Source organism: Mycobacterium sp. URHB0021 (genome assembly GCF_054057895.1).
This window is the reverse complement of record NZ_JBSRZT010000002.1, coordinates 1,875,036-1,930,372: the sequence shown is the minus strand read 5'-3', so window position 1 is coordinate 1,930,372 and position 55,337 is coordinate 1,875,036. Positions and strand designations below refer to the sequence as shown.

The following is a 55,337-nucleotide window of genomic DNA, read 5'->3' as shown; positions in this document are numbered from 1 at the left end:
CATCACGAGGAGGACCGGAAACCCATAACCACGATGCCGCCGCACCCGTCCCGCCGCCGACGCAGCAGAACAGCAACAGGCCGCCGCACCCAGCCGCCCGCCATACTCGACCTCCGCCTCCTCGCCGCGCCTGCGACAGAGCGACGCCGAGGGGCTGGACAACAATCGGGATCGGTGGGAGATCCCGACCGCGCAATCTGCACCAATGAAGCGGACGGTGAGCCGATTGCCACTCGACTGCTCATCGGAGTTGATTGCATGACGCGTCTTATCGGCGCACCATGAGAGATCATGCTTGACAAGCGGCTGACGCCGGACGAAGAGCGCCGGACATTCGACGCGGTGCTGGTCCGTGCGCTTACCGATGGACAGCGGTGCTCGTCATGCTCAGGCTTGCATCCCGACGTGCGCGACGCCATCGACGCGGTGGCAGAAGCGTGGCTCAACGATCCGGCGTCGCTAGCAGCCAATGCGCGCAAGGTGTTCGCCGACCGTGCGGGCACCCCGCTGTAGAGCGATACGTCGCCCCGTACTTTGCTGGACAATCGAACGACGAGTCTCCGCTCGGGGCCGAAGCGTGGGTCCTAGGCTGTCTCACCTGACCGGGCGAGACCGCGGGTGGCGGGGCCTTCCAGCAGTGTCCCGTCCGGCGCGAACCGGGAGCCATGCAGCGGGCACTCCCACGTCCGGTCGGCACCGTTCCATGTGACGATGCCGCCGAGATGCGGGCAGACCGGGGATACGGTGCGGCGCGTCCCGTCGGTGATGCTCGTTGCGCGTAGGTGCCACGGCGGTCCGCTGACCATGCCGCCGCCTTCGGCGACGGTGGCCGACGAGGCGGTAATGGGACTGACCCAGCCCTTCGCGAGGTTGAATCCGACTTCCAGATTCGCTTGCAATGCGGTGGCCAGGCCGGTGAGCTCATGCGGGCTCCAGCTGGCGAACGCGTCGGCCCACTCGACGTGGCCACCGAGCACGCGCGACGACAATGCCAGCGCGGCGGCCGCGCCGTTCGTCAGACCCCATTTGTCGAAACCCGTTGCCACCAGCACATTGTCGATCTTGGGCAACAGCGGACCCACATAGGGCAGTTCGGCGACGGGAGTGTAGTCCTGGGCGGACCAGAAGTGTGTCTGAACGGCGCCCGGGTAGTGCAGCTTCACCCAATCGTCCAGTTCGGCCACGCCGTCGGCAGGCTCGTCGGCGCGGCCGACCGTGTGGCCCGCGCCACCAACGATGAGTTTGTCGCCGCCGGCCGTCGGTGCGTAGCGCACCGACCGGGTCGGGGAGTCGACGGAGATGAACATCGGGCGGGTCACCTCACCGGGGACGTCGTAGGCCTGACAGTACGATCGGTGCGGCTTGAGGCGTGCGAAGAAACCTCCGCGGTCGAGAATCGGAATTCCGGTCGCCAGTACACATTGTGGCGTCGTGATCGAGAAAACTCGTCTTCGATCGTCATCGCCGTCTCCAGTCTCCTGCAGTCCGACACGGAGCGGACTTCGCCCTGAAACCGAAACCACTCGCACGCCTTGAAGCAAGGTCCCGCCGTGCGTTTCCAGTTCCACTGCGAGGCTGTTCAGAAGCGGCATCGGATCGATTTGCGCCTGATCCCGTAGTCGTACCCCGCCGTGGAAAGGGAAAGGAACGTCGGCGGTGTCGATCCACTCGGCACCCTCGAGTCCGGCGTCCCGGCACGCGTCGAGCACCGACTTTGCGGTGCTGATTCCCGCCGGACTCTGCGCATAGGCGTGATCGTCTTCGCGCTGCACATGCAGACCATGGTCATCACAGTGCCGCAGCAGCCAGTCCCGGCCCTCGGCATTACCGCTGACGTACCTCTGCAGGGCGTCGCGCCCGTGCTTGCCGGCGATGCGGGAAAGCTTGCTGCCTTGCAGGACGCTCAACTTACCGGTGGTGTTTCCGGTGGTGCCGGCGCCAACGTAGCGCGCTTCGACCACGGTCACCCGCTTACCCGCGCGCGCCAATAGGACCGCAGTGGTCAACCCGGTGATGCCCGCACCGACCACGACGATGTCGGCCTGAGGCACGTCGATCATCGTTCCCAGCGGCGTGGTCGAGGTGATGCGGTCGGTTTGCCACAGCGAAGTCATGGTGCGTCCAGTACCCCGCCTGCGCAACGCCAAACAGCAGGCACGCTGTCGAGGCGACAGCCGTCGCATTGCTCGGCCGCTGGCCGGGTAACCGGATGGCGCTTCGCTTGGACCAATCGGGGGCGCGCATCGCGGTGCACTTGATCATGAGGGTGTTGCTGAGATCGCCGTCAGTGTTGTGTGCTGCCTGGCCAAATCCGTTGTGCGCCTCCGATTTTGCTGAAAACACACCCGAGTCTACGCACGGTCCCGGCCCAGCTGGCGGTCAAGGCTCGCGATGCGGCGCCACGACGGTGACGGCAACGGCAAAGCTGCAGCACCAGGAAGCGGGGGTTCCGCGGGCCGCCGCGCGTTATTGAAGTGCCGAAGCTCCCCGAACTGCCACAAGGCGTAATGTCGATACTGTCCGGCTGAGCAGTAATAGGCGAAACCGATGGTCGCCTCGCCGCGGCTGATTAGTTGCTTCGTGCGACGATGCCTAGCTCTCAGCGGAGTGGACCGGGATGGCAGACATAATCGACGGCATACGTGAGGCAGACTGCGCTCCGCCCGAGTTGCGGACGGCCGGGCTTGAGCGCAGTGACTTCGAGTCGGCGAGCTCGCAGAACCTGCTCGCTGCCGGCGATGCAGTATCGCTACGTATATTGGCGCCCGATGCGCCGGCGCGGCGCGCGCGATACACCGGTCCGATGTTCGGCATCCACGAAATCGAGATGGCAGCCACCGCGCTTTTCGATGCCACCCCTTCGGCGGGAGCCGTCGTCGTGGATGTGCTCGAGGGCGCTGCGCACCACAGCGGCGGTTCAGCCGCGACGGGCCGGGTACTCGGAACCGAGAACCGCCAGGTCCTTCTGGCGAGCAGGGGTGCGCCCGTATCCCTGCGGGTCGAGGCGAGGCGCCTTCGCATTTTCGTCGTCGAACCCGCGCTGTTGCGCCGCGTCGTTGCCCAGCACCCGGGGACACCCTCCGTCGATGTCGACTTCACCGCATCGACGCTGCTTTCGGCCGATACCGTAGTTGAGGCGTGGAACCGGAACACGCAGTTCCTATTCGACTCGCTCTGTGCCGACAGTTCGCCACCCAGTCCGCTCATCGTCGACGCCTGCGCGCGCGTGCTCGGGGCGACTGTCTTGACATGCTTTCCCAACGATTGTTCGATTGCATCCGCGCCGACCTCCAGCGGTGCGGCGCTTCCCGCCCAGGTGGAACATGCCATGTCCTTCGTCGACGAGAACGCACACGACGACATCGGTGTCCAGGACATGGCCCGCGCAGTGCGCCTGTCGCCGCGGGCCCTGCAGTATCTTTTTCGTCGCTATCTCGATACGACGCCCTCGGACTATCTACGCCGGGTCCGCCTGGACCACGCTCATCGAGACCTCGTGGCAGGCGACAGAACCACCACGACCGTCAATGACGTCGCCGCGCGCTGGAGGTTCGCGCACACCGGCAGATTTGCAATGTTGTATCGCCAAACCTACGGCCAAAGTCCTCATTTGACGCTACGCGAGTGAGCTGCCGACACCTCGAGCCTGCGCTGAGCACGGCGGAGGGACCGCCATCTCCGTTGACTGTGCGCCTGGTGGATATTTCGGACCAAGAGCGAAAACGTGTCATCCATCAGTTGCCGACAGATGACCCGCAGTCGATCCGTCGGACAAACTTGTCCAGCGAGATCGGTTGCGCAACAGCATCTTAACTCTCCGAGCTGAACCGCCGACGGCTCTTGCAAATATTCACAGGAGACACGGCGCAAAGAATCGACGCGTTTGTGTTTGGCTGAGAACGTATAGGGTATTTGCGCGTGCATGCCCTCCTCGGCGCGGTTGCGAAAAGTGCTCGTCTGGCACGTGCACGGCGCCTGGACGGACGCCTTCGTGGCGGGCCCGCATGCCTATTTCGTCCCGGTGACGCGTGCGCGCGACGATCACGGCCGTGGGCTGTGCGGACGGAATTGGTCCCGGGCGACCGAGGTCGCGGCGGAGGACCTGGCGTATCACCACTTCGACGTCGTGGTGTTGCAACGGCCGCAAGAACTGGAACTGACGGAGCGGTGGTTACGCCGGCGCCCTGGCGTCGACATTCCCGCCGTGTATGTGGAACACAATGCGCCCCGGCCCTACGCGGTCGACAGTGTGCACCCGATCGCCCACCGTAGCGACATCCCGCTGGTCCATGTGACCGACTTCAACCGGCTCATGTGGGACAACGGGTCTGCGCCGACACGTGTGATCACTCATGGCGTGCACGATCCTGGCCAGCTCTATAGCGGCGAAATCGGTGCTGCGGCAACGATGATCAATGAACCGGTGCGGCGATGGCGGACCGTGGGCGCCGATTTGCTGGCCGAGCTGAGCGACTACACACCCATCGACGTCTGGGGAATCGACACCGATGAGCTCAACCGGCCCGGCCGAAAAGTGCGGAAGGTCACCGGCCGAGGTGACGTCCCGGCCGAACGATTGATGGCAGAGGTGGCCAGGCGACGGGTGTATCTGCACGTCGCGCGCTGGACCTCGCTGGGCTTGTCGCTCATCGAAGCCATGTTCCTCGGCATGCCCGTGGTCGTGGTTGCGTCCACGATGGCGCCGCTTGTGGTGCCGCCCGAGGCGGGTGTCGTCAGCGCGGACGTGCCGACACTCGGCCGGGCTGCCCAGGCTTTCGCCTTCGATCACGCGTCGGCCCAGGCAGCAGGCAAGGCCGCCAGGGACTTTGCCCTCATGCGGTTCGGAATCGACCGATTCCTGAGCCAGTGGAACCTGCTGATCGAGGAGGTATGCAGATGACCGCTGACGCATCACGGAAGCGGAAGCCGATGCGGATCGGCATGGTGTCCGAACACGCCAGTCCACTGGCGAATCTCGGTGGCGTCGACGCGGGCGGACAGAACGTCGCCGTGGCCGAGCTGTCGGCGGCACTGGCACGCCGCGGCCACGAGGTTGTCGTATACACCCGGCGCGACGATCCCGACGTCCCCGAACGTGTGGACACCGACAAGGGATTCTCAGTGGTACATGTGCCCGCCGGGCCGGCCTGCCGACTGCCCAAAGACGAGCTGCTACAACATATGCCCGAGTTCGGCCGGTTTCTTGTCGACCATTGGAGAGGTTGGCGCCCAGACGTGGCGCATGCTCATTTCTGGATGTCGGGCCTGGCCACGATGAGCGGTGCGGCCGCACACGACATTCCTGCGGTTCAGACGTTTCACGCTCTCGGTGTGGTCAAAAGGCTGCACCAGGGGGTCGATGACACGAGTCCCGACGAGCGGATCGCGCTCGAGACCCGGATCGCCCGTCGAATCGACTGGGTCGCCGCGACGTGTTCCGACGAGGTCTCAGAGCTCGTCAGGATGGGGCGAGCGCGGTCCAAGATCTCGGTGGTGCCGTGCGGGGTCGACATCGATGAGTTCACTCCGTGGGGCCCGACCGCGCCGACCGGGAAAGCCCATCGGATCGTGGCAGTCGGAAGGCTGGTGCCGCGCAAGGGCTTTGAAACGATGATTCGGGCGATGCGTCATATCGCTGATGCCGAATTGGTCATTGTCGGCGGCCCGGACAAATCTGAACTCGACTCCGATCCAGAAGCTGTGCGTCTGCAGCAGCTCGCCGCACAGATCGGCGTCGCCGACCGGGTGCACCTCTACGGATCGGTCTGCCGAGAGGACATGCCGATGCTGCTGCGCTCGGCCGACGTGGTCGCGGCGACGCCGTGGTATGAACCTTTCGGGATCGTGCCGTTGGAGGCGATGGCATGCGGAGTGCCGGTGGTGGCCTCCGCGGTCGGCGGGATGCTCGACACCGTCGTGGATAACGTGACGGGCAGACATGTGCCGCCGAAGAGTCCGCGGGAATGTGCCGACGCAATCGCTCCGATTCTGTGGAGCCGGCACCGTCGCACCGAATTGGGCGACGCCGGTCGGCGCCGGGCATGCCAACACTACTCGTGGCAACGGGTCGCAGAGGTCATGTCGGACATCTACCGTTCATTGGCGTCAGCTGACGACCGCGGGCCCGCACGAGCGCAGGTGGCGCGATGAGCCGGGTTGTTCAGATCGCCTCCAGTCGGACGATGGCGTTCTCGACGTCCGCGGGAAGCCGGTGCCGTTCGCGCAGCACCGTGGGAAGCAGCCGCAGCGCCTCGCCGAACGCCCGCGCATGCGCGGCATCGTGCGCCGCGGCTCGCGCCAGCACTGCCCCCGCCGCGACGCAGCGTCTGACCGGCCGCCTCAGCCAGGCAGCCAATGCCGCGTTCCGCAAACTCCGAGCGTCCTGGACAGCGTTGGTCGGGCGCGTTACCGACGGCTGGTGGTACGCCAACAATTCCGGGCAGAAGCAGAGGTCCCAGCCGTGGGCGGACAGGTCCCAGGACAACAGCTGTTCCTCGCCGCGGAAGTGCAATATCTTGCTGAACCCTCCCGCTGCCTCGAAGGCATCCTTGCGGACCACAGCCGAGCAGGCCAGGAAACCCAGAATCGAAGGGCCGGGCAACGCGGGATCGCGGCCAAGCGGGCTGTCTGCCAGCATCGCTGTCAGCGGATCGTCGCGCTGTGACGGCCACATCACCGTGCGCGCCGCGAGCAGTGCGACAGTGGGATGCCGATCGAACACCGTCTCGGCGATCGATGGGGCTTGGGGATCCCACCACGAGTCGTCATCGCAGAACGCGACGAACGGAGTCTGGCAGTGTGCGACGCCGACATTTCGGCCGACCGCGCCGAGATTCTCGGATAGCGCCACGACGCTGAGGCGTCCACCGGCACGCGACGACAACCTCTCGAGCGCCGCTACGGAGTCGTCGACGGATGCGTTGTCCACCACAACGACGGGGCAGCTCGTCGTATCCAGCAGCCGCGCCACCGTGGCCGCGAGCTCGTCAGAGCGGTCGCGGCTGGCGATGACGAACGACGTACGTGGGTCCATGGACATGACTGGAGGCTCTACCCGGCGAGCGCCGTCCCAAACCGGCCTACGTCCCCGCCCGGAGGCCGACCGCCGGCCCGCGCACCGGATGTCACGAGTGTTGGTGACCGGTGGTGGCGGCTTCCTCGGCGGACACCTGTGTCGCGCTCTGCTCGACCGGGGCATGGAGGTGCTGTGCATCGACGATCTGTCCACCAACGCACCCGCCGGTCGGCTCGACGGGCAGCGTGGATATCGGTTCCTGCGCCACGACATCAGTGAGCCGTTGCCTCCGGAATGGCGAGACACATTGTTCGACACGGTCTTTCATCTGGCGTCCCCTGCCTCACCCGTCGACTACCTGCGGTTGCCGACGGCGACACTTCGTGCCGGAGCAAATGGCACCGAAATTGCGCTCGGGATAGCCGAGCGTAGCGGCGGCCGGTTCGTGTTGGCGTCGACGAGCGAGGTCTACGGTGATCCGCTGCAGCATCCTCAGCGAGAGGACTACTGGGGCAACGTCAACCCAATCGGGCCCCGCAGCGTGTACGACGAGGCAAAGCGTTACGCCGAGGCCTTGACCTTCGCCTACCGACGCGAGCGTCAGATGTCGGTAGGCGTCGCGCGGATCTTCAACACGTATGGCCCACACATGCGCGCCGACGATGGCCGCGCCGTGCCGACCTTCTGTCGCCAGGCGCTGAACGGGGACCCGATGACAGTGTCGGGCAGCGGCGAACAGACCCGGTCGCTGTGCTACGTCGACGACACCATAGCGGGTCTGCTGTCACTCGCGGTGAGTGACTTCGAAGGCCCGGTGAACATCGGCAATCCCGAAGAGCTGACCGTCCTGCGCATCGCGGAGCTGATCCGCGACCTCGCAGGGAGCGATTCGCCGATCGAATTCACCCCCGCGGTCACCGACGACCCGCGGCGCCGCTGCCCGGACATCACCCGGGCGCAGCACCGGCTGGGCTGGGCACCGGTGGTCAGCTACACGAAGGGACTGGCCGCCACGGTGGACTGGTTTCGCGCCAACTCAGACCGCTGTCCGTCAACACAAACACGGGATTGATGATGCGAATTCTTGGAATCAATGCGGTATTCCACGATCCGGCCGCTGCGTTGGTCGTTGACGGACAAGTAGTGGCCGCCGCGGAGGAAGAGCGCTTCAGCCGCCGCAAGCACGGTAAGCAGGCGGTGCCGTTCTCCACATGGGAACTTCCCACCGCGGCCGCGAAATGGTGTCTCGATGAGGCCGGCCTGCAGCCACAAGACATCGATGCAGTCGGTTACTCATATGACCCCACCCTGATGGAGGGCGAATCCGACGATCTCGAGGGTCTCGACTCACAGTGGGAATATCTGCGCACGATGTATGCCCGACGGGCGCCCGGATTTCTGGCCGCCGCGCTGCCCGGCCTGGATCCGGACGCGGTGCGTCACGTGCGGCATCACATCGCGCACGCCGCTTCGACAGCGCTGGCCGCGCCAGAACCCGACGCCGCGGTCCTGGTGGTGGACGGCCGTGGCGAACGCACCTCGATGCTCGCGGGGGTGTATCGCGACCACAAGCTCGACGTGCTGGCGTCGCAGTCACTACCGCACTCGTTGGGCCTGCTGTATGAAAGCCTCACCGAACACCTGGGTTTCACGCGATCCAGCGACGAATACAAGGTGATGGCGATGGGCTCGTACGGAGTTCCGCGATTCGCCGACTACTTGCGCGAGCGTGTGCACTTCAGTGGCGACGGCGGATTCCGCACCCTGCCGATCGACTGGAACCGGTTGGCTCCGCCGCGGCGACGTACACCGTCGCATGAGATCTCGGCGTTCGCGCGACCGGAACCCGTACATGCGGATCTGGCCTGCAGCGTGCAGTTGGTGTTGGAGGAGGTACTCCTGGACCTGGTAAGGTGGCTGCGCAACCGTGTCGAGACCGACCATCTCTGCTTGGCCGGTGGAGTTGCGCTCAATTGTGTTGCCAATACCCGTATTCACGCAGAGGGCGGCTTCGCCGATGTGTGGGTACAGCCGGCCGCCGGGGATTCCGGCACCGCGCTCGGTGCGGCGCTCGCGGTGGCCGCCGAACTGGGCGAGCCGATCACCCCGATGCCGTCGGCGCAACTCGGTCGTGGGTGGAGCGACGCTCAGATCGCCGCTGCCCTGGATGAGGCCGCCGTCTCGTACGAACGTCCGCCCGATCTGGGACGCGCGGTCGGTGACGCGTTGGCCGACAATCAGCTGGTCGGGTGGTTCCAGGGCCGCGCCGAATTCGGGCCACGCGCACTCGGCGGCCGATCGCTGTTAGCCGACCCTCGGCAGGTGCAGAACCTCGAGCGACTGAACGCCGTCAAGGGCCGCGAGCAGTTCCGTCCGGTAGCGCCCATGGTGCTCGCCGACCGCGCGAGCGAAATCTTTTTCCGCGGACCGATTCCCAGCCCGTACATGCTGTTCGTGCACGACGTCGCCGAGCCATGGCGCGACCGCATTCCCGCGGTCACCCACGTGGACGGCACCGCGCGCATCCAGACCGTCGAGCGCTCCATGAAGCAGCTGTACGACGCCATCGCGCGGTTCGATGAACGCACGGGTGTTCCGGTGATCGTGAACACCAGCTTCAACACCGCTGGGCGGCCCATGGTCGACAGCCCGCGCGACGCGCTGGAGTGCTTCGGCAGCTCGCCGATCGACCTCCTGGCGATCGGTCCCTTCGTGGTGCGGCGGGCGCGATGAGGCTGGATTGCACCATCGTTATTCCCACGATTGGCCGGGAGACGCTGCGGGACTTGGTGTCTGCAATGAATCATCGCGACGGTCCGCAGCCGGCCGAGGTCGTCGTGGTCGACGATCGGATCGATCCCGGTCCACCACTTCGGCTGTCGTCCACGTTGCCGGTTCGCGTCCTGGTCAGCGGGGGACGAGGACCCGCCGCTGCGCGCAATGTCGGATGGCGCGCCGCCGGTACGCGGTGGGTGAGCTTCCTCGACGACGACGTTGTGCCCGAGGCGGACTGGCTCTCCCGGTTGGCGGATGACCTGATCAGAGCCGAAGACGCACGCGCGGCCGGATGCCAGGGTGTACTGCTGGTACCGACCTCGACGAGGCGGACCACCGACGACGAGCGCCGGACGCAGCGTCTGGCCACTGCCCGGTGGATCACCGCCGACATGGTCTACCGGCGGGATGTGTTGGTCGCCGTCGGCGGCTTCGACGAACGGTTTCCGCGCGCTTATCGGGAGGACTCCGACCTGGCCCTGAGGGTCGTGGCCGCGGGCCACCGAATCATCGGCGGGATGCGCCGTTGCACCCATCCGGTCGCAGGCTCGACCTTGCTCAGTTGTGTGCGGGCGCAGATCGGTAATCGCGACAACGCTTTGATGCGACGAAAGTTCGGAGCGGATTGGCGGCGCCGAATCGGTGAGGGACCGGGGAGGCTGCCGGCCCACACCGCCACCGTGGCGGCGGCGCTGACCGCGACGCTTGCCGCCACGGTCGGCCGCAGGCGGTGGGCGGCGGTCGGGGCGTTGACATGGCTGGCCTTGACCGCGGAATTCGCTTTGCGGCGCTTCCTGGCCGGACCCCACTCGGCTGTGGAGGCGGCAAGGCTTTCGTTCACCTCGGTGCTGATTCCGCCCGTAGCGGTCTGGCACCGGCTGGCCGGGGAGTGGCAGCATCGCCGGGCCGGCCCCGAACCGGTGCTTGCAGTGTTGTTGGACCGCGACGACACGATCATCGAGGACGGCCCATTCCTTATCGATCCCGATGGGGTGGTTCCACTGCCGGGTGTCGAGCGGGCACTCGATCGCCTGCGACGGCGTGGTCTGTTGTTGGCGATCGTCACCAACCAGTCCGGTGTCGCGCGCGGGTTGATCAGTCCGCAGCAGCTGACCGCCGTCAACGACCAAGTCGACGCGGTACTCGGACCTTTCGGCTCCTGGCAGGTCTGCCTGCACGACGACGGAGACGGGTGTGACTGCCGCAAGCCGCAACCCGGGATGGTGCTCGCCGCCGCCGCATCGCTGGGCGTGCCGCCGCAGCGATGCGTGATGATCGGCGACACCGGCGGTGACGTCGACGCCGCGCTCGCCGCAAACGCCGGAGCGGTGTTGGTGCCCACGCCCAGAACACGATCCGCCGAGATCGCGCATGCCCGGACGCACGCCCGGGTGGCCGCCACGTTGAACGAGGCGGTGTCTTTGGTGCTGCGGGAGGCGCGATGAACACGGCGTTGGTCGTCCGACTGGACAGCGCGGGTGACGTGTTGATCACCGGCCCCGCCATACGCGCGGTCGCGGCCGCACACGATCGGGTCGTGATGCTCGCCGGGCCCCACGGCCGGGCGGCCGCGGCGCTGCTGCCCGGCATCGGTGAAATAATCGAATGGCAGGCTCCCTGGGTGGATTTCGATTCACCGGATCTCACCGCGGACCACGTTGATGCGCTGGTGAAACAGCTCCGCGACCTGGCCGCCGACCGGGCATTCATCTTCACGTCGTTCCACCAGTCACCTTTGCCCATGGCGTTGTTGTGCCGGATGGCGGGAACACCTTGGGTCGGGGCCATCTGCGAGGACTATCCGGGCACGCTGCTGAACCTTCGCCATCACGTCGCCGCAGGGATTCCCGAACCCATGCGGGCATTGTCGCTGGCCGAGGCCGGCGGATGCCCACTACCCGTGGGCGACGACGGCGGCCTACGAGTTCGCGGGGCCGGCCGTATCCCCGACGCGGTGGCGCGTCTTGTCGGTGACGAGCCGTTCGTCGTCTATCACCCCGGGGCGGCGGTGCCGGCCCGCATGCCCAGCGTCGCCCGCAGCGCCGACATGGTGCGTGCTCTGTGCTCGGCCGGCTACCGGGTGGTCGTCACCGGCGCGCCGTCCGAAAGCACGCTCACCGCACAGGTGGCCGGCCATGGGGCGGTCGACCTCGGCGGGCGCACCGACCTGGCCGAGTTGGCCGCAGTGTTGCGCGCCGCACGAGTGGTGGTGGCTCCCAACACCGGACCCGCTCATCTCGCCGCCGCGGTCGGCACACCGGTGGTGTCGCTGTTCGCGCCGGTGGTACCCGCTTCGCAGTGGCGTCCGTTCGGGACCTCGGTGACCGTCCTGGGTGACCAAACCGCGCGCTGCCGGGCGACGCGGGCCCGCCGGTGTCCGGTACCGGGACATCCGTGTCTGGACGGCATCACCGATGAGGCACTACTGGCAGCCGTTCACAGATGGGCAGGAGAATCATGATCACAACACATTTCGATGCGCTGATCGACGCCGTCGTGCGGACCAAGTCCGACGTCGAGCGGATCACCGGCTGGGGCGCTCACCTGGCGGACGTACTCGCCCGTGGTGGCCGGCTGCTCGCTTGCGGTAACGGCGGAAGTGCGGCGGAGGCACAGCATCTGACAGCCGAGCTGGTGGGGCGGTTCCGTGCCGAACGTGTGCCTCTGTCGGCGATCTCGTTGCATGCAGACACGTCGGCACTGACGGCGATTGCCAACGACTACGGCGAGGACGAGATGTTCGCCCGCGGCGTGCGCGCTCACGGCCGATCCGGCGACGTGCTGGTGGCCCTGTCCACCAGCGGCGCGAGCCGCAACGTGCTGTCTGCCGTAAAGGCCGCCCACGAGGTGGGCATGGTGACGTGGGCGCTGACCGGCCGCGCCCCCAATCCGCTGGCCGGCACCTGTCACGATGCCATCTGTGTCGACGCCGCCACGACGGCCACCGTGCAGGAGGTGCATCTTCTGCTGGCACATTCGCTCTGCATGGCAGTCGACAGTGTGCTTCTGGGCAAGCAGGCTTCATGAGTACCCGACCACTTGTCATCGTGGGCGATGTCTTGCTCGACATCGACTTGGAGGGGTCGGCGACCCGGCTCAGCCCCGAGGCGCCGGTGCCGGTCGTCGACACCGAGCGGGTCTGGCACCGCCCGGGCGGGGCGGGCCTGGCTGCGCTGCTCGCGGCGCGACACGAAGACAACGTCGTGCTGGTGACGGGAATATGCGATGACGCGAGTGGACGTCGGCTACGGGAGTTGCTTGGCAACAACGGTGTTCGGGTCGTGAACATGCCCATGACCGGGTCCACAGTCACCAAGACGCGGGTGCGGGCACGCGGACAGTCGGTGCTGCGCATCGACCACGGCGACGGTTCACCGGTTGCCGGTCCACTGCCCGAGCCGGTCATCGATGTGCTCACCGCGGCACGTGGAGTGTGCGTCGCCGACTACGGCGGCGGGCTGACGAAGCTGCGGTCGCTGCGCGACGCGTTGATGTCGGTGGCCGCAGAGGCGCCGGTGGTGTGGGATCCACATCCCCGTGGCAGTGCCCCCGTTCCCGGCTGCAGGCTGGTGACACCCAATGACGAAGAAGCACAACATCTCTGCGGTGATACCGGTTCGGTGGACGGTTTGCGCGAAGCGTGGGGCGCCGATGCGGTCTGCGTGACCCTGGGGGCCAGAGGCGCGCGGGTATTCGTCGGCGGAGCCGGCTGCTGTCACGTCGGCGTGCCTCAGATCGCAGCGGGCGCCTCGGCCAGGGCGGACGTGTGCGGCGCGGGCGACCGGTTCGCCGTGGCGGCCACGGTCGCCCTCGCCGATGGCGCCGACCCTAGCGCAGCGGTGGTCACCGCGGTCGAAGCGGCCGCCCGATTCGTTGCGGCGGGTGGCGCGGCCGCGGTGTCCACACCCGCTCTGGGCGCCGACATCGGCTTGGACACCACGCCATCGGAAAGTCCACTGGGTGCCGACGTGGTCGAATTCGCCCGTCGCCTGCAGGCCGGTGGGCGCACCGTCGTGGCCACGGGCGGGTGCTTCGACCTGCTACACACGGGCCATGTCCGGTTGTTACGACAGGCGCGTCAACTGGGTGATGCACTGATCGTGCTCATCAATTCGGACCGGTCCGTACGGGAATTGAAGGGTGACGGCCGGCCCATCGTGTCCGAGGGTGACCGGGCCCGCGTACTCGCCGCGCTGGCGTGTGTCGACGCGGTGGCCGTGTTCGACGACCCCACGCCGGAGCATCTGCTGGCCGACCTGCGGCCCGACGTCTGGGTCAAGGGCGGCGACTACACGCTGGCCGACCTTCCTGAAGCCGAAGTGGTCCAGAGCAAGGGCGGCGAGGTCTTCATCATCCCCACCGTCGCCGGCTACTCCTCCTCCCGGCTGATCGCCGCGGCGCGCTCAGACCACCTGCAACCGAAAGGATCTTGATATGACACCAATTCGTGCGCAAGGTAATTCGCTGGGGAACGTACTCATCAGCGGCGGCGCGTCGGGCCTCGGCGCGGCCACTGTCGACGCCGTGGTCCGGCGCGGCGGCACGCCACTGGTCATCGACAAGAAGCCTCCGCTGAACCCGAACATCGCCTACGTCAGCGCCGATCTCGCCGACACCGCCGCCGTTTCCGCCGCGGTGACCGAACTCGCGGAGCGGGTGGAAGATCGCATCGACGGCGTCTTCACCGCCGCGGGCATCGACTCATGCGGCACTCTCGAAAGTGTTCCTGCCAAGGACTGGGAGCAGGTCGTCCTGGTCAATTTACTTGGCACTGCCGCAGTGGTGCGATCGGCGCTTCCGTACCTCAAGTCGAGTAAGGGCCGCATCGTGACGTGCGCCTCGACTCTCGGGATCAAGGCGGTCGGCGATGCCACCGCCTACTGCGCGTCGAAGTTCGGGGTGGTCGGATTCACACGCGCGCTGGCGGCCGAGTTGGCCGGTGAGGTCGGCGTGACGCTGCTGATTCCCGGCGGCATGCACACACCCTTCTTCGACGGACGCACCGAGCAGTACAAGCCTCCCCCCGACGCCAAGCTGAACAAGCCCGAGGACGTCGCCGAAACGGTCGCGTTCGCGCTGTCGCAACCGCCCGGTTGTGAGGTGCGGGAGTTGGTGGTGTGCTCATCGATGGAATCCTCATGGCCCTGACCGACCCTTCGCCCCCGGACTTGGTGTGTGTCCTGCGCGCGCTCGGCCTCGGTGACCTGCTCACCGCTCTACCCGCGTTGCGCGGTTTGCGTACTCATTTCGCTGATGCCAGGATCGTGCTCGCCGCCCCTCGGGGCCTGAGGGAATTGGCGATGCTGTCCGGAGCCGTGGACGAGGTCGCCCCGACCAGCGGGCTCGGGGATATCTGCCGGTTAGACCGGGTACCGACCCTGGCGGTCAACTTGCACGGCTGCGGTCCGCAAAGCATCGAGCACGTGCTGGCACTGCGTCCCGAAGCAGTGCTCTCCTACGCACACGAGCGTCATCCGGACGTGGCCGGTCCGCCATGGCGCAGCGACTTACATGAGGTGGATCGTTGGTGCGCTTTGTTTGAATGGGCGGGGATTGATTGTGATACAGATGATCTGGGGATCGATCGGCCCGAGGGCTATCCGTCTCGGCGCGGGGTGATCGTGGTGCATCCCGGTGCCGCCGCCGCCGCGCGTCGCTGGCCGGCCGAGCGGTACGCGGCTGTCGCCGCGGCCCTCGACGCTGACGGACATGAGGTGGTGATCACCGGTTCGGCGGGTGAACGCTCTCTCGCCATGCAGGTCGCCCAAGCCGCGGGACTACCGGAGTCCGCCGTCCAGGCCGGGTCGCTGGACCTACTGGGGTTGGTCGCCCTCGTCGCCGATTGTCGGTTGGTCGTTTGCGGCGACACCGGTGTCGCGCACGTGGCGACGGCCACCAATACTCCGTCGGTTCTGCTGTTCGGGCCCACCCCGCCGAGCCGATGGGGGCCCCGCTTCGGCCGCCACCTGGTGTTGTGGGCCGGCCATCGCGGCGATCCCCACGGCGAGCATCCGGACAGTGGGCTACTGCTGTTGAGCACGGCACACGTCCTGTCCGCAAGTCGCGCGGTGCTGCAGGACTGCGCATGACGGCCGGGATTCGGGCGGGTGTCATCGGCGCCGGCTACGTTGGACTGACCACCGCGGTGTGTTTGGCGGAGCGGGGAATCGACACGATATCGGTCGATGTTGACCGTGGCAAACTCGACCGGCTCAACGCGGGCGATGCGGTCATCGACGAGCCCGTGATGCCAGAACTGTTGCGCAGCGGCTTGTCCCGGGGCACCTTGCGCTTCACCGACGACTACGCGGCACTGCGCGATCGCGACGTCGTGTTCATCTGTGTGCCCACTCCGAGTGGCGAGGAAGGCGCCGCCGACCTACGGGCAGTCGATGCCACGATTGACCGGCTGGGCGAGGTATTGCCGCCCGGCGCAGTAGTGGTTCTCAAGTCGACGGTGCCGATCGGGACCACGCGGCGGGTCGCAACCCGGCTGCAAGGCAAGGGTATCGACGTGGTCTCGTCACCAGAGTTCCTCCGGGAGGGCCATGCTGTCGAGGACTTCCGTCATCCGGATCGACTGGTCATCGGCGCATTGAACGAGCGCGCAGCAGAACTCGTCCGCGCCGCCTACGGTCCGACGTCATCGATGGCAATGCAGATGAGCCCGGAGAGCGCTGAATTGGCCAAGTACGCCAGCAATGCGTTTCTGGCGGTCAAACTGTCGTACGCCAACTCACTCGCGGAACTCTGCGCCCGCGTCGACGCCGACATCCTCGACGTCACCAGATGTATGGGTGCCGACCACCGGATCGGAGAGGCATTCCTCAGACCCGGACCCGGCTGGGGCGGATCTTGCCTGCCGAAAGACACTGCGGCGCTGCTATACATGGCTCGCAGCCACGGCGTCGCCCTGGCCGAAGTGGAGGCATGCCGGGTCACCAACATCGCGCAACCCTCGCGGGTGGTGGACACCCTGCGCCGGGCGATGGGAAGACCGCTGACTTCGGCGCGGGTAACGGTACTCGGGCTGACGTTCAAGTCGGACACCAGCGACACCCGCGACTCGCCTTCGCTGGCGGTCTGCGCGCAGTTGGCCGAGGCGGGCGCCCATGTCAGCGGCTACGATCCGGCGCTCGGCGCAATCGATCCCGCGGTGTTGCGGCAAGCCAATGTCACCGCGGTCGACGACCCATACCGGGCCACCAAGGCGACCGACGCGATCGTCGTGCTGACGGAGTGGACGCAGTTCGCCGACCTGGACTGGGCGGCCATCGCCGAACAGGCACCCGACGCGACGCTGCTCGATGCACGAAACCTGCTGGATCCGAAGGAGATCGAGCGAGCCGGCCTCAGCTATCTGGGGAACGGGCGGCCGTCGGGCTTTTAACGCGCAGTACCGCCGGGTCAGCGTTCTCGTCGCAATTCAGTGATCGCTGGCCACCAGGTCGCTACCCGAGCCGACAGCCCCAATGCGGCCGGAGCTCTGGAACACGACGCGGCGTGCGATGTCCACAACCTGGTCGGCAAAACGTTCATAGAACCTGCCCAGCAAGGCGACATCGGCGGCCGCCGCCGCTCCGTGCGGCCAGCGACTGTCCAACACGAGGACGAACAACTGGCGGTGCAGATCATTCATCATGTCGTCGTCGGCCAGAATGCGCCGTGCCTGCGCGGCATCGCAGGTTGCGACGGCAGCCTGTACCCTTCGGGCCAGCTCGACAGCGACCTGCGCCATGGCGGTGAAATGGCTGAGGGCGGAGGTGGGCACCGCAGGCTCCGGATGGTGCCTGCGAACAACCTTGGCGACGTTGTTGGCCAGGCCGCCCATTCGATCAGCAGCGGCCGCAATCTGTATCGAGGAAACCACCACGCGCAAGTCCCGGGCCACCGGCGCTTGTAGCGCCAGTAGCGCGAACGCACGGTCGGTCGCCCGGTCCCGCAACCGGTCCAGTCCGTGCAGATCGAGAAGCACTTTCTCGGCCAGGTGCACATCTGTTTCGACGAGAGCCGTGGTGGCGCATTGGATCAGATCGCACGCGATCGCACACATCTCGGCAACCTCAGCGGTCAACCGGTCGAGATCAGCGTGAAACTCGGTACGCATGATGTCCTCCTGCCGTGAGCGGAGTCAGTTACCCGGTCCGGTCAGTTTGAAACGTCCGGGGCGAGAAGGGTCCGGTGGCGGCAGCCCGCGAACTCTCGCTGGACGACATGAGGGAAATTTCGTTGGTGCGATCGACGATCAGCGGAGGTTTCAACCGCCCCCGCCCCGGGCATTGCGGTGGACACTGATGGTCGCCCCGACCACGCACCTATCGAGGGGGCAGGAATGACCGCAGAAGCCTCGACATCCAAGGCGCCTGATCGGCGCCGCTCGGTAACCTTGTTGACGACGGTTGTCGGCGGTGTGCTCGCTGGGCGGTATATCAGCCGACTGCGGCAAAGGTCGATGCGATCATCGGCACCAACGGCCCGGATAGAACACCACGCTGCCGACGGCGGCCCACTCCGCGACACCTCGCAGCCGACCGATGGTCAGGTCGATTCCACGCCGCAGGACGTCACGCCCGTCGACGACCCCGAGGACATCGATGGACCCGATTCGCCGACCGAACTGACCAAGCCGTCGCTGCTCTACGTGCTGCGCAGAACCGCTCGCGAGTTCGCCTCGGACCAGTGCACCGATCTGGCGGCGGCACTGACCTACTACGCGGTGTTGTCGCTGTTTCCCGCGCTGGTCGTGATGGTGTCGCTACTCGGTGTATTTGGCCAGGGCAGACGCACCACCGACGCCGTGCTGCAGCTCGCCGGTGATGTCGGTCCCGGCTCGGCGATCGAAACGCTGCGCAAACCGGTCGAACAGTTGGTGGAATCTCCTTCTGCCGGCCTCGCTTTGGTCGTCGGTGTCCTCGGGGCGCTGTGGTCGGCGTCAGGCTATGTCGGCGCATTCGGCCGCGCAATGAACCGGATCTACGAGATCGACGAGGGTCGACCGGTGTGGAAATTGCGTCCTTTACAGCTGCTGATCACGTTGGCCGGCCTGATCATGGCGGCCGCGGTGGCGTTCATGCTCGCCATCAGCGGACCCGTAGCGTCGGCTCTGGGCAATGCCCTCGGCGTCGGCGGTGCCGCGCTCACCGTGTGGAACATCGCAAAGTGGCCCGTGATACTCGTCTTCGTCGTCCTTGCCGTCGCCACTCTTTACTACGCGACACCAAACATCCGGCAGCCGAAGTTTCGCTGGATCAGCATCGGCGCCGGCCTCGCCATCGTGATCTGGGCGCTCGCCTCTGTGGCGTTCGGCTTCTATGTCGGGCACTTCGGCAGCTACAACAAGACCTATGGCGCGCTCGCGGGGGTGATCGTATTCCTGCTGTGGCTATGGATCACCAATCTGGCCCTGCTCTTCGGCGCTGAACTCGACGCCGAATTGCAGCGGGGCCGCCAACTGCAGGCCGGAATCCCCGCCGAGGTCGAACTGCAGCTACCGCCTCGCGACGACCAAGTGATCAAGAAGAACGAGTTGAAGGATCAACAAGACATCGATCGTGGCCGCAAGCTCCGCAAATCGCGCGGTCGGCAACACTGACGAAACGTCGCGCGCTGTGCCAACGTTTCGGTGGACATGCGGTGGGTAGTCGGGTGCCCGACGACTTCGGAGGGACAGGGTATGAACGTGATGGACACCGCCAAGGAGCGGGCCAAGCACATCGTCGAGACGGTCAGTGAGAAGGTGACCGAGAAAGTCGGAGAGAAGGCCAGCACCGGGTCGCGCAGGCAGGCGATCACCATCGCGCGGCCGCGGCGCGAGGTGATCGCACTGTTCCAGGACACGGAACGCCTGTCGGTGGTGTTCGGCGATGTGGCCGAAGTGCAGCAGGCCGGACCGGAACGCTTGCGGTGGGTATTCGCATTCGGCGGCAACGACAGATTCATCTGGGACTGCGTCGTATCCATGGAAGACGAAGCGCGACTGCGTTTCGCCGACCTCGATCCCGGCAGCGGCGCCGAGATCGTCTTGGACTTCCGCGATGCACCGCAGGAGCGCGGGACCGAAGTGATCGCTCAGGTCAGCAGCCCCGGGCCCGGCGCACTGAGCGGAGCTCTGGCGTTCAAGGCACTGTACCGGGCGCGTGCGCTGCTGCTCACCGGTGAAGTGCCCACCATCAAATACAACCCGAGCGCACGCAACTCGGACCGCTGAGGAAAGAGAACGACATGCGAGCACTGGTGTGGAACGGCGTCAACAACCTTTCCGTCGAAACTGTCGACGACCCACAGATCCTCAACCCCCACGACGTCATCGTCGAGGTGAGGCTGACCACGACGTGCGGATCGGATCTGCATTTCATCGACGGCTACCTTCCCGGGATGCGCGAAGGCGATGTGTTCGGGCACGAATTCATGGGTGAGGTCATCGAAGTGGGCCGCGACGTAACCGAGACCAAGGTCGGCGCCCGCGTCGTCGTGCCCTCGTTCATCGCCTGCAACCACTGCTGGTACTGCGAGCACGACCTCTATTCACTGTGCGACACCACCAATCCGAACGCCGAACTGCAGCGGCCGTTACTGGGCTCGACCACCGCAGGAATCTACGGCTACACCCACCCCTTCGGCGGTTACGCGGGCTCACACGCCAAATACGTGCGAGTGCCATTCGGCGACGTGAACTGCTTCGCGATACCGGATTCCGTCACCGACGAACAAGCCCTGTTCATGTCCGACGCGGTACCGACGGGCTACATGGGCGCCGACTTCTGCGATATCGCCGGCGGCGACACGGTCGCGGTGTGGGGTGCCGGCGCCGTCGGGCTGATGGCCGCGCGCAGCGCCCTGCTCAACGGTGCGGGCCGGGTGATATCCATCGACAGGATTCCCGAACGCCTCGCTCTCGCCGAGCAACTCGGCGCCGAAGTCATCAACTACGCCGAGGTCGACAGCGTGCAGGAGGTGCTGGGAGAAGCGACGGGCGGCCGCGGTCCCGACGCGGTCATCGAAGCCGTCGGCATGGAGGCACACAGCACCGGCGCCCAAGAAGTCTACGACCGCGCCAAGCAACTCCTGCGGATGGAAACCGACCGCGCCGCTCCGCTGCGCGAAGCGATACTGGCCTGCCGGAAGGGCGGAGTCGTCTCGGTGCTGGGAGTCTATGGGGTCACCGACAAATTCCCGATGGGTGTCCTGATGAACAAGGGACTCACGCTGCGCACCGCGCAACAGCACGGCCAGCGCTACATCCCGCAGTTCTTCGACTACGTCGAACAGGGCGACCTCGACCCGTCGATTCTGATCACCCACGACCTGCCCCTCGAAGAGGGCGCGCGTGCCTACGACATGTTCAAGAACAAAACCGACGGCTGTATCCGGGTTGCCTTGCGGCCCTAGCCTTCACGTCGGCGGATACGGCAGGCCGAACTCGTCGGCCAACAGGCTCTGCACGATGATCATCGCCGCCTGCGAACCCGCCGCGACCGCGCCCGCCAGGTGCGGCTGCTGGGCGCAGGTGTCCCCGGCCGCAAACACGCCGCCCGCGCTGGTGCGGTGGATGTCATCGATACCGATCGCGTCGACTGCCAGCGCTCCGGGCGTACATGCCGCCCCGAGCTGCTCGGCAAGCGGTGCGCGCTGGCGCAGCGGAGTTTCGACGAGCAATCCGTCGCGCGCCAGTCGGGTGCCGTCGGCGAAGGCGACGTCAGTCAGTTCGCCGTCGTGACCGATCAATTCGACGATGCGGCGGTCATCGACGATCACGTCGGCCGAGCGCAGGGCGTCGACGTCGGCGTGCGACAGATCGGATCGCCCGTCGGTCAGAGCCACGACGTCGTCACTCCACCCCCGCAGCAGCAGCGCCGCGTGCACGGCCTCCTCACCGGCGGCAAGCACCGCCAGCCGTTTATCGCGCATCTCCCAGCCGTGACAGAACGGGCACTGAAACACCGAGGTGCCCCATAATTCGGGCAGTCCTGGTATCTGCGGCGGACAGTACAGCATGCCGGTCGCGAGCAGCACTCGTCGGGCGCGGATCGATCCACCGTCATCCACCTCGAGAACGAAACCGCTGTCGCAGCGATGGCCACGTCGCACCTGCCCGCGGCGATAGTCGACGCTCGGATACCACGACAACTCCCGTCGGCCGGCGGCATACAACTCCGCCGGCGGGCGCCGGTCATAACCGAGGAAACCTCCGATGACCGGTGACGCGCGGTTGCTCTGCTCTTCGGCGTCGATCACCACCGTTCGCCGACGCGCCCGGCCCAACACCAGCGCGGCACTCAACCCGGCCGCCCCGCCCCCGACGACCACGCAGTCCCACTCTTCAGGCATGACCTTTGATTCCCGGCGTCGTGGCCGTCAAACGTTTCCGTGCCAGCAAAGCGGCATGCATAGAAAAGACCAAAGGGGGGAACACGGCAGCGACACATTTGCACCACAGTCGCCAAGGCCAGGAGAGCAATGCCCGAACCACCCGGTAAAAAGCAGGCATCACCGCTTGTCGGCCACTCGGCCACCTTGACCCGCGGCTCGAACGCCGCGGACATCCAGTCACATTACGATCTGTCCAACGCCTTCTTCGAGCTCTGGCAAGACCCGACTCAGACATACAGCTGCGCTTACTTCGAGCGCGACGACATGACTCTCCACGAAGCGCAGATCGCGAAGATCGATCTGTCACTGGGCAAGCTTGGTCTGCGGCCCGGCATGACACTGCTCGACATCGGCTGCGGCTGGGGCGCCACCATGCTGCGGGCCATCGAGAAATATGACGTCAACGTCGTGGGGCTGACGCTCTCGCACAACCAGAAGGCACACATCGACAGGCTGTTCGCTAGCTCGGACAGCCCTCGCAGCAAAGAAGTGCGCCTGCAGTCCTGGGAGCAGTTCGATGAGCCCGTCGACCGGATCGTGTCGATCGGTGCCTTCGAGCATTTCGGCTTCAAGAAATACGCCGACTACTTCAAGCAGACGTACCACCTGCTACCCGATGACGGCGTGATGCTGCTACACACCATCGTCGTCCCCACTAAAGACGAGGCCACCGAACGCGGGCTGGCGATCACGATGACGAAGTTGCGGTTCATCAAGTTCATCATGGATGAGATCTTTCCCGGCGGTCGGCTGCCGATGGTCGCGCAAGTCATAGACCACGCCAGCGACGCGGGCTTCGACGTGACCCGGGTCCAGCCTTTGCGTCCGCATTATGCCCGCACGCTGGACATCTGGGCCGCGAACCTTCAGGACAACAAGGATGAGGCGATCGCCCTCACCTCCGAAGAGGTCTTCGAGAGATACGTGCGCTATTTGACCGGCTGCGCGGACCTGTTCCGCGAAGGCTATACCGACGTGTGTCAATTCACCTGCACGAAGGCCTGACACGATCAGTGTTCTGCCGCACCGCGGTTGCGCCGCGTCGCTGCGCGCGCCAGCAGGTACAGCACCACGCCGACGGCCAGCAAGACCGCGGCGAACAGCCACACCTTGGCGGTCTGCTGGGTCAGCAACAGCACGCAGGACGCAACGCCGAGTACGGGCACCACTGTCCACACTCGGAAATGGTCGTGTTCAACTGTCTCGCGACGCAGTACCAGTACGGCGACATTGGTCGAAATGAACACGAACAACAGAAGCAGCACAACGGTTTCGGCGAGTGTGGACAGGTTTCCGACCAGAGTGAGCAGCATGGCAACCGCAGTCGTCGCAACGATCGACACCCACGGCGTCCGCCGCTGTGGCAGCACGCTGCTCAGAGCGGCGGGCAGGAGGCCGTGTTCGGCCATACCGTAGGACAGCCGGCTCGACATGATCATGGTAAGCAGCGCGCCATTGGCGACGGCGACGAGTGCGATGGCGCTGAAAACCCAGTCCGGAATCCCGACCCCTGACGCGGAGACGACGGCCAACAACGGACCAGACGACTCGGACAGCTCGCTCGGCGACAAAGCAGTGGCGCTGGCAACTCCCACCAGAACGTAGACGATGCCCGCGGTGATGAGTGCACCGAAGAGTGCCACCGGGTAGACCCTGCTCGGCTCGCGGATCTCCTCGGCGACGTTCGCCGATGTCTCGAAGCCGACAAACGAGTAGTAAGCGACGATCGCCCCGCTGAGGATCGCGAACGCGGGCACCGCACCGTCGGGGAACTGGCCGACGCGGCTGACATCGCCGCCGCCATGGCCGAGCATCACCGCGACCGTGACGATCACAATCAGCAGCCCGCTCAGTTCGATGATGGTCATCACCACATTGCTTTTCACCGATTCACTGATCCCGCGGGCGTTGAGACATGCCACCAGAGCAAGGAACCCGACGGCTGCTGGGACGGCCGGGACGTCGATGAATGTGGCCAGGTAGTCGCCGGCGAAGGCCAACGCCAGTCCAGCGGCGCTGGTCACTCCGGCGGCCAGCATGCAGAAGCCGACCAGGAACGACACCACCGGTTGCCGAAAGGCCCGCTCGGCGAAGACCGCGGCACCGCCCGCCCTGGGGTACTTGGTGACCAGTTCGGCGTACGACCCCGCAGTGAGCAGGGCGAGCAGCAGCGCCGCCAGGAGCGGTGCCCACAGCACCCCTCCGACGTCCTGCGCCAAGACGCCCACCAACGCGTAGATGCCCGCCCCGAGCACGTCGCCGAGAATGAACAGGAACAGCAGCGGGCCGGTGATCTTACGTTTGAGTTTGGTGTCGGCCTGCTCGTCGTCCTTTGCGGTGCGTGCTCTCATCTCCGATGTCATGTACCCCTCCTGCGGTCCGCGCGCGTGGTCGCTCCCGGCCCACGGCATACCCCCTGAGCCGCTGTGCATGCCTGCCCTCCGGCAAACTGACCCTATGGAGACTGTCGAGCACGCGCCCGGCCGGCTGGCCGATCTCTTCGGTGACTCAACGCGATCCACGGCACTGGTGTGGCACGGCAGGCAGTCCGACGACCGCGCTGTGATCCGGCCTCTCGCCGAGCGGCTGGCTCGTCGCGGTATCGCGCCGTGGTGCCCGACTGGAACTCGCGCGCCGCCGACGGCGGGCGACGGGACCTGTTGACGTCGGCGTGTTTCGCGGTGGAACGAAACGAGAATCCCGATGGTCTCATTCATACTGCTGCACGGCGTGATGGTTGACGTGGTCCCCGCGACCACAAGCAGGGCGTTCGCCGCCCGCCTGCAGCAGATCGGCTGGCCGGTCGAGATCGCTGAACTGGCCACAGATCACGCCGCGATTGCCGGGGCCCGATACGATCCGACCACCGACCGTTACTCAGCGGCGGAGGACCCTCGAACACAGCTCGTAACACGCGATGTCGCCGACCGTATCTGCAGTCACCGCACGCTGACACCCGCAGTCCGGTTCGAGATCAGCATGCACGCGACGCCGACGCCACTTCGATTGGCCACGCAGGAAAACGCCGGCGATGCGCGCCGGCGCTCCCCCCGCTTCAGTGGATTTGCGGATCTGGCGGATTGTCGGCAGCCCTTCCCGACACGGCGTCGCGAGCGTGATCAAGCACTGCGGTGGCTGCGCCCATCGACTTGAGTACCGCAGGATTCGGCGGCGTATCAGGGTGAGGCCGGGTCGGCGCGATTTTCTTTGCCGCCTCGAGCTTTTCGCCGAGCTTCATCAACTCTTCATCGGTGACCGCCGCCTGGAATAGCGGCCACACCACGTCCTGCTCGTAGGCGATGTGCTCGCGTCCGGCCTTGACGAACTGCCGTAGTGCCTCCTGGTAGTCAGGCTCACCAGGTTCACCGTCTTCGAGTCGCTGCAGAAGCTTTTTCCCCTCCTGCTCCTGCTCGATTGCGTTGTCGGCCAACGCATCACCATCCTCGAGGGCGTCGCGTACCGCCGGCCAGAATATCTGTTCCTCAATCGCCTCGTGTTGCGACTCCGCGATGATCAGGTTGGTCACCATTGTGCTCAAGCCGCTGCTCTCCGCACCGGGTCCAGCGGGCGCGTCGTTGAGCACTTCCAGCATGCCCAGCACGCTCTTGTGATCTTGACGGAGGAACGTCAAAGCGTCCATAGTTGCGTCCTTTCCACTGTCACGACACTCAGGGAGTCGCGCGGTGTTGTTCGTGGGTGAAAGGCTTATCACCGTCCACCGCCGGCGAACCCTCTGGATTGATCTCTGCGCCGGTGTTCGCGCGCAACGACGTGCCCAGCCATTGCTGTTCGGGCTTCTCGACGTACTCCCATTCGACGCCTTCGGGCCACGGGCCCTGGCCTTCGTTCCACGGGCCGCGGACCGATTGACCGTTGCCGTCGCTCATGTTGAACGCGACGTTCTGGAAGCGCGGGTCTCCGGGAAGCTGGCCGGGCGGGAAGTTGACCGGAAGCTCGTTGAGCGCGGCGGTGAATTGCTGATAATGCGCGACCTCGCGGGTCATCAGAAAGGTCAACGTGTCCTGCACACCTGGATCGTCGGTGAGTTGCTTCAGGTACTCGTAGACTATCTTCGCCCGCGATTCCGCGGCGAGATTACTGCGCAGGTCCACCGTCGGGTCTCCGTTGGCGTCGATGAACGCGCCGGTCCAGTTGTTGCCGGCAGAGTCTTTGACGTCGGGCCCGCCACCGCTCAACACCAAGAACAAGGGACTTACCGCAACCTGGTGGATCGCCTGCTCGCGGCCGTCGCGGCTGGCCACTGCGGGCATCCAATCGCACCGCTGAGTTGCGACCTTCAGGTCATCGTTGAGGCCGTCGAGGAGCATGGTGATCATCGAGCCCACCATCTCCAGGTGGCTGAGCTCCTCGGTCGCGATGTCCATGAAGAGGTCGTACATTTTCGGGTTCTTCTCCCGCAGCACGAACGCCTGGGTGAAGTACTGCAATGCGGCGGTGAGTTCGCCGTTGGCGCCGCCGAACTGCTCCATCAGCACCGTAGCGAAACGCGGGTCGGGTTCGGTCACCCGCACCTCGAATTGAAGATCTTTATTGTGAGTGAACATGAGGCTCCTCGGCTTGTAATGGGATCGCAATCCGGGGGCTGTAGATCGCAGATCCGGGTCATGTACCCGAGGCAGGAGGGGCCAAACTGGGTGTTCAAGATCATGAAATCGATACTGCTAGAGAGCCTTGATCAGAGAGCACGAATCCCTTTGCAGCGTGCCAAATCTGCCGCCGAGCAGTTGCCGGCCTGGATCGCCTGAGGGTGTGCGCCGGCCTGGTCCTCCACCGGGTTCAGCCATTGCCGCCTCCGCTGCCACCCGCCGCGGGCGGCCCGCCAAGGCCACCGCCACCGCCGTCACTCCCGGCAATCCCGCTATCCCGGGCCTCCACTCGTAGTGTCGCCTGTGCCGGATCCACCGGCGGTTCCCCATTCCGCAGAACCCGAGTTGGCGGCGCCACCGGATGAAGCGCCGTTGATGGTGGACGAGCCGCACAAACGGCGACGACTTGGTGTCGGGCGCCGGACTTTCGCTCCCGCGGCTCAACATGGAGCCAGCGATCTACTGCACAATTTCCGCCGACTCGCTGAGCTGATGCGCAAACTGGGTGAGGGCAACGGAAGACACTGCTGTCAACGGACTTGACCACGGCATTCCGGTCGAACACCGACCCGAATTGGTTGTCCGCCCGAAATACCGCTGAGGTCCGTTCGCGACACCCGAACCCCATTCGGCCGGCACTTTCGAGCCATCTGGCGCGCGGTGAGGACGGGGCCGAACGGAAATTCGTTGTTGAGCAAAAACCGGTTTCTCCCAGCGCGGTTAACATGAGCCGTCGGGGGTAACGCCCCTGCATGTTCGCTCATCGCCGCGACCACGAATGTGGCGCCCATACCAGGGGCACGGTTCCACCCGTCGACGATGGCCTCGTTGGGGCGACGTCTCTGGCCGGCGTGTGCGCCGGGGCCAGCGGGGACGTGGCGTTCGCCGGGCTGCGCCGACGTTTGGTGCCGTTGCCGGTGCGATGGAGGACCAAGAGCGGTCGATGGCCACAGGTATGACCGCCGGGGGGGACGGTGCAGCGTGGGTCGCGGCGCGATTGCTGGCTGCGGTGAACGGTCGGCGCGGTGTGAAGTCGGCCGATGACTTGTGCAGGGCGTGCGTTGATTTGATCGGTGTGGATGCCGCGGCAATCTCGTTCGTTTTTGGTGGAGTGGCCAGCGCGACGCTGGGAGTAAGCGAACCGCGGGCGCGGGCATATGACGAATTGCAGTTCACCATGGGTGAGGGGCCGTGTCTCGACTCCGTCTCGTCCCGCGCCCCGGTACTGGTCACCGACCTGGCACATCCCGAGGAGATGCGCTGGCCGGCGTACGGGCCGGCGATGCTCGCTCACAAGATCCGAGGCGTCTATGCGATGCCCGTCCTGATGGCCGGCGGATATTTGGGCGCACTGGATCTGTTCAGCTACCGCCCGGACACACTGGACACCGATCAGCTGGCTGGGGCGTAGGTGGCCGCCGACCTGGCCGCGCTGCCGATGCTGGATCTGTTCAGCTCGGATATGACAGCCGCCATCGATGATCCCGACAGTGACGCCTGGCAGGAGTTGTATGTGTTGACGCGGGCAGAGGTCAGCCAAGCCACCGGGATCTTGATGGCGCAGTTGGACATCGGTCCGGCCGAGGCGTTGGTGCGGCTGCGCGCCCACGCCTACGCCACGGACACCAGTGCCACCGAGGTGGCTCGCGCGATCGTAGAGCAACGGCTGTATCTGACGAAGGATCGATGAGGTGCACGGAATGAAGGCGTCTGGCCGACGGTCACCGCCAGTGCCGTGAACAGAACGGAGCCTGAGGTGACCGAGACAACCCGCGAGACGCGCATACTGCAGTCCGTAGTGGCGGTGGTCGACAACTTACTCGACGACTTCGATGTGGTGGATCTGCTGACCGGGGTGACCGAGCGGTGCGCCGAGCTGCTGGACGTGACCTCCGCGGGCGTGTTGCTGGCCGACCCCCACCGCCAGCTGCACCTGATGGCCGCGACGTCGGAGGAGAGCCGCGATCTGGAGCTACTGCAGCTGCAGGCGCAGGAAGGGCCATGCCTGGACAGCTACACCAGCGGCACTCCGGTCTCGGTAGCGGAACTCAGCGATGCCGAGGCGCGCTGGCCCCGGTTCGTGGCGGCGGCCAGCGAGGCAGGGCTCGCCTCGGTGCATGCCGTGCCGATGCGCGCGGGCGGATTGGTGCTCGGTGCCGTGGGGTTGTTCCGGTCCGAGCCCGGAGATCTCGACGACGCTGATCTGCTACTCGGTCAGACGTTGGCCCATATCGCGTGTGTGGCGATCCTGCAGGAACATGCTCCCACTCCGATGTCCGTGTGGCCACGCCTGCAACGTGCGTTGGCCAGCCGCGTCGTCGTCGAACAAGCCAAGGGATTTGTCCACGAACGCCTTGATGTGCCGGTGCCCGCAGCCTTCGCGTTGCTGCGCGGATACGCCTTTGAACAGGGTGACCATTTGACCGCGGTGGCCCGCCGCCTGATCAACGAGCCCGCGGCCCGGCCGGCAATGCTCGACATGATGTCCCGAATCTCGCTGACCTGACCTCAGACGCAGCGGCGGCGCGCTGGTTCACCGCGTGGTCAAGGACATCACTGTCCGGGTAAGCCGCCTACGTGGCCAACCGCGGGCGCCATCGCCGGCGAGCGCGGCTCTTGCAGCGTTGCGGCCGCACACGCCGTGGACGCCACCGCCTGGTGTGGCGCCGGCACTGCCGAGATAAACGTTCTCGACGGGTGTCTCGGCCCGCCCGAACCCGGGGGCGGGCCGGAAGATCAGCTGTTGGTGAAGCTGTGACGTCCCACCGTTGACCGCGCCAGTGTGCAGGTTCGCGTCGCCGGCTTCGAGATCGGACGGACGCTGGATTGTCTTACCGATCACCTTTCCTCCGAAGCCGGGAGCGTATTTCTCGAGCACCACATCGACCGCCGCCGACAGTTGGTCGGCGGAAGCGTCGTCAGCCACTCCCCGCGGGAGATGCGTATAAGCCCATGCGCTTTCGGTGCCGATCGGCGATCGACTCGGATCGGCGGTGGACATCTGGCCGAAAAGCATGAACGGATGTAGCGGAACCGTGGCGGTGTTCAGGTCGGCCATCCACCGAATCAGACCATCGTGGTCCGCCCCGACGTGGACCGTACCCACCTCGTTCAGGCTCTTGGACCGCCACGGTATCGGAGAGTCGAGTGCGTAGTTGATCTTCAAGACGGGTGTATCCCAGATGAAGTGCTTGAGTTCACGAACAACTGCATCCGGAACCGCATGCGAGGCCAGCAGATGGCCGTACAACCTGGGCGCGGAGGTATCGGCGATCACCGCGCGACGGATCCGGACGTTCGACCCCTCAGTCGTCCGAACTGCCACGGCGCGGCCGCCGCTGACTTCGATCGCGTCGACCTCGCGATCACACTCGATGCGGGCACCCGCGGCGCGCGCCCGATTCACCAGCGCCTCCGTCAGCTGCCCTGCCCCGCCCACGGGCACTGGCCATCCCCCGTCCTGGGCCATCATGATCAACAGGTAGCCCATCACCCCGCTTCCCGGTGCATCGATGGGCACATCGGCATGCATCGCGTTGCCCAGCAACAGCAATCGCGCCGCCTCACCCTCAAATAATCGCTGCGCCATGACCCCGGCGGGCAGCAGCATCAAATGGGCCAGCCGCAGCGCCTCGGCCGAACCGAGCGCCCGCAGCAGTTGTACCGGACCACGCACCGGCGGGAAAGGTGCGAACAAAGTCGCCAACAGCGCGTCCTTGATGCTCAGCCATTGGTCGAACAATGCACGCCACCGAGCCCCTTCGCCGCGATCGCGACGCTCGAGATCATCCGCGGTACGGTCGATCTCACGGTGAATGACCGGTGCGTCGTCATCCTCGGCGGAGCGTGGATGTCCGACGACTGCGGGCGCATGCGTCCATTGCAGCCCGTGATCCTCCAGATGCAGTTCCCGCAATGCCGGTGATGCGACAGATAAGGGATAAAACGCGCTGTAGAGATCGCTGACGTAGCCGGGGAAGAGTTCAGCGCTCTTCACCGCCCCACCGGGTTCGGACTGCGCTTCGAGTACTAACACGTCCCAGCCGGCGTCCGCCAACATCGCCGCGGCGACCAACCCGTTGTGGCCGGCCCCGATCACCACCGCATCGGCACTCTGGCTCACTTCGGTTCTGCCCGCCGTTCCGCGAGGGCGGCCAACCGCATCAGGCATTCACGATTCCTGGGATAGGCCGCGGCCAGCGCCAGTCGACGTGGCACCAAGTTGAGCGGACCGCCAACTGGCACTTCGGCCATCGTGACGCAACAGCCAAGCTCACTATCCTTCAGCCGCAATGTTATTCGAGCAGCACCGAAGGGTCGACTCTTGGCGAGAAGAACGAGTTCCTCCGGCGGCGTCGAGGACTCGACCTCGGTCTCGTCATTCAGCACGACCGGCCATATCCCGATGGTGTGGTGGATAGTGGCGCCCGGGGCGGGCCAGCGAGGGTCGACGGCGCGCATGCGGGTGTTGCCAACCACCCACTGCGAATACGTCCAACCGTCAGCGATGACGTTCCACACCTGTTGCCGCGTCGCCGCGATATCACGTTCTACGGTGAGCCTGCTGTCGACTGCCGCTGGTTCCGCCATTCCGAATTCCTTTCAACAACTTCCGATGCGGGTCACGATCAACCGGTTGGCCGCCGACTTCACGGCGTCGGGCAGGAACCAGGTCGTGACTCCCATGGCTTTCGAGAACAGAGATGCAGCAAGGACCCTGCGGTCACCATTCATCAACGCGTCATAGCCCTGTCGTGCAACGCGGGCCGGGTCGTCTTTCGGCATCTGTCCGAGCACGGTATCCGACATTCCTGCCCGACGGAAGAAGTCGGTCGCGGTCGGACCCGGCATCAAAGATGTGACCGTCACACCGCTATCACGCATCTCGTCGTGAAGCCCCTCGGCGAAGGATTGAACGAACGACTTCGACGCGTTGTACATGCTTTGGTTCCACCCGGGCATACCCGCAACGATCGATGACGTGAACAACACCTTGCCGCTCCCGTGACGGGCCATATCCACCAGCACGAGCTTGGCCAACTGCACGGTCGAGCGCACGTTGAGGTCGATGATGCCGAGGTCGTCGTCCAGGTCACCCTCGATGAACGGCCCCGCACGTCCTCTGCCGGCGTTCAGAGCGGCCGCAGCAATGCGTCCACCGTCGGTTGCGGCGCGGTACAGGCGCTCAACATCTCCGGTTTTGCGCAGGTCAACTTGGACGGCGCACACCTCGACCCCGCTTGCACGCAGCTTCTCGGCAGAATCCTCGATGCTGTCCTCATCGGCGGCCACGACCAAGTTGTACCCATCACCGGCGAACAACTTCGCCAGTTCGAATCCGATCCCGCTCGAGGCGCCCGTCACCAACGCGAGATCCCCTGCCATGTCCGCGGGCTACCCGACTGCGGCGCCGCCAAACGCCAACAGCCACGCCAGCTGTCACCTCGACTCTCTGGAGGGTGACGGCGGTTCCGCCGAGCCTCGGTGCAGCAGCACTGAGCAGTGGTTTCCCCAACCACCACCCGGGTATTCAGCCGTGAGCGCCCGCCACGACGGCGAGGCTCGAGGAGATGCAGAGATGAGCAGTCAAGAACAAGCACAGTCAGATGATGCGCAGCACGAACGATTCGACAACCCAGATGCGGGCAGCGGTGTGCGCGACACAGGAACGGACGCTCCGGAACACGGCCGCGCGGACCGCCCGGTCGGCACCGTGGACGAAGACGTCAACCCACCGCTCAGCGACCCGACGAAGTCGGAGGTCTACGGCGGGACGGGCGAGTTGCCCCCGCAGGACACCGGCGCCGCAATCCCGCCGTACGAGGGCAGAGCGCGAAGCGCAAGCAGCGCAGCATCCAGCACCGAGGGATCTGGCGGTGCGAACGTGGGCGGCGCGACAGGGCCCGTTACGGATCCCGATTACAAATCGGAGAGCCCGGCAGCAACGAGAGGTGGCGCGACCACGTCTCCGGCCGACGAGCAACCGGCCTCGCAGACTTCAGAGTCCGACCGTGATGACGACAGAGTCGGACCTGGGCACACTCCCGGCACAGGGCGCGGCGAGTCGAAGAACTGAAGCCAGTGTGGGCGCCGGGTGCGCCCGATGATGGCCGCGATCACCAATCAGCGACCATTAACTCCCTGCACTGCAGCATGTTTCGTCATCGCCAATGCCGGACTTTCATCGACAGTGATTGACGCCGGCCGGCGGGGTCGACGGTGCTCTGCTGTCAACCCTTAACCGATTCGGGCTTTCGGTTCCGCGCACGCAACAAGCTGTCCGCGTGTGAGGACACAACCGACGGGTATCCGGCCGACTAGAGGAGCTCGCCATGAGGATCGATCGCGTCGCCGAGCCGTGGGGCAGCCGGACGCCGTACAGTCGCGGTGGGGGGTGGCCACGGCGAGTCGACACATATCTGGAGCCGGGACTGCACCCGAATGACGTCGACCGATGGGTGCAGTCCGCGGCGGTATTGCACTCCAACGGCGACGGGCTGGACATTGCCGTCAAAGACGGCCGCATCGCCGGCGTACGCGGCCGCGGCGTGGACCGCATCAATCACGGCCGACTCGACCCCAAGGACCTCTTCGGCTGGCAGGCCAACGCCTCAACCGACCGGCTGACCGCTCCGTTTGTGCGCCGCGGCGGCAAGCTTGTCGAGACTGACTGGGACACCGCGATGGAGCGCATCGTGTCACACAGCAAGCAGTTGCTGAGCGACCGCGGGCCCAGCGCCATCGGCTTCTACACCTCCGGCCAGCTGTTCATCGAGGAGTACTACACCCAGGGCGTCATCGCACACGGGGCGATCGGCACCAACCACGTCGACGGCAACACGCGACTGTGCACCGCCACCGCCGCCGAAGCGCTCAAGCAGTCATTCGGGTGCGACGGCCAGCCTGGGTCCTACACCGACGTCGACCACGCCGATGCGATCGCGCTGTACGGACACAACGTCGCCGAGACGCAGACAGTGCTGTGGATGCGCATGCTCGACCGGCTGGCCGGGCCCAACCCCCCTGCGCTCCTGTGTGTGGACCCGCGCCCAACGCCGGTGGCCCGGCACGCCACCCTGCATCTGGCGCCCTTGCCCGGAACCAACGTCGCCCTGATGAACGGGCTGCTTCATGAGATCCTCGCGCACGACTGGGTGGACCACGATTACGTCGAACGCCACACCGTGGGTTACGAGGAACTGCACGAGCGCGTGGCGGATTTCGCGCCCGGGCGGGTGGCCGAGATCTGCCGAATCGACGCAGGAGACCTCCGCCGCGCGGCCGAGCTGCTGGGCACCGCCGACCGGCTGCTGTCGACGGTGCTGCAGGGCTTCTACCAGTCCCACCAGGCCACCGCCGCAGCCGTCCAGGTCAACAACGTCCACCTGGTGCGCGGCATGCTCGGCCGGCCCGGCTGCGGGGTCCTGCAGATGAACGGCCAGCCCACCGCCGAGAACACGCGTGAATGCGGCGCCGACGGCGATCTCGCAGGTTTTCGCAACTGGGCCAACGACTCCCACGTCGAGGAACTGGCCCGACTGTGGAACGTCGACCCTATGCAGATCCCGCACTACGGGCCACCCACCCATTGCATGCAGATGTTGCGCTACGCCGAGGAAGGCAGCCTCCGCATGCTGTGGGTCACCGCGACCAACCCCGCGGTGTCACTGCCCGAACTCTCCCGCATCCGGCGCATCCTGTCCCAGGACCGGCTGTTCCTCGTGGTGCAAGACATCTTCCCAACCGAAACCACCGAACTCGCCGACGTGGTGCTGCCCGCCGCGGCGTGGGGCGAGAAGACGGGGACCTTCACCAACGCCGACCGCACCGTCCACATCTCGGACAAAGCCATCGACCCGCCCGGTCAGGCTCGCGCCGATCTCGACATCTTCCTCGACTACGCACGCCGCATGGACTTCCGCGACCAAGACGGCCGGCCCCTTCCGCCGTGGACCGCCCCGGAGGAAGTATTCGAGGCATGGAAGGCGTGCAGCGCCGGACGCCCCTGCGACTACACGGCATTGAGCTATGAGAAGTTGCGGGGCGGCAGCGGCATCCAATGGCCCTGCAACGCCGACCATCCCGATGGCGCCGAACGGCTCTACGCCGACGGCCGGTTCTGGGCACAAGCAGACTATTGCGAGACCTACGGCAAGGACCTCATTACCGGGGCGCCGCTGGAGCCGACCGAGTACCGCGCGATGAACCCCCATGGCAAGGCAATCATCAAGGCCGCCGAGTACGTCGCACCGCACGAAAGACCCTCCGCGGACTTCCCGCTCGTCCTCATCACCGGGCGCACGCTCTACCAATTCCACACGCGCACCAAAACCGGCCGGGCGGCACAGCTGCGGGCAGCGGCACCGCAGGTGTGGGTCGAGCTCTCCGGCGGCGATGCGCGACGAGCCGGCATCACGGAGGGTGACCTGGTGGAGATCCGCACGCCGCGCGGGGAAGTGACCGCTGCAGCACGGATCACGGGCATCCGAGCCGGCGTGGTGTTCCTACCGTTCCACTACGGCTACTGGGACACGGAATCCGCCGGGCGTCACCGCGCCGCCAACGTGTTGACGCCCACCGACTGGGACCCGGTGTCCAAGCAACCGATCTTCAAAACAGCCGCCGCGGCAGTGCGTCGGGTCACGACGGGCCACGGGCCCGCGCCTGCGCCGACCACGGCTGCGTCCGCCCCGCTGGACGACGGAATTCCGGCGACCGCCGGAGGCGCGCAGGCCGACGTCGACGAAGAGTGCGTTTCGCGAGGCCAGCCATGAGCAAGCTCGCGCTGGCGATCGCCGAATTGCAACGAAGCGAACGCCGCCTCGCGCACAACCTCCGCGCCCTCGCCGCCCGGCACCACAGCGATCACGACATCAGCCACCTGGCGAGCGACCTGGCCGGCTGGTCCGACGAGCACGTCGCGGCGCTGAGCGACCACCGTACCCGCCGCGTCCTGCGACTACCCGCCCATCCACGGCGGTTTGTGTTGAGCGGCCGACTCCAGGAGCGGCTCAGCGACTTGCTGCGCCACCGACAGCAGCCGAGCCTGTTGCTGCTCGCCGATCTCCGTCGCGTCCACCGCGTCGCTGCCGGGGTTTCGCTGGACTGGGAACTCCTCGCCCAGGCCGCACAGGCCACCAAGGATGGTGAACTGCTCGCGGTGACGTCGCGCTGTCGTCTTCAGACGCTGCGCCAGATGCGCTGGGCGAACGCCATGCTCAAGGAATTGTCACCGCAGGTACTCGCTGACTGACCGTCTGAAAAGCGGCCCGACGCAGCATCCGCGATCGCCCCGGCGGGCCGAGATGAACGGGTGAAGGTCGCTCACTTGGTGAAACCGGCGCACAAAGATGTGGTGAAAGCCGTCAAATGAGCTTGCTTCGTCACGGGGCCGGGTATTGCAGGAGTGCCTGCGAACTCAAGGAGCAACTCATGAGCACCACCACCGCATCAGTCGACGTGAACCGCCCGATCGACGTGGTCTACAACCAGTGGACCCAATTCGAGTCGTTTCCAGAATTCATGGAAGGGGTCGAACGCATCGACCAACGCGACGACACCCATCTGCACTGGGTGATCAAAGTCGGTGGAGTGACCCGCGAATTCGACGCCACTGTCACCGAGCAGCACCCCGAGGAACGGGTGGCCTGGAAGTCCGACAGCGGCCCCGATCACGCCGGGGTGGTCACCTTCCACCGTCTCGACGACGACAAGACCCGGGTCACCACGCAGTTGGATGTGGACCCGGAAGGCTTCATCGAGAACGTCGCCGACAAATTGGGAATCCTCAAGGCCCGAGTGAGCGGTGACCTGGAGCGGTTCAAGAAGTTCATCGAAAGCCGGTCAGCAGAAACCGGAGGGTGGCGCGGCGACGTCTCACGCCCCGACGCCTGACCGGTGACTCGTAAGTGCCGCGAAGGGGCCCGCCCGACACGCTGACGGATTCGCCGCCGGGTCTACGCGTCGCCGGGCCTGCAGATCGGACCGGACGGGCGGGTTCTTCACCAGCTGGGAACAAGACATGCTCCCGCAACTGCAGCAGCGGTGACAAGCCCGCCTCAGTCACGCTGCCGCGGTGAGCATCTGAGCGCCTTAGACGCCGATTGCTCGTTCAATATCTTTCAGCGATGTCTCCAGGTGGCCGAGCAGCCGCTGCAGATGCGGGACGCTACGGCGGCATCCGACCAGACCGAAGTCGAGATTGTCGGCGTTGTTGGTCACCGTGATGTTGACGGCCTGGCCGTCGAGAGTGATGGACAACGGGTAGTTGCCGTCCAGCCGGGCACCGCGCCAATAGTGCGGCTCCCGACTGCCCGCGGACACGTTGGAGATGACGATGTTGAACGGCGGCGACGCGGAGGCGAGATACCCGGGGATGAGGCCGAACACGAGTCCGCCGATGTTGAACGCCGATAAGGCCAGTTGCTGCACCTGCGGCAGTTCGTGGAAGACCCCCTTGGTGTCACGAATCGAGGTACTGATGATCTCGAGCCGCTCGGCGGCGTCCTCGACGTCGGTCGCCAGATTGCACAGAAATGTGCCCACCATGTTGCCGCCCCGATCGTCGTCATCCTGGCGAAGATTCACGGGCACCATTGCGATCAACGGGTCGCCCGGCAACGCGTTGTGCTCGAGCAGGTAAGCACGAAGCGCACCCGCCGACATCGCGAGCACCACATCATTGACCGTCACCCCGGCCGCCGACTTGACGGCTTTGATCCGGTCCAGGGACCAGGATTGTGCGGCCACCCGCCGAGCGCCGCCGATTCGCACGTTGAACATCGTTCGTGGCGCGCGGAACGGCAGCGTCAACTGCTGCTCGAGCAGTGCCGCGCGTGCCAGCTTGACGGTGGACGGCCCCAACGATGCCACCGAGCCGACCGTGTTACCGAGCTGAGCCACCAACGATGGCCGCCGCCGACTTTCCGGGCGCTTGCGAGGGCCGAGGCTCCACGGCACGCGGACTTCTTCGTCGGCGGGGTCAGTAGAGAAGGCGCGTTGCGTCAGCCGCAGCGCCGACACCCCGTCCATGAGCGAGTGGTGGAACTTCGTGTAGACGGCGTATCGCCCGTCGTGCAGGCCCTCGATAAGGTGTACTTCCCACAGCGGCCGATAACGGTCGAGCAGGGTGCCGTGCAGCCGGGACACCAGCTCGAGCAGGTCGCGGACCCTCCCTGGCCTGGGCAACGCGGAAAGTCGCAGGTGATAGTCGAGCTCGACGTCTTTGTCGAACGACCATGCAACGTTGGTGAGGCCACCAAAGAACGCGGGACGCTTTCGATAAGTCGGCTGCACATCCGTGCAGCCGAGCATGGCCTCGTAGGAGTCGCGCGCGAATTCCGGTCCCGCACCACCGGGCGGGTCGAACACCTGCAGCGACCCCACGTGCATGGGATGTTCGCGGGACTCCCCGAGCAGGAACAGCGCGTCCGTTGGCGATATCGGCTCCACGATGACCTCGATTCTTCCGGCAACGCGGCCATCTGGAATGGCTACCAGGCGGGTATCCAGAGTCGGCGGTTGTCACACGTCTCCGAGGATTGACGACTACTTCGCTCGCCGCCGTACCAGCTTCCGAATCCGCGCGCACGAAGTTGTGCCGGAATCGAGCGCCACCGTGGCCGCGTAATCCCCGGCTGCGTGGGTACTTGCCCGCGTAATGCGTCCGCGGGCAGAGACCGAGGTACCGAAATGACTTCAGTGGCGAACACCGACCGCCGCACGGCCGGCGCTGCGTCGCTGAAGCTCCCCGGCATCATCCTGGGAGTCGGATTGGGCGGCTTCCTCGACGGCATCCTGCTGCACCAGCTCCTGCAATGGCACCACATGCTCACCAGTGCGGGCACGTCACGTCTGCACGTGACGGCATACCCCGACGACACCGTGCACGGGCTGAAGATCAACACACTGTGGGACGGCCTGTTCCACACGTTCACCTGGCTGTCCGTGCTGGTCGGGCTGGCGATCCTCTACTCGCGGATCACTCACTCGCGGGGCAAGGTATGGACCACCCGCGCGCTGTGGGGATGGGTGCTGGCCGGCTGGGGCCTGTTCAATCTCGTCGAAGGAGTCACCGATCACCAGCTCCTGGGAATCCACCACATCAAAACCGGTCCATATCAAACACTCTGGGACATGGGCTTCCTCGCCCTCGGGCTCGTCCTGCTGGTCGGCGGCTGGTTGTCGCAACGCACCGCAACGCTCGACGCTGCGACCGACCACGAACAAGCGACGCCGTGACGACCCTCGCCCACGGTTCGGTGGGCCACCAAGAAACCGAAACACTCGTATCCTTTGGTGCCATCGTTACCCTCGCCGGCGTTGCACTGGTTTACGCCGCGCTGGCCGCGTTACGAGGCCATGAACCGCGCGGCTGGAACCAGTGGAATGTTCGCCCCACTTGCGCTCGTCCTGGCCGCGCCGGTCACGCTCATCCTCAGATCGGTGTCGTCGCGAACCGGCAAATCGATCGTGCATGCATTGCGGTCACCGCCGGCACGCATACTGACCAACCCGCTGCTGCTTCTGGTCGCGAATCTCGGTGGCCTGGCGTTGCTGTACTTCACGCGGTCGTACACGGTCACCACCACGAACCTCGCACTGCACGAGTTGGTTCACATCCACTTCTTCGCCACCGGGTACCTGTTCGTGTGGATGGTCGCAGGCCCCGACCCCGGCCCCGACCGTCCGACCGTGCCCATCCGGATCGTCGTGCTGGGCGTCGCCGTGCTGGGCCACTCGGCCATCGCCCAACTCGTCTACGCCGGTCTGTTCGTTCGCATACCGGTCTCCGCCGACCAACTCCGCGATGCAGGGACGCTGATGTACTACTGGGGAGACATCGCCGAAATCCTGCTCGCGTTGGCCATACTGCTCACGTGGCGACCACCAACGCATCGAGCACGTGCCTACGGTTGTCATGTCAGTGAGCCGCGCGTCGCACGTCGCACCGAGACCACCTGCGGCTGAGGGCAATTCGACAGGCTCAATCCTGATACGCAGCGAGTCAACGCGGTGGCACGTTGGCCCGGGAGTCGAACATGTGTTCTAATATGCTGTCAGCGCCGGCCCGCTCACTGCGGGCGATATTCACTAGGAGATCGCCGCAACGATGACTGTAGACACTCTGCCAGCACAGGCACCGTCCACCGACTTCGACACTCCCGACGTCGTGGTTTCTTCTGTCGAGAGCACCTCGCCTGAGGGGGCGCCGGTGTCCAACGAGCCGGCCGCCCCCGCTTCCGCCGAGGAGAAGCCGAGGAAAGCTCCCGCCAAGAAGGTGGCCGGCAAAAAGAGCAAAACTCTCGAGCTGACCCTCACTGTCACCGGTACTGCCGACGGCGAATGGCGCGCCGAGCTCAAGCAGGGCACCACCTATCTGGCCCGCAACCTCGCGGTCGCGGCCGCCGCCGTCTCCCGCGCGGCAAAGGAATTGCACGAGGACCTCTACACCCCGATCGACGAGGTCATCGAAGAGGCGCGCTCCCAGCAGGCCGCCAAGGTCGCCGCTCTGGAAGCCGAACTGGAAGCCGCCCGCAAGACGCTTGCCGACCTGGACTGAGATCCTGAACCAATCGTCGCCCCCCTGGCTGATAACGCCGACCACAGATCAGGTGAACAAACCGCTGTAGGCGTTGAGGGCAGGCTGTCCGCCGAGATGTGCGTAGAGCACGTTGGACTCGTTACCGATCGTGCCGTCGCTGACCAGATCGATGACAGCAGCCATCGACTTTCCCTCGTAGACGGGGTCGATGATCATGCCCTCCAGCCGGGCGGTCAACCGGATCGCGTCCACCGTGGACTGGACGGGAATTCCATAGAGGTCACCCGCCCATCCTTCGAGAACGACGATCTCGTCGTCGCGGAGATCACGGCCGAGGCCGATCAGGTCGGCGGTATGGCGGGCGATACGGGCGACCTGCGCGCGCGTCTTGTCGATGGTCGCCGACGCGTCGATACCCAGGACGCGACGCGGACGGTTCTGTCTGGCGAAGCCCGCGATCATGCCGGCGTGGGTCGACCCGGTGACCGCACACACGACGATCGTGTCGAAGAAGACGCCGAGCTCGGCTTCCTGCCGCTCCACTTCGTCGGCCCAGTTCGCGAAACCAAGTCCGCCGAGCGGATGTTCGGACGCGCCCGCCGGGATCGGATACGGCGTGCCACCGGAATCTCTCACCTCTTGCAGCGCATCCTCCCATGACGAGCGGATGCCAATGTCGAAGCCCGCAGGGTCGAGTCGGACATCCGCCCCCATGATGCGCGACAGGAGGATGTTTCCCACCTTGTCGTTCCCCGGGTCCGGCCAGTCGACCCACTTCTCCTGCACTAGTCGGGCTTTGAGGCCCAGTTTGGCGGCGACGGCAGCGACTTGCCGGGTGTGGTTGCTCTGGTAGCCGCCGATGGACACCAAGGTGTCCGCGCCCTGCGCGAGAACGTCGGGGACTATGTACTCGAGTTTGCGTGTCTTATTGCCACCGAATGCCAACCCAGAGTTGCAATCCTCCCGTTTGGCCCAGATGCGCGCGCCACCAAGGTGCCCGGTCAGGCGGTCCAATGGATGGATCGGGCTCGGTCCGAATGTCAGTGGGTAGCGCTGAAAATCCTCAACCGGCATAGCGATCCTCTCTGGCTGGCGGTATGCAATATATCGCAAGTCGGCGTTCTGACACATTCACTTCCCCGATGCGCCTGACCACCGGCATCACCAGCGCGTTCGATTTGACATCTGTCGTCTGGCCGCGCGCACCATATTGCATGCCGGTGCCAAAGAAAGCGGCCTCGCCCCCGCGGCAGCTGCTGCGAGACGACGCGTTCGCCGCCATCCGAGCCGCCATCGTCGACGGCACGCTGGAGCCAGGCGAACGACTGGTCGACGCCGAACTCAGCGCGTGGCTGGGAGTGAGCAGGACACCGATCCGCGAGGCCCTTGCCCGGCTGGACGCTGCTGGCCTGGTGCAGACCCGGCCCGGGCGGTACACCATCGTGAGCCCGCTCGATATTCGCGTCATGAAGGACGCGCAGGCCGTCACCGCTGCCATGCATGAGCTGGCGGTCCGCGAGGCCGTGGCGGCAATGCACGACGAACACATCGTGGCCATGCGCACCGCGAACCAGCGATTCGCGGCGGCGCTCGGCCTCGACGACGTCGAAGAGGCCATCCGCGCGGATGACGAATTCCACGGCGTCGCAGTGGATCTCTGCGCCAACGCGGCGATACGTGCCGTCCTCGATCAATACACCCCACTGTTGCGCCGCATGGAACGTGTGCGTTTCGCATCTCTTAGCGGCCGTTCGTCGGTCGTTCAGCACGAGAAGATCGCCGATCTGGCTGAACAGGGCGACGCCGACGCCGCCGCCAGGGAAGCCCGTCTCAACTGGCTGACTCTGCAATAGCCGGAAGACCGAAGTCGGCGTCACGTCTCTTCTTGAAATGAATAAATCGTTGTCCAAGGTCATTGGTAATCAGGGGCATTGGAGAGGTCGGCAATCTGATGAGGAGGCCGGAGTGAACGTCTTGGACACCATCCTTGCGGGGGTCCGTGAAGACCTGGAGCTACGCAAACGCGAGGTGCCGTTGTCCGAGCTGCGCTCGAGGGTCGCTGACACTGCTGCCGCGCTTGATCCCCTGCCGGCGTTCCGGGAGCCTGGTGTTTCGATCATCGCGGAGGTCAAGCGCAAGAGCCCCAGCAAGGGCGACCTGGCCGACATTCCCGACCCCGCGTACCTGGCAGGCCAGTACGAGGCCGGCGGTGCGTCGGCGATCAGCGTGCTGACCGAGCGTCGCCGATTCGGCGGATCCCTCACCGATCTGGACGCGGTTCGCGAGCGTGTCGACATTCCGGTCCTGCGCAAGGACTTCATCGTCGAGGCCTATCAGTTGTGGGAAGCCCGAGCTCACGGCGCCGACCTCGCACTGCTGATGGTCGTATCGCTCGGTGACGATCAACTGGCCGACCTGCTGGGTCTGTGTGCAGACCTCGGCCTGACTGCATTGGTCGAAGCGCACACCGCCGACGAGGTGAGCCGAGCGGTGACCGCCGGCGCCCAGCTGCTCGGCATCAATGCCAGAGACCTGACCACGCTCGACGTCGATCGCTCGGTCTTCGCCAGATTGGCGCCACTGGTCCCTGAGGGCACCGTCCGCGTGGCCGAATCCGGCGTGGCCGGCCCTCAGGACGTGGCCGAATACTCCAGTTGGGGCGCCGACGTCGTGCTGGTCGGCGAGGCACTCGTGCGGTCGGGAGATCCGCAGACCGCCGTTCGTCAATTCATCGAGACCGCCGACGCTCAGGCAAAGGCGATCCGGCGCCGCTGACCGGGCATTGACCTGGTCGGGGCCAGCACCTAGATATGTTGAGAGCCCTGATCAGAATGCTGGAGGCGCGATGAACGATGTGACCTACGACAAGAACATCACCGGTCTCGTCGTCATCGATCCCTACAACGACTTCATCTCCGACGGCGGCAAGGTGTGGGACCGGCTCAAGGGCGTCGCGGAGGCCAATGGCTGTGTACCGCATATGGCGCAAGTCCTCGACGCTGCCCGGCGTGCCGGCATTCGCGTGTTCTACGCGCTGCACCGCCGCTACCGGCCGGGCGACTACGAGACGTGGAGGTGCATTGCGCCGATCCAGCAGGCGGCGTGGTCACGCAAGACGTTCGAGTTCGGCACGTGGGGCGGCGAGCTGCGCGCGGAGTTTCAGCCGCAACCCGGCGACATCGTCGCCCAAGAGCACTGGTGCTCCAGCGGTTTTGCCAATACGGACCTGGACCTGCTGCTCAAGAGGCACGGCATCCATCAGCTGATCGTGGTGGGACTCATCGCCCACAGCTGTGTGGAGGCGACGGTTCGCTACGCCGCGGAGTTGGGCTACCAGGTCACCATGGTCAAGGACGCGACCGCCGACTACTCGGATGTCGAGATGCACGCCTCTCTGGAGGTCAACATGCCGTACTACGCGAGCGCGCTGGTGGCCACCGAACAGATTGTCGAGACCATCGCCGCGCTCTGAGTAGAGCTAGGTGCCGCGTGTGTTGATGACGCGCTCTGCGATCTGGACCAGGCGCTCGTTGCCGTCCTGCGAAAGCTTCCGGAGCATTTCGAAGGCTTGGACGTCGTCGATGTTGAATCGCTCCATGATGATGCCCTTGGCCTGTCCGATCCGGTCTCGAGTGGACAGCGCCGACTGCAGCTGTTCGCCATGGCGGCTGGCCAGGATCGCCGCCGCGGCGTGCGCCGCGAGCACCGCGCCGACGGTCTCGGCTTCCGCATCGAAGGCCTGCTCTTTGAACGCGAACAGGTTCAGCGCACCCGCCGTCTGGGAACTGGTGTAGAGCTTGAACGACAACCCGCTCAGCACGCCGAGGTCGACGGCCGCCGCGGAATACCGCGGCCACCGCTCCTCGGTGCGGAAGTCGTCGGTGCGCACGATCTGGTCGTCGAGGGCGGCCTGAACGCACGGACCCTCCTCATACTTCATCTGTAATTCGTCGAGCTGATGCGGCAGATCAGACAAACCGGCCAACGATTCAAATTTCTTGCCTTTGCCGATCAGCAGCACACCGGCGGTGTCTACGCCGGGGATCAGCTTTTTGGCCGTCTCCGTGACGTCTGACAGCACGTCTATGACGCGGCGCGGACCCGCTACCGACCGCGCCAGATCCGCCATCCGCTGGGCCAGCTCGTGGTTCCCCGCCTGTGTCATGAGATATGGACTTCCCGTTGGGGCTCGGCACTACACCCGGCGGACATGCCTGAACCCGCAGCATAAACGTTTGTCATCCGACCGGGCGGGCAATGCAGCGGTACAAGCGGGTGCGGTGGTCGACCGCCGTATCCGCTGAGGTCTCGTCGGTTCAGACATCGAGCCGGCGGGGCCGCCCCCGGCTGATTCGCCGAGTAACTCTCTTAGTTGTAGTAGCGTGCGGACATGGGCACCTCGAATGTCTGGATCCTCGGTGGTCATCAGAGCGATTTCGCCCGCAACTTCACCCGTGAAGGACACGACTTCGCCGAACTGACCGCCGAGGTGGTCGATCACACGCTCTCGGACGCCAGGGTCGATGCCGCCGACATCGGGGTGGTGCACGTCGCCAACGCCTTCGGAGAGATGTTCGCCCGGCAAGGCCACCTCGGGGCGATGCCCGCCACCGTGCACGAGGGGCTGTGGGACACGCCCGCCTCCCGCCACGAAGCCGCGTGTGCATCCGGCAGTGTCGCGACGCTGGCCGCCATGGCCGACCTGCGTTCCGGCGCCTACCGCGCCGCGCTGGTGGTCGGCATCGAACTGGAGAAGACGGTTCCCGGCGACATCGCCGCCCAGCACCTCGGTGTGGCTGCGTGGACGAATTACGAGGGCTCCGAGGCCAGGTTCATGTGGCCACACATGTTCGACCGGGTCGCCGAGGAGTACGACCGCCGGTTCGGCATCGACGAGGCGCACCTGCGCGCCATCGCCCGGCTGAATCTGGCCAACGCGCGCGCCAACCCCAACGCGCAGACCCGCGCCTGGACCATCCCGGATCTGATCGGCCGCGGCACCGACGACGCCGTCAACCCGGTGATCGAGGGCCGGCTGCGCCGATTCGACTGCAGCCAGATGACCGACGGCGGGGCCGGCGTCGTGCTCGTCACCGACGAATGGTTGCGCGACCATCCCAGGGCGCGACCCGTCGGGCGGATCGACGGCTGGGGCCACCGCACCGTCGGCCTGGCGTTGCAACAGAAACTCGACCGCTCGGCCAACGATGCCTATGTACTACCCCACGTCCGGCACGCGGTGCTCGACGCGTTCAATCGGGCCGAAGTGACCCTCGATGACCTGGATGGTTTCGAGGTGCACGACTGCTTCACGCCCAGCGAGTACCTGGCGATCGACCACATCGGGCTCACCGGGCCCGGCGAGTCGTGGAAGGCGATCGAGAACGGCGATATCGAGTTGGGCGGTGCGCTTCCCATCAACCCCAGCGGCGGGCTTATCGGAGGCGGACACCCCGTCGCGCATCGGGAGTACGGATGCTCGTCGACGCCGCGAAACAGGTCAGCGGGGCGGCGGGCGGCTACCAAGTCGAGGGCGCAAAGGCGTTCGGCACGTTGAACTTCGGCGGTAGTACTGCCACCACAGTCAGTTTCGTCATCGGTACCGCCAGGAGGCCTAGACATGGATGTCGAGATCGTCGGTAAGTTCCTGTCGACATTGCCGGAGGACGACGACCACCCTTACCGCACCGGTCCGTGGCGACCGCAGACCACCGAGTGGGACGCCGACGACCTGACCGCGGTCGAAGGGGGGATTCCGCGCGACCTCGACGGCGTCTACCTGCGCAACACCGAGAACCCGTTGCATCCGTCGTTGAAGTTCTACCACCCCTTCGACGGCGACGGCATGATCCACATCGTCGGCTTCCGCGACGGAAAGGCCTTCTACCGCAACCGATTCATCCGGACCGACGGGCTCGCAGCCGAGGACGAAGCCGGTGGCGCGCTCTGGCCGGGCCTGGCCGAGCCGGTGCAGGTCGCCAAGCGCGACCACGGCTGGGGCGCGCGGACATTGATGAAAGACGCCTCGAGCACCGATGTCATCGTGCATCGGGGGACCGCGCTGACCAGCTTTTACCAGTGCGGAGATCTGTACCGTGTCGACCCGATGTCGGCCGAGACGTTGGGAAAGGCGGACTGGAACGGTCGCTTCCCCTTCGATTGGGGTGTGTCGGCGCATCCGAAGGTCGACAACGCCACCGGCGAATTGCTCTTCTTCACCTACAGCAAGCGGGCCCCGTACATGCGCTACGGCGTGGTGGACGCTCACAATGACCTGGTGCACCTGACCGACATCCCGCTGCCCGGGCCGCGTCTGCCGCACGATATGGCGTTCACCGAGAACTACGCGATTCTCAATGACTTTCCGTTGTTCTGGGATCCCAAGCTGCTGGCGGCCGACATCCATTTGCCGGGATTCCACCGGGACATGCCGTCGCGGTTCGCGGTGGTCCCGCGCGGCGGCGGACTGGATGACATCCGGTGGTTCGAGGCGGATCCGACGTTCGTGCTGCACTTCACCAACGCGTACGAAGACGGCGATGAGATCGTGCTCGACGGTTTCTACGAGGGCGATCCCGCGCCGGTGGATAGTTTGACAAGCAGCAAATGGGAGAAGGCATTTCGGTTCCTCGCCCTGGACCGGCTACAGACCCGGCTGCGCCGCTGGCGGTTCAATCTGGTCACCGGCACCACCACCGAAGAGCAGCTCACCGATCGCATCACCGAGTTCGGCATGATCAACGCCGGCTATGCGGGCCGCGGCTATCGCTATATCTACGCCGCGACCGGGAAGCCGGGCTGGTTTCTGTTCGACGGCCTGGTCAAGCATGACCTGCGCACCGGCGTCGAGGAGCAGTTCGCCTTCGAGCCCGGCGTGTACGGCAGTGAGACGGCCATGGCTCCGCGGGTCGGCGGCGCGGCCGAGGACGATGGCTACCTGATCACGCTGACCACCGATATGAACGCCGACAGTTCCTACTGTCTGGTGTTCGACGCGGCACGGGTCGCCGACGGTCCCGTGTGCAAGCTGCTTCTCCCCGAGCGCATTTCAAGCGGCACCCATTCAACCTGGGCACCGGGAGCAGAGCTGCGGTGCTGGCATGAGTTCGACGACGCGGCCACCGCGATCGGCCTCTAGTTGAAGCGACCGGAGGCGAACGCTGTCGCCACGATGCTGGGGCTGCTCGGCGACGAGTGGACGCTTCTGGTGGTCCAACAGGCACTCATGGGCACGACGCGGTACGCCGAATTCAAAGAGCGGCTGCCCATTTCGAATTCGGTGCTGGCCAGCAGGCTGCAATCGCTGACCCGTGACGGGCTGCTCGAGAAACGCCCGTATCAAGCCAATCCGCCGCGCTCCGAGTATCTGATCACCCCACAGGGGCGGTCGCTGTGGCCCGTGCTGTTGTCCATCTGGGAATGGGAGCGACGATGGGTGTCCGACCATGCGGAGAGGCTGCCGAATATGCGGCACATCCCGTGCGGTGCCGACTTCGCCCCCGTGGTCACCTGCCGCTCGTGTGGCGATGCGGTGAGCGAGAAGGACATCAACGCGCAATGGGGGCCGAGCGGTTCGTGGCCCAGGTCGATGCCGGTCACCTCGACGCGAAGGCGATCCGGGGCGGATCCGCGCGACGTCTCGGCCGGCCTCTTCCCCGAGACCATGAGTGTGCTGGGCAACCGCTGGGCCTTCGCGCTGCTGGTCGCCGCCTTCGTCGGGGTCAGCCGGTTCACCGATTTTCAGGCACAACTCGGCGCCGCTCCCGGTTCGATCTCCGACCGGCTGTCCATTCTCACCGCCAACGGCGTGCTGATCGCCGTCGGCAACCGCTATCGGCTGACCGAAAAGGGCAGGGCGTTCTTCCCGGTCCTGGTGTCTGCTCTGCAGTGGGCGCAACAGTGGTTTCGGTGCCCTGAAGGTCCGGCCGTCGTTCTCACCCACACGGTGTGCGGCGCGCGGTTCGACGCTGTCCTGGTCTGTGATCAATGCGCCGGTCAGCTGCGCGGCGCACAGGTGAAAAGAAGCTGAAATTTTTCTAGCACTCCCAAGGGTCGAGTGCTAATCTCGGCTTTGCACAGTGATTGGCTACCCGCCACGGTGGCGGGCCGTGAGACGACTAGGAGGTGGATTGCTGTGCTTCGTTTTGATCCGTTCAGTGACCTTGACGCGTTGACCCGAGGCTTGCTGTCCAGCGAGGCGGGATCAAATCGCACTCCCCGGTTCATGCCGATGGACCTCTGCAAGATCGACGATCATTACGTGCTGACCGCCGACCTGCCCGGCGTCGACCCAGGTTCGGTGGATGTCGACGTCGACAACGGCACTCTGACGATCTCCGCACGCCGGACCGCTCGCTCCGACGAGTCCGTGCAGTGGTTGACCAACGAGAGGTTCTTCGGCAGCTTCCGCAGGCAGTTGTCGCTCGGCGAGGGTGTGGACACGGCAGCCATCAGCGCGACCTACGAGAACGGCGTGCTGACCGTCACCATTCCGCTGGCTGAGCGGGCCAAGCCGCGCAGGATCGACGTCGCCCACGGCGGCCAACAGCGGTCGATCGACACCCACACGACCGTCGAGGCCGAATAGCCGACGCCAACCGAAACTGCGGCCAGATCGCGTATCGACCGAAACTTGCGATCTGGCCGCAGTTTCGGCGTCAGTTGTCGCGGTCGAGGCGGTAGCGCAGATTGTTGCGGACCGCCGGCCATTCGATGTCGAGGATCGAATACACCACGGTGTCGCGCCGCGACCCGTCGGGCAGCACCTGGTGGCTGCGCAGTATCCCGTCGAGTTTGGCGCCTACTCGCTCGATGGCGGCCCGACTGGCGGAATTGAAGAAATGTGTACGGAATTCGACTGCCACACAATTCAACTCATCGAACGCATGGCCGAGCATCAGCAACTTCGTCTCGGTGTTGACTCCGCTGCGTCTGGCCGTGGCGGCATACCAGGTGTTGCCGATCTCGAGCCGGCGGTTCGGCGCATCCACGTTGAGGTAGCTGGACGACCCGACCAACGCCCCGTCGAGACTGCGGACCACAAACGTCAGACCGGTATCGGGCATCTGCAGGCTCAGGCGCATGTCGACCCATTGCTCGACAGTGTCCGCTCCCGGCGCTCCGGTGAACCACAGCCTCCCCAGCTCGTTGTCGGCGGCGACCGCAGCGATCTCCGGAATATGTTCGCGCGACAGCGGTTCCAGCGCCACCCAACGCCGGCCGGTCAACGAGACCGGTTCGATGAACCCGCTCACGACGACCGGCGCGTCGACGACCAGGCGGACACCATCGCCCACACCGACAGCAGAACCGCGACGACCGCCACCCCCGTGCCGACGTACAACCCGTACCCCGCGGACACCGGCGGATACACGTACAGGCGGTAGTACCACATCGTCAGCACCACCAGTAGCACCGAAATGGTCAGCGCAGCTGTTGCGGCCATCCGGGCCGACAGCCCGCGCGCCGCCATCGCGCCCGCGACGATCAGCGTCGATGCCAGCAGCACGATCAGCTGTCCGACCCCGAACCCCGGCCGCGGCGTGGCGATGGCGCCGACGATTCCGCCGATAGCATTGGCCCGGCCGCCGCCGTCGGCCCTGCTGGTCAACCACGGCAACCACGCGCTGACCGCCACGATCGCCGCACACAGCGCAACCAGCCAACCGGGACGAAGGCGAGCCATGCGATGAGAGTATCGAATGGGTGCCCGGACTTCCGGCTACGTCTCTAGTGTGGAGTTTCGACATTTTGACGAGAGCGGTACTGCGATGAGCGACCTTCCGCATTGGGCGCGCCGACTCGACCTGTCCCCCCATCCCGAGGGAGGCTGGTTCCGCGAGACCTGGCGCAGCGATTTGACGATGCCGCAGTCTGCTCTGCCGCCCGACTATGCCGGTCCCCGCAATGCGGGAACGGCAATCTTGTTCCTTCTCATGGCCGGTCAGCAGTCGGCGTGGCATACGGTGCGCAGCGCTGAGTTATGGCTCTACCACCGGGGAGGTCCCCTGCTCCTGGAGGTCGGGCCCGAACAGGCCGGCGCCACAACCCAAGTTCTCGGCCCAGACATCGTCGCGGGTGAGCAACCGCAGCTCGTCGTGCCGCCCGGGCACTGGCAGCGGGCCCGTCCCCGCGACGACGAACCCTGCCTCGTCAGCTGTGTGGTGATTCCCGGCTTCGACTACGCCGACTTCGCGCTGTGCCCGCCTAACGGCTGAGAATCTGCACCGCTGCGGACACCAGCGCCGCGTTGTCCGGCGCGGTCGAGCCATCCGGAAGCTGCAGCGTGTCCTCCATGCCGATGCGGGTCTGCACGCCCCGCCGCCCCGCATGTTCCAGCAGCGGCCAGCAGCTCTCATCGAGGCCGTGCAGCAGCACCGGCGCGGGTGAGCCCGCCGCCATCACCTGGCTCAGCAGGTCATCGGCGGTCGCGATGTCGCCGTCCGGCGCCAGCTCGATCATCACCCGCAGGCAGTGCTCGGCGACCTCGGACGCGGCCCACGACTCGGCGGCCTCGGTGTGGAAGATGCCCACTTCGACGCCCATCCCCTTGCCCAACAACAGCCGGGCGAGGTTCTCCGACCCCGGTTCGTGCCAGTTCACCGATGCGAAATCGGGCAGCGCGGTCCACCCGTCGACGGCGCGCAGCCGGGCGTCGACGTCGGGCAACGCCCAGAAGCCCGTCGTCACGCCGAGCGGGAGTCCCGGCGCCGCATGCCGGACCGCCGACACCGCGGCGTCGACGGCGGCGGGCAGCAGGGAGTCGACGCCGTCGGGGGTCTTGGGGTGCATGTGTACGGCCTTCGCGCCCGCTTGGTGCGCCGCCACGGCCGCCGCTGCCAGTGCCTCGGGGTGGACCGGAAGGCCCGGATGCTGATCAGGAGTGCGGGCGCCGTTGATGCAGGCCGTGATGTAGATCATCGGCCCGGTGGGCATAGAGGACATAGCTCCATCTTCACCCGTCACCGCGGCGGCTGCCGCAGTACCGTGCTGAGGATGCAGGTCCACATCATCGTCAGCGGCGGCGATGCCCTCGCGATGCGGATCGTCGAGCGGCTCGCAAGCGCCGGCGCGAAGGTGACGGAGCTGCGGTCCCCTGACGGCCTGGCCGCGGCGGGGATCGCCGATGCGGATGGGGTGATCTGCGCGGATGACGGCGATGCGCAGAACCTCGAAATCGCCCTGCGGGCACGGCAAGCCAATCCGCAGGTGCCGGTGGTGGCGCGGCTGGCCAACAGCGTGTTGCGCGACGCCATGGCACAGGACAACGGACCCGGCGCGATCCTCGACGGCGCGGACCTGGCCACGGTTTCGGTGGTGGAGGCCTGCCTGGCCCGCACCACGCACACCATTTCTGCGGCCGGCGTCGATTTCGTCGTGTCGGGCACGGACGCACCGCGTGACGCGACGCTGCGGGACCTCTTCGGCGACCTGGCTCCGGTCGCGGTCATCCATGACGAGAACTCGGACAAAGCCGGTGAGGTGGTGGCCTGTCCCGGCCGCGATTATCAAGTGCGCGAAGGTGATTGGACCGCGATGATCGGCACCGCTGACGAACTCGCGGAACAGGGCATCACGCTGCCCAAGCCGAGTCCGACCACGATGATGTGGTGCCGCACGTGCCGTACCTTCCGGCGGCCCGCCGACTGCGCCAGCCCGCGGGAGAGCAGCCACGTCGGTGACGAAGGCCACGAGGATCGCCGTGGTGGTGACGCCGGCGAACATCAGCGCGATGCCCTTGCCCACCCCGCGCACGAATCTCGGCGACGACGACTTGTGCCGCCTCGGCCGTCCCGACGTCTCCCGCCCATGCGATGCGGGCGCCCAGAAGCCTCCGAGCGCAAGGTTTCCCGAGTGTCCGCCGCCCGGATCGCCCGGGAACACCAGACCACGCGCAGTCCGAGGCGGGCGCCGGCCGCGGCGGTCAGACACGCGTGGTTGCTTTGCGGGCCCCGGTGGTGACCAGCGTGTCGGCACCGCCGGCGAGGCCGGTGAGGTCGTCGCGTTTGAGCCACAGATCGTCGGGACCCAAACCCGAGGGCCTCGGCCAGACGCGGCGCCGGTTCGACAGGCGTCGGCCAGCTGGCCAGAAGGACGCGATCCGAGGGTTGGGCCACCCGCCGATGGTAGCCATCGTTACCGTCGGGGTTGTCAGGCCCGAGGCCAGGAAGGAATACCGATATGAGTTCCAAGGCGCAGGTGCACACCGACAAGGCACCGCCTCCGGCTGCTGCGTACTCCCAGGGTGTTTGCAAGGGCTCGATGGTGCAGATCTCCGGTCAGGTCGCCATCGACCCCGAAACCGACGAGTTGGTGCACGCCGATGATGTCGGCGGCCAGACGACGCAGGTGCTGACCAACATCAACGCCGTCGTCGAGGCGAGCGGAGCGCATTTCGACGACGTCGTGATGTTGCGGGTCTACCTCACCGACCGCAAGTACTTCGCCCCGATGAACGACGCGTTCGCTGATTTCGTGCGCACGCATTCACCCAGCGGTGTGCTACCTGCGCGCACCACGGTGATCACCGGCCTGCCCGGCGACGGCTTCCTCGTCGAGATCGATGCACTGGCCGTCACCGGCGACTGAAACTCACCGCGTCAGGCCGAGGACCCGCAGCGCGTTGTTCTTCATGATCAGCGGCACGGTCTCCGGATCGACGTCGAGACGGTCGAACTCACGGCGCCAGCGGTCGATCTTGATGTACGGGAAGTCAGTACCGAACAGCGCCTTGGTGCGCAGTTGGCGGCCGATGGCGTGAACCAGCTGCGGCGGGAAGTACCTCGGTGACCAGCCGGACAGGTCGAGGTAGACGTTCGACTTGTGGGTCGCGATCGAAATCTGCGAGTCCACCCACGGCACCGCCGGATGCGCCATCACGATCGTGAGATCGGGGAAGTCGGCGGCTACGTCATCGAGCAGCATCGGGTCGGAGTAGCGCAGCTTGATGCCGTGGCCGCCCGGCAGTCCCGCGCCGATGCCGGTCTGTCCGGTGTGGAACAGCGCGGGCACCTTCGCCTCGGTGATCGCTTCGTAGATCGGGTAGAAGCGGCGGTCGTTCGGCTCGAAAGCCTGCATGCTGGGGTGGAACTTGAAGCCCCTGACGCCGAATTCGCGGACGAGTTCGTGGACGCGGTGTACGGCACGCCGCTCGTGCCACGGATCGACGCTGCCGAACGGGATCAACACGTCGTTGTTGCGAATCGCGCCCGCCACGAGGTCGTCGACAGAGTTCGACTCGTGTCGCATCCCCGTGCGGGCGTCGATCGTGAACACGACCGCGGCGGTGTTGTGCCGCCGGTACTCGTCGGCCAGCGCATCAACGCTCGACAGCGCGCCGGGCCCCATCTTGAAGTACTGCTCGGTCGCCTCGACCAGGACATCGTCGTAGGCCTTGCGGCCGTGACCGTCCACCTCGACGTGGGTGTGGATGTCGATGGCCGAGATGCGGTCGAAATCGATTCCGTACTCGTACTTCTCAGATGGCACCACGCCGAGGGTACGGAATATGACGAATTCCAGCCGAATTTCGTCATATTCCGCACTCTCGGCGATTGCGGCCTAGCCGGGCGACGCCTCGGTCTCCAGGTACTCGTCGAACGCGAACTGACCCCACTCACGCCCATTGCCGCTGCGCTTGTAGCCGCCGAACGGCGCGTTCATGTCGAAGCCGTGGTTGATCGCCACCGAGCCGGCCCGAATCCGGCGGGCCACCGCCCTGGCCTGGTCGAGGTCGGCCGCCGAAACGTAGCCGGCCAAACCGTAATCGGTGTCGTTGGCGATCTCGACGGCCTCGTCGAGATCGTCATAGCCGAGGATGCACAGCACCGGCCCGAAGATCTCCTCACGCTCGGGGTGGTCGGGGCACCGGATCAGGAGTGGGGCGAGGTGGTAGTCAAGTTCGTCGTCGGTTCGGTGTCGGCCGCCGAACTGGACGCGCACGTTCTCGAGCGGATCGCCCGGTTCAAACGCCCGAAGCGGTACGAGTTCATCGACGAGCTGCCGAAGAACAGCTACGGCAAGGTGCTCAAGTAGGGAGTTGCGGGTACGCCTGGCCTAACATCGGCCACATGACCGTTCTCGACTCCCCGATCCCCCGCTTTCATCTCGCGATGCCGGTCGACGATCTCGCGGCCGCCCGCCGGTTCTACGGCGACGTGCTCGGGCTGCAGCAGGGTCGCAGCGCCGACACCTGGATCGACTGGAATCTGCACGGGCACCAGATGGTGACCCACCTCGCACCTGGACGGCTCGACGGCATCCACAATCCCGTGGACGGCCATGACGTGCCGGTGCCCCATTTCGGGCTGATCCTGACCATCCCGGAGTTCCACAAACTCGCCGATCGGCTGCGCGCGGCCGATATCGCGTTCGTCATCGAACCTTACGTTCGGTTCGCGGGTGAGACCGGCGAGCAGTGGACGATGTTTCTGCTCGATCCTGCGGGGAATGCTCTGGAGTTCAAGGCATTTGCGGACGACTCACAGGTCTTCGCGGTTTAGGAGGTAGCACATGCGTGTTGTCATCGCCGGCGGGCACGGCAAGATCGCACTGATCACCGAGGGCCTGCTGTCGCGGCGCGGCGACTCCGTTGCCGGTTTCATCCGCAATCCGGCTCATACCGGTGACGTGGAGCAGGCGGGTGCCGAAGCGGTGGTGCTCGACCTGGAACAGGCGTCGGTGGAGGAGGTCGCCTCGCAGCTGACCGGTGCGGACGCAGTGATCTTCGCTGCCGGGGCGGGCCCCGGGAGCGGGGCGGCACGCAAGGAGACGGTCGACCGCGACGCCGCGATACTCCTGGCCGACGCGGCGCAGGCGGCGGGCGTCCGGCGCTACGTGATGATCTCGTCGATGGGCGCGGACGCCGAGGCACCCGACGAGGCAGGCGATCCCGTCTTCGTTGCCTATCTGCGCGCCAAAGGGGCGGCCGACGACGCCATCCGTGCCCGCACCACGCTCGACTGGACGGTCGTGCGGCCGGGGATGCTCACCGACGATCGGGGCACCGGCACGGTGACGATCGCGGAAT

At 65.8% G+C, this 55,337-nt stretch carries 54 protein-coding genes and 5 pseudogenes (2 of these 59 cut by a window edge); 41 read left to right on the top strand and 18 right to left on the bottom strand.

From position 1 onward, the window contains the following. Window positions 1–28, top strand: partial view of a MerR family transcriptional regulator gene (locus ACVWWN_RS11780; RefSeq protein ID WP_457144055.1) — the end only. 323 nt of this gene lie to the left of the window's left edge; 28 of the gene's 351 nt are visible here — the last part of the coding sequence; its start codon lies beyond the left edge, outside the window; the stop codon is at window positions 26–28. A gap of 263 nt (window positions 29–291) precedes the next feature. Then, a complete protein-coding gene (locus tag ACVWWN_RS11775) occupies window positions 292–513 on the top strand; it encodes a hypothetical protein (RefSeq protein ID WP_457144054.1) in 222 nt (73 codons plus the stop codon). Between the two features lie 71 nt (window positions 514–584). On the opposite strand, the gene ACVWWN_RS11770 is transcribed toward ACVWWN_RS11775, so the two are convergent. After that, the gene (locus tag ACVWWN_RS11770) at window positions 585–2,114 is read right to left on the bottom strand and encodes an FAD-dependent oxidoreductase (protein ID WP_457144053.1); all 1,530 of its coding nucleotides are present in this window, start codon (window positions 2,112–2,114) and stop codon (window positions 585–587) included. 503 nt (window positions 2,115–2,617) lie between these two features. On the opposite strand from ACVWWN_RS11770, the gene ACVWWN_RS11765 reads away from it, so the two are divergent. The 3 genes from ACVWWN_RS11765 to ACVWWN_RS11755 all read left to right on the top strand — a co-directional run bounded on the left by ACVWWN_RS11765 (window position 2,618) and on the right by ACVWWN_RS11755 (window position 6,150). Further along, complete coding sequence (locus tag ACVWWN_RS11765) at window positions 2,618–3,628, top strand: helix-turn-helix transcriptional regulator (RefSeq protein ID WP_457144052.1); 1,011 nt, start codon at window positions 2,618–2,620, stop codon at window positions 3,626–3,628. A gap of 294 nt (window positions 3,629–3,922) precedes the next feature. Further along, window positions 3,923–4,900, top strand: a complete 978-nt coding sequence (locus ACVWWN_RS11760; RefSeq protein WP_457144051.1) for a glycosyltransferase — start codon at window positions 3,923–3,925, stop codon at window positions 4,898–4,900. Window positions 4,901–4,929: 29 nt separating this feature from the next. After that, on the top strand, window positions 4,930–6,150 hold the full coding sequence (locus ACVWWN_RS11755; RefSeq protein ID WP_457149095.1) for a glycosyltransferase: 1,221 nt from the start codon (window positions 4,930–4,932) through the stop codon (window positions 6,148–6,150). A 10-nt stretch (window positions 6,151–6,160) separates the two neighbouring features. On the opposite strand, the gene ACVWWN_RS11750 is transcribed toward ACVWWN_RS11755, so the two are convergent. Next, window positions 6,161–7,039, bottom strand: coding sequence for a glycosyltransferase family 2 protein (locus ACVWWN_RS11750; RefSeq protein ID WP_457144050.1), 879 nt, complete (start codon window positions 7,037–7,039; stop codon window positions 6,161–6,163). Between ACVWWN_RS11750 and ACVWWN_RS11745 the strand changes: the two genes are divergently transcribed. From ACVWWN_RS11745 to ACVWWN_RS11705, 9 genes are read left to right on the top strand one after another with little or no spacing between them, the layout of a single operon-like run. Further along, the gene (locus ACVWWN_RS11745) at window positions 7,038–8,087 is read left to right on the top strand and encodes an NAD-dependent epimerase/dehydratase family protein (protein ID WP_457149094.1); all 1,050 of its coding nucleotides are present in this window, start codon (window positions 7,038–7,040) and stop codon (window positions 8,085–8,087) included. The genes ACVWWN_RS11750 and ACVWWN_RS11745 overlap by 2 nt on opposite strands. 2 nt (window positions 8,088–8,089) lie before the next feature. After that, complete coding sequence (locus ACVWWN_RS11740) at window positions 8,090–9,748, top strand: carbamoyltransferase family protein (RefSeq protein WP_457149093.1); 1,659 nt, start codon at window positions 8,090–8,092, stop codon at window positions 9,746–9,748. Next, window positions 9,745–11,235 (top strand): HAD-IIIA family hydrolase, encoded by a 1,491-nt coding sequence (locus ACVWWN_RS11735; protein ID WP_457144049.1) that lies wholly within the window; start codon window positions 9,745–9,747, stop codon window positions 11,233–11,235. Before ACVWWN_RS11740 ends, ACVWWN_RS11735 begins: the two co-directional genes overlap by 4 nt. Continuing rightward, complete coding sequence (locus tag ACVWWN_RS11730) at window positions 11,232–12,251, top strand: glycosyltransferase family 9 protein (protein ID WP_457144048.1); 1,020 nt, start codon at window positions 11,232–11,234, stop codon at window positions 12,249–12,251. The genes ACVWWN_RS11735 and ACVWWN_RS11730 overlap by 4 nt, the downstream gene beginning before the upstream one ends. Further along, the gene (locus ACVWWN_RS11725; protein ID WP_457144047.1) at window positions 12,248–12,817 is read left to right on the top strand and encodes a D-sedoheptulose-7-phosphate isomerase; all 570 of its coding nucleotides are present in this window, start codon (window positions 12,248–12,250) and stop codon (window positions 12,815–12,817) included. Before ACVWWN_RS11730 ends, ACVWWN_RS11725 begins: the two co-directional genes overlap by 4 nt. Then, complete coding sequence (rfaE2, locus tag ACVWWN_RS11720; RefSeq protein ID WP_457144046.1) at window positions 12,814–14,223, top strand: D-glycero-beta-D-manno-heptose 1-phosphate adenylyltransferase; 1,410 nt, start codon at window positions 12,814–12,816, stop codon at window positions 14,221–14,223. Before ACVWWN_RS11725 ends, rfaE2 begins: the two co-directional genes overlap by 4 nt. 1 nt (window position 14,224) lies before the next feature. Then, window positions 14,225–14,938 carry an SDR family oxidoreductase gene (locus tag ACVWWN_RS11715; protein ID WP_457144045.1) on the top strand — a complete coding sequence of 238 codons (714 nt, stop codon included), beginning with the start codon at window positions 14,225–14,227 and terminating at the stop codon, window positions 14,936–14,938. Further along, window positions 14,929–15,879, top strand: a complete 951-nt coding sequence (locus tag ACVWWN_RS11710) for a glycosyltransferase family 9 protein (RefSeq protein ID WP_457144044.1) — start codon at window positions 14,929–14,931, stop codon at window positions 15,877–15,879. Before ACVWWN_RS11715 ends, ACVWWN_RS11710 begins: the two co-directional genes overlap by 10 nt. Beyond that, complete coding sequence (locus ACVWWN_RS11705; protein ID WP_457144043.1) at window positions 15,876–17,180, top strand: UDP-glucose dehydrogenase family protein; 1,305 nt, start codon at window positions 15,876–15,878, stop codon at window positions 17,178–17,180. Before ACVWWN_RS11710 ends, ACVWWN_RS11705 begins: the two co-directional genes overlap by 4 nt. Before the next feature lie 36 nt (window positions 17,181–17,216). Here the strand turns inward: ACVWWN_RS11705 and phoU are convergent, their stop codons facing one another. Then, a complete protein-coding gene (gene phoU / locus ACVWWN_RS11700) occupies window positions 17,217–17,897 on the bottom strand; it encodes a phosphate signaling complex protein PhoU (RefSeq protein WP_457144042.1) in 681 nt (226 codons plus the stop codon). A gap of 225 nt (window positions 17,898–18,122) precedes the next feature. Between phoU and ACVWWN_RS11695 the strand changes: the two genes are divergently transcribed. From ACVWWN_RS11695 to ACVWWN_RS11685, 3 genes are all read left to right on the top strand, one after another. Continuing rightward, window positions 18,123–19,382 (top strand): YihY/virulence factor BrkB family protein, encoded by a 1,260-nt coding sequence (locus ACVWWN_RS11695; protein ID WP_457144041.1) that lies wholly within the window; start codon window positions 18,123–18,125, stop codon window positions 19,380–19,382. 81 nt (window positions 19,383–19,463) lie between these two features. Further along, window positions 19,464–19,997 (top strand): hypothetical protein, encoded by a 534-nt coding sequence (locus ACVWWN_RS11690; RefSeq protein ID WP_457144040.1) that lies wholly within the window; start codon window positions 19,464–19,466, stop codon window positions 19,995–19,997. Between the two features lie 14 nt (window positions 19,998–20,011). Then, entirely contained in the window at window positions 20,012–21,178 is a 1,167-nt protein-coding gene (locus tag ACVWWN_RS11685; RefSeq protein WP_457144039.1) for a zinc-dependent alcohol dehydrogenase, read from the top strand. Window positions 21,179–21,181: 3 nt separating this feature from the next. Here the strand turns inward: ACVWWN_RS11685 and ACVWWN_RS11680 are convergent, their stop codons facing one another. Then, window positions 21,182–22,117: an NAD(P)/FAD-dependent oxidoreductase gene (locus ACVWWN_RS11680; RefSeq protein ID WP_457144038.1), complete on the bottom strand. Its 936-nt coding sequence runs from the start codon at window positions 22,115–22,117 to the stop codon at window positions 21,182–21,184. A gap of 129 nt (window positions 22,118–22,246) precedes the next feature. Here ACVWWN_RS11680 and ACVWWN_RS11675 point away from each other — a divergent pair, with 129 nt between their 5' ends. Further along, complete coding sequence (locus tag ACVWWN_RS11675; protein WP_457144037.1) at window positions 22,247–23,164, top strand: cyclopropane mycolic acid synthase family methyltransferase; 918 nt, start codon at window positions 22,247–22,249, stop codon at window positions 23,162–23,164. A gap of 5 nt (window positions 23,165–23,169) precedes the next feature. On the opposite strand, the gene ACVWWN_RS11670 is transcribed toward ACVWWN_RS11675, so the two are convergent. Beyond that, window positions 23,170–24,522: an APC family permease gene (locus tag ACVWWN_RS11670; RefSeq protein WP_457144036.1), complete on the bottom strand. Its 1,353-nt coding sequence runs from the start codon at window positions 24,520–24,522 to the stop codon at window positions 23,170–23,172. Between the two features lie 94 nt (window positions 24,523–24,616). Here ACVWWN_RS11670 and ACVWWN_RS11665 point away from each other — a divergent pair, with 94 nt between their 5' ends. Then, complete coding sequence (locus tag ACVWWN_RS11665) at window positions 24,617–24,823, top strand: hypothetical protein (RefSeq protein ID WP_457144035.1); 207 nt, start codon at window positions 24,617–24,619, stop codon at window positions 24,821–24,823. A 391-nt stretch (window positions 24,824–25,214) separates the two neighbouring features. Here ACVWWN_RS11665 and ACVWWN_RS11660 read toward each other — a convergent pair whose 3' ends face one another. Both ACVWWN_RS11660 and ACVWWN_RS11655 read right to left on the bottom strand, forming a co-directional pair. After that, window positions 25,215–25,799: a hemerythrin domain-containing protein gene (locus ACVWWN_RS11660; protein ID WP_457144034.1), complete on the bottom strand. Its 585-nt coding sequence runs from the start codon at window positions 25,797–25,799 to the stop codon at window positions 25,215–25,217. A 28-nt stretch (window positions 25,800–25,827) separates the two neighbouring features. Continuing rightward, window positions 25,828–26,724, bottom strand: a complete 897-nt coding sequence (locus ACVWWN_RS11655; protein WP_457144033.1) for a manganese catalase family protein — start codon at window positions 26,722–26,724, stop codon at window positions 25,828–25,830. A gap of 997 nt (window positions 26,725–27,721) precedes the next feature. Between ACVWWN_RS11655 and ACVWWN_RS11650 the strand changes: the two are divergent. Both ACVWWN_RS11650 and ACVWWN_RS11645 read left to right on the top strand, forming a co-directional pair. Beyond that, window positions 27,722–28,456: pseudogene (locus ACVWWN_RS11650) on the top strand (GAF and ANTAR domain-containing protein). 66 nt (window positions 28,457–28,522) lie between these two features. Continuing rightward, window positions 28,523–29,272 (top strand): GAF and ANTAR domain-containing protein, encoded by a 750-nt coding sequence (locus ACVWWN_RS11645; protein ID WP_457144032.1) that lies wholly within the window; start codon window positions 28,523–28,525, stop codon window positions 29,270–29,272. A gap of 27 nt (window positions 29,273–29,299) precedes the next feature. Here ACVWWN_RS11645 and ACVWWN_RS11640 read toward each other — a convergent pair whose 3' ends face one another. Genes ACVWWN_RS11640 through ACVWWN_RS11630 form a run of 3 tightly spaced genes read right to left on the bottom strand, consistent with a single transcriptional unit; the run spans window position 29,300 to window position 32,151 of the window. Further along, entirely contained in the window at window positions 29,300–30,937 is a 1,638-nt protein-coding gene (locus ACVWWN_RS11640) for a phytoene desaturase family protein (protein ID WP_457144031.1), read from the bottom strand. Continuing rightward, window positions 30,886–31,356, bottom strand: coding sequence for an SRPBCC family protein (locus ACVWWN_RS11635; RefSeq protein ID WP_457144030.1), 471 nt, complete (start codon window positions 31,354–31,356; stop codon window positions 30,886–30,888). Before ACVWWN_RS11635 ends, ACVWWN_RS11640 begins: the two co-directional genes overlap by 52 nt. A gap of 12 nt (window positions 31,357–31,368) precedes the next feature. Further along, a complete protein-coding gene (locus tag ACVWWN_RS11630; RefSeq protein ID WP_457144029.1) occupies window positions 31,369–32,151 on the bottom strand; it encodes an SDR family NAD(P)-dependent oxidoreductase in 783 nt (260 codons plus the stop codon). 193 nt (window positions 32,152–32,344) lie between these two features. Between ACVWWN_RS11630 and ACVWWN_RS11625 the strand changes: the two genes are divergently transcribed. The 4 genes from ACVWWN_RS11625 to ACVWWN_RS11610 all read left to right on the top strand — a co-directional run bounded on the left by ACVWWN_RS11625 (window position 32,345) and on the right by ACVWWN_RS11610 (window position 36,660). Continuing rightward, window positions 32,345–32,842: a hypothetical protein gene (locus tag ACVWWN_RS11625; RefSeq protein WP_457144028.1), complete on the top strand. Its 498-nt coding sequence runs from the start codon at window positions 32,345–32,347 to the stop codon at window positions 32,840–32,842. Window positions 32,843–33,098: 256 nt separating this feature from the next. Continuing rightward, window positions 33,099–35,540, top strand: coding sequence for a molybdopterin oxidoreductase family protein (locus tag ACVWWN_RS11620; protein WP_457144027.1), 2,442 nt, complete (start codon window positions 33,099–33,101; stop codon window positions 35,538–35,540). After that, window positions 35,537–36,019 carry a hypothetical protein gene (locus ACVWWN_RS11615; RefSeq protein ID WP_457144026.1) on the top strand — a complete coding sequence of 161 codons (483 nt, stop codon included), beginning with the start codon at window positions 35,537–35,539 and terminating at the stop codon, window positions 36,017–36,019. Before ACVWWN_RS11620 ends, ACVWWN_RS11615 begins: the two co-directional genes overlap by 4 nt. A gap of 179 nt (window positions 36,020–36,198) precedes the next feature. Next, entirely contained in the window at window positions 36,199–36,660 is a 462-nt protein-coding gene (locus ACVWWN_RS11610; RefSeq protein ID WP_457144025.1) for an SRPBCC family protein, read from the top strand. 198 nt (window positions 36,661–36,858) lie between these two features. On the opposite strand, the gene ACVWWN_RS11605 is transcribed toward ACVWWN_RS11610, so the two are convergent. Continuing rightward, window positions 36,859–38,217: a WS/DGAT/MGAT family O-acyltransferase gene (locus ACVWWN_RS11605; protein WP_457144024.1), complete on the bottom strand. Its 1,359-nt coding sequence runs from the start codon at window positions 38,215–38,217 to the stop codon at window positions 36,859–36,861. A 240-nt stretch (window positions 38,218–38,457) separates the two neighbouring features. Here ACVWWN_RS11605 and ACVWWN_RS11600 point away from each other — a divergent pair, with 240 nt between their 5' ends. The 3 genes from ACVWWN_RS11600 to ACVWWN_RS11590 all read left to right on the top strand — a co-directional run bounded on the left by ACVWWN_RS11600 (window position 38,458) and on the right by ACVWWN_RS11590 (window position 40,327). Then, window positions 38,458–39,006, top strand: coding sequence for a DUF2243 domain-containing protein (locus ACVWWN_RS11600; RefSeq protein ID WP_457144023.1), 549 nt, complete (start codon window positions 38,458–38,460; stop codon window positions 39,004–39,006). A 147-nt stretch (window positions 39,007–39,153) separates the two neighbouring features. Then, a complete protein-coding gene (locus ACVWWN_RS11595) occupies window positions 39,154–39,735 on the top strand; it encodes a cytochrome c oxidase assembly protein (protein ID WP_457144022.1) in 582 nt (193 codons plus the stop codon). 142 nt (window positions 39,736–39,877) lie between these two features. Continuing rightward, a complete protein-coding gene (locus ACVWWN_RS11590; protein WP_457144021.1) occupies window positions 39,878–40,327 on the top strand; it encodes a DUF6319 family protein in 450 nt (149 codons plus the stop codon). Between the two features lie 48 nt (window positions 40,328–40,375). Here the strand turns inward: ACVWWN_RS11590 and ACVWWN_RS11585 are convergent, their stop codons facing one another. After that, window positions 40,376–41,383 carry a 1-aminocyclopropane-1-carboxylate deaminase gene (locus ACVWWN_RS11585; protein ID WP_457144020.1) on the bottom strand — a complete coding sequence of 336 codons (1,008 nt, stop codon included), beginning with the start codon at window positions 41,381–41,383 and terminating at the stop codon, window positions 40,376–40,378. 140 nt (window positions 41,384–41,523) lie between these two features. On the opposite strand from ACVWWN_RS11585, the gene ACVWWN_RS11580 reads away from it, so the two are divergent. The 3 genes from ACVWWN_RS11580 to ACVWWN_RS11570 all read left to right on the top strand — a co-directional run bounded on the left by ACVWWN_RS11580 (window position 41,524) and on the right by ACVWWN_RS11570 (window position 43,781). Next, entirely contained in the window at window positions 41,524–42,162 is a 639-nt protein-coding gene (locus ACVWWN_RS11580; protein ID WP_457149092.1) for a GntR family transcriptional regulator, read from the top strand. Window positions 42,163–42,274: 112 nt separating this feature from the next. Further along, window positions 42,275–43,084 (top strand): indole-3-glycerol phosphate synthase TrpC, encoded by an 810-nt coding sequence (gene trpC, locus ACVWWN_RS11575; protein ID WP_457144019.1) that lies wholly within the window; start codon window positions 42,275–42,277, stop codon window positions 43,082–43,084. A 70-nt stretch (window positions 43,085–43,154) separates the two neighbouring features. Further along, on the top strand, window positions 43,155–43,781 hold the full coding sequence (locus ACVWWN_RS11570; protein ID WP_457144018.1) for an isochorismatase family cysteine hydrolase: 627 nt from the start codon (window positions 43,155–43,157) through the stop codon (window positions 43,779–43,781). A 6-nt stretch (window positions 43,782–43,787) separates the two neighbouring features. On the opposite strand, the gene ACVWWN_RS11565 is transcribed toward ACVWWN_RS11570, so the two are convergent. Then, complete coding sequence (locus ACVWWN_RS11565) at window positions 43,788–44,474, bottom strand: GAF and ANTAR domain-containing protein (RefSeq protein ID WP_457144017.1); 687 nt, start codon at window positions 44,472–44,474, stop codon at window positions 43,788–43,790. Between the two features lie 225 nt (window positions 44,475–44,699). On the opposite strand from ACVWWN_RS11565, the pseudogene ACVWWN_RS11560 reads away from it, so the two are divergent. The 4 genes and pseudogenes from ACVWWN_RS11560 (at window position 44,700) to ACVWWN_RS11545 (ending at window position 48,896) form a co-directional block, all read left to right on the top strand. After that, window positions 44,700–45,952: pseudogene (locus ACVWWN_RS11560) on the top strand (acetyl-CoA acetyltransferase). Next, a complete protein-coding gene (locus ACVWWN_RS11555) occupies window positions 45,930–47,447 on the top strand; it encodes a carotenoid oxygenase family protein (RefSeq protein WP_457144016.1) in 1,518 nt (505 codons plus the stop codon). The pseudogene ACVWWN_RS11560 and the gene ACVWWN_RS11555 overlap by 23 nt, the downstream one beginning before the upstream one ends. Window positions 47,448–47,480: 33 nt before the next feature. Then, on the top strand, window positions 47,481–48,338 hold the full coding sequence (locus ACVWWN_RS11550) for a winged helix-turn-helix transcriptional regulator (protein WP_457149091.1): 858 nt from the start codon (window positions 47,481–47,483) through the stop codon (window positions 48,336–48,338). A gap of 105 nt (window positions 48,339–48,443) precedes the next feature. Then, complete coding sequence (locus tag ACVWWN_RS11545; protein WP_457144015.1) at window positions 48,444–48,896, top strand: Hsp20/alpha crystallin family protein; 453 nt, start codon at window positions 48,444–48,446, stop codon at window positions 48,894–48,896. A gap of 70 nt (window positions 48,897–48,966) precedes the next feature. Here the strand turns inward: ACVWWN_RS11545 and ACVWWN_RS11540 are convergent, their stop codons facing one another. Together ACVWWN_RS11540 and ACVWWN_RS11535 are read right to left on the bottom strand one after the other, a co-directional pair. After that, a complete protein-coding gene (locus tag ACVWWN_RS11540; protein WP_457149090.1) occupies window positions 48,967–49,563 on the bottom strand; it encodes a GNAT family N-acetyltransferase in 597 nt (198 codons plus the stop codon). Next, entirely contained in the window at window positions 49,560–49,994 is a 435-nt protein-coding gene (locus ACVWWN_RS11535) for a hypothetical protein (protein WP_457144014.1), read from the bottom strand. Before ACVWWN_RS11535 ends, ACVWWN_RS11540 begins: the two co-directional genes overlap by 4 nt. A gap of 85 nt (window positions 49,995–50,079) precedes the next feature. Here ACVWWN_RS11535 and ACVWWN_RS11530 point away from each other — a divergent pair, with 85 nt between their 5' ends. Beyond that, the gene (locus tag ACVWWN_RS11530) at window positions 50,080–50,526 is read left to right on the top strand and encodes a cupin domain-containing protein (RefSeq protein ID WP_457144013.1); all 447 of its coding nucleotides are present in this window, start codon (window positions 50,080–50,082) and stop codon (window positions 50,524–50,526) included. Here the strand turns inward: ACVWWN_RS11530 and ACVWWN_RS11525 are convergent. Further along, a complete protein-coding gene (locus ACVWWN_RS11525) occupies window positions 50,516–51,244 on the bottom strand; it encodes a 3-keto-5-aminohexanoate cleavage protein (RefSeq protein WP_457144012.1) in 729 nt (242 codons plus the stop codon). The two genes, ACVWWN_RS11530 and ACVWWN_RS11525, sit on opposite strands and share 11 nt — an antisense overlap. Window positions 51,245–51,304: 60 nt before the next feature. Between ACVWWN_RS11525 and ACVWWN_RS11520 the strand changes: the two are divergent. Both ACVWWN_RS11520 and ACVWWN_RS11515 read left to right on the top strand, forming a co-directional pair. Next, window positions 51,305–51,907, top strand: a pseudogene (locus tag ACVWWN_RS11520) (NAD-binding protein); the annotation flags it as partial. A 582-nt stretch (window positions 51,908–52,489) separates the two neighbouring features. Further along, entirely contained in the window at window positions 52,490–52,897 is a 408-nt protein-coding gene (locus tag ACVWWN_RS11515) for a Rid family detoxifying hydrolase (protein WP_457144011.1), read from the top strand. A 3-nt stretch (window positions 52,898–52,900) separates the two neighbouring features. Here the strand turns inward: ACVWWN_RS11515 and ACVWWN_RS11510 are convergent, their stop codons facing one another. Further along, window positions 52,901–53,797 (bottom strand): amidohydrolase family protein, encoded by an 897-nt coding sequence (locus tag ACVWWN_RS11510; RefSeq protein WP_457144010.1) that lies wholly within the window; start codon window positions 53,795–53,797, stop codon window positions 52,901–52,903. Window positions 53,798–53,869: 72 nt separating this feature from the next. Further along, window positions 53,870–54,256 (bottom strand): annotated as a pseudogene (locus tag ACVWWN_RS11505) (aldehyde dehydrogenase family protein); the annotation flags it as partial. Between ACVWWN_RS11505 and ACVWWN_RS11500 the strand changes: the two are divergent. The 3 genes and pseudogenes from ACVWWN_RS11500 to ACVWWN_RS11490 all read left to right on the top strand — a co-directional run. Next, window positions 54,161–54,368 (top strand): annotated as a pseudogene (locus tag ACVWWN_RS11500) (AMP-binding enzyme); the annotation flags it as partial. The pseudogenes ACVWWN_RS11505 and ACVWWN_RS11500 overlap by 96 nt on opposite strands. A gap of 10 nt (window positions 54,369–54,378) precedes the next feature. Further along, window positions 54,379–54,810: a VOC family protein gene (locus ACVWWN_RS11495; RefSeq protein WP_457144009.1), complete on the top strand. Its 432-nt coding sequence runs from the start codon at window positions 54,379–54,381 to the stop codon at window positions 54,808–54,810. Window positions 54,811–54,820: 10 nt separating this feature from the next. Further along, window positions 54,821–55,337: the 5' portion of an NAD(P)H-binding protein gene (locus tag ACVWWN_RS11490; protein ID WP_457144008.1), read on the top strand. Its footprint extends 149 nt past the window's final position; 517 of the gene's 666 nt are visible here — the first part of the coding sequence; its start codon is at window positions 54,821–54,823; its stop codon lies beyond the right edge, outside the window.

Coding starts and splice junctions, on each gene's coding strand:
- ACVWWN_RS11775 (WP_457144054.1), top strand. CDS start 292: ATGCTTGACAAGCGGCTGACGCCGGACGAAGAGCGCCGGACATTCGAC.
- ACVWWN_RS11770 (WP_457144053.1), bottom strand. CDS start 2,114: ATGACTTCGCTGTGGCAAACCGACCGCATCACCTCGACCACGCCGCTG.
- ACVWWN_RS11765 (WP_457144052.1), top strand. CDS start 2,618: ATGGCAGACATAATCGACGGCATACGTGAGGCAGACTGCGCTCCGCCC.
- ACVWWN_RS11760 (WP_457144051.1), top strand. CDS start 3,923: ATGCCCTCCTCGGCGCGGTTGCGAAAAGTGCTCGTCTGGCACGTGCAC.
- ACVWWN_RS11755 (WP_457149095.1), top strand. CDS start 4,930: ATGCGGATCGGCATGGTGTCCGAACACGCCAGTCCACTGGCGAATCTC.
- ACVWWN_RS11745 (WP_457149094.1), top strand. CDS start 7,038: ATGACTGGAGGCTCTACCCGGCGAGCGCCGTCCCAAACCGGCCTACGT.
- ACVWWN_RS11750 (WP_457144050.1), bottom strand. CDS start 7,039: ATGTCCATGGACCCACGTACGTCGTTCGTCATCGCCAGCCGCGACCGC.
- ACVWWN_RS11740 (WP_457149093.1), top strand. CDS start 8,090: ATGCGAATTCTTGGAATCAATGCGGTATTCCACGATCCGGCCGCTGCG.
- ACVWWN_RS11735 (WP_457144049.1), top strand. CDS start 9,745: ATGAGGCTGGATTGCACCATCGTTATTCCCACGATTGGCCGGGAGACG.
- ACVWWN_RS11730 (WP_457144048.1), top strand. CDS start 11,232: ATGAACACGGCGTTGGTCGTCCGACTGGACAGCGCGGGTGACGTGTTG.
- ACVWWN_RS11725 (WP_457144047.1), top strand. CDS start 12,248: ATGATCACAACACATTTCGATGCGCTGATCGACGCCGTCGTGCGGACC.
- rfaE2 (WP_457144046.1), top strand. CDS start 12,814: ATGAGTACCCGACCACTTGTCATCGTGGGCGATGTCTTGCTCGACATC.
- ACVWWN_RS11715 (WP_457144045.1), top strand. CDS start 14,225: ATGACACCAATTCGTGCGCAAGGTAATTCGCTGGGGAACGTACTCATC.
- ACVWWN_RS11710 (WP_457144044.1), top strand. CDS start 14,929: ATGGCCCTGACCGACCCTTCGCCCCCGGACTTGGTGTGTGTCCTGCGC.
- ACVWWN_RS11705 (WP_457144043.1), top strand. CDS start 15,876: ATGACGGCCGGGATTCGGGCGGGTGTCATCGGCGCCGGCTACGTTGGA.
- phoU (WP_457144042.1), bottom strand. CDS start 17,897: ATGCGTACCGAGTTTCACGCTGATCTCGACCGGTTGACCGCTGAGGTT.
- ACVWWN_RS11695 (WP_457144041.1), top strand. CDS start 18,123: ATGACCGCAGAAGCCTCGACATCCAAGGCGCCTGATCGGCGCCGCTCG.
- ACVWWN_RS11690 (WP_457144040.1), top strand. CDS start 19,464: ATGAACGTGATGGACACCGCCAAGGAGCGGGCCAAGCACATCGTCGAG.
- ACVWWN_RS11685 (WP_457144039.1), top strand. CDS start 20,012: ATGCGAGCACTGGTGTGGAACGGCGTCAACAACCTTTCCGTCGAAACT.
- ACVWWN_RS11680 (WP_457144038.1), bottom strand. CDS start 22,117: ATGCCTGAAGAGTGGGACTGCGTGGTCGTCGGGGGCGGGGCGGCCGGG.
- ACVWWN_RS11675 (WP_457144037.1), top strand. CDS start 22,247: ATGCCCGAACCACCCGGTAAAAAGCAGGCATCACCGCTTGTCGGCCAC.
- ACVWWN_RS11670 (WP_457144036.1), bottom strand. CDS start 24,522: ATGACATCGGAGATGAGAGCACGCACCGCAAAGGACGACGAGCAGGCC.
- ACVWWN_RS11665 (WP_457144035.1), top strand. CDS start 24,617: ATGGAGACTGTCGAGCACGCGCCCGGCCGGCTGGCCGATCTCTTCGGT.
- ACVWWN_RS11660 (WP_457144034.1), bottom strand. CDS start 25,799: ATGGACGCTTTGACGTTCCTCCGTCAAGATCACAAGAGCGTGCTGGGC.
- ACVWWN_RS11655 (WP_457144033.1), bottom strand. CDS start 26,724: ATGTTCACTCACAATAAAGATCTTCAATTCGAGGTGCGGGTGACCGAA.
- ACVWWN_RS11640 (WP_457144031.1), bottom strand. CDS start 30,937: ATGCCTGATGCGGTTGGCCGCCCTCGCGGAACGGCGGGCAGAACCGAA.
- ACVWWN_RS11635 (WP_457144030.1), bottom strand. CDS start 31,356: ATGGCGGAACCAGCGGCAGTCGACAGCAGGCTCACCGTAGAACGTGAT.
- ACVWWN_RS11630 (WP_457144029.1), bottom strand. CDS start 32,151: ATGGCAGGGGATCTCGCGTTGGTGACGGGCGCCTCGAGCGGGATCGGA.
- ACVWWN_RS11625 (WP_457144028.1), top strand. CDS start 32,345: ATGAGCAGTCAAGAACAAGCACAGTCAGATGATGCGCAGCACGAACGA.
- ACVWWN_RS11620 (WP_457144027.1), top strand. CDS start 33,099: ATGAGGATCGATCGCGTCGCCGAGCCGTGGGGCAGCCGGACGCCGTAC.
- ACVWWN_RS11615 (WP_457144026.1), top strand. CDS start 35,537: ATGAGCAAGCTCGCGCTGGCGATCGCCGAATTGCAACGAAGCGAACGC.
- ACVWWN_RS11610 (WP_457144025.1), top strand. CDS start 36,199: ATGAGCACCACCACCGCATCAGTCGACGTGAACCGCCCGATCGACGTG.
- ACVWWN_RS11600 (WP_457144023.1), top strand. CDS start 38,458: ATGACTTCAGTGGCGAACACCGACCGCCGCACGGCCGGCGCTGCGTCG.
- ACVWWN_RS11595 (WP_457144022.1), top strand. CDS start 39,154: ATGTTCGCCCCACTTGCGCTCGTCCTGGCCGCGCCGGTCACGCTCATC.
- ACVWWN_RS11590 (WP_457144021.1), top strand. CDS start 39,878: ATGACTGTAGACACTCTGCCAGCACAGGCACCGTCCACCGACTTCGAC.
- ACVWWN_RS11585 (WP_457144020.1), bottom strand. CDS start 41,383: ATGCCGGTTGAGGATTTTCAGCGCTACCCACTGACATTCGGACCGAGC.
- ACVWWN_RS11580 (WP_457149092.1), top strand. CDS start 41,524: ATGCCGGTGCCAAAGAAAGCGGCCTCGCCCCCGCGGCAGCTGCTGCGA.
- ACVWWN_RS11570 (WP_457144018.1), top strand. CDS start 43,155: ATGAACGATGTGACCTACGACAAGAACATCACCGGTCTCGTCGTCATC.
- ACVWWN_RS11565 (WP_457144017.1), bottom strand. CDS start 44,474: ATGACACAGGCGGGGAACCACGAGCTGGCCCAGCGGATGGCGGATCTG.
- ACVWWN_RS11555 (WP_457144016.1), top strand. CDS start 45,930: ATGGATGTCGAGATCGTCGGTAAGTTCCTGTCGACATTGCCGGAGGAC.
- ACVWWN_RS11550 (WP_457149091.1), top strand. CDS start 47,481: ATGCTGGGGCTGCTCGGCGACGAGTGGACGCTTCTGGTGGTCCAACAG.
- ACVWWN_RS11535 (WP_457144014.1), bottom strand. CDS start 49,994: ATGGCTCGCCTTCGTCCCGGTTGGCTGGTTGCGCTGTGTGCGGCGATC.
- ACVWWN_RS11530 (WP_457144013.1), top strand. CDS start 50,080: ATGAGCGACCTTCCGCATTGGGCGCGCCGACTCGACCTGTCCCCCCAT.
- ACVWWN_RS11525 (WP_457144012.1), bottom strand. CDS start 51,244: ATGCCCACCGGGCCGATGATCTACATCACGGCCTGCATCAACGGCGCC.
- ACVWWN_RS11515 (WP_457144011.1), top strand. CDS start 52,490: ATGAGTTCCAAGGCGCAGGTGCACACCGACAAGGCACCGCCTCCGGCT.
- ACVWWN_RS11495 (WP_457144009.1), top strand. CDS start 54,379: ATGACCGTTCTCGACTCCCCGATCCCCCGCTTTCATCTCGCGATGCCG.